Genomic DNA, 57,671 nt, shown 5'->3' with positions numbered 1-57,671 from the left:
ATGGCGGAAGGGATGGCGACGCCGACCAATATGCGGCAGGCGATCCTCGATGTGCTGAGCAACTTCTTCAACGATCCCAAGGCCAACCCGGAGCAGACGGCGCTGCATCTGGAGCGGGCGATGCGATCGACCCGCTGATCCGGGCACATAGCCAAACGGCAGAAATGACAAAGGCGGAATTGCTCCGCCTTTGTTGTTGAATCGTCATCCGATTCAGGATTGATCGTTCTCGTCCTCATCCTCGTCATAGTAATCGCTGAGCTCGATCCAGAGCCCCAACCCGACCATCACCATGGAGCCGAACCAGGTACCGGTATTCCCGATCGGGCTGCCCATCACTATCATGGCGAAGGACAAGAACCCCATGCCTGCATAGGCTTGTAATCTGCCGTAGGAGACCTGCATATTCACCTCCTTGTTGAATATGGTTCAATTTTTATATTACTCGTCCGGCGCAAGCTGGATAGGGTCGAATAACATTTCGGTTACATATGCTGGTTGATGGGGCGTTTGTTTGATTATTTTTTAGCCCTGAGTATCATTGGCAGCCGAATAGGTTGAAGGTTGATAATAGATGAGTGATTTATTCTGCGATGCGACCCACGAGTTGGACGCAATCGGGCTTCGTTGCCCGGAACCCGTTATGATGGTTCGCAAGAAAGTGCGGCTGATGGCGGATGGCGAGACCCTGCTGGTCAGCGCCGACGATCCTTCAACCACCCGCGACATCCCCAGTTTCTGCCGCTTTATGGATCACACCCTGGTCGCCAGCGAGACAGAGCAGGCCCCCTACCGCTATCTGATCCGCAAGGGTCACTAAGCCCCCGTACCGGAGCACTCCATGACAACCATTACCCGAATCGGCACCACCCAGCGTTGGTCAGACGTCGTCATCCACAATGGCACCCTCTACGTGGTGGAAGTGCCCGTCAGCGAAGAGGCCGACATCCACCAGCAGACCCGCGAAGTGCTGGCGAGCCTGCAACGCCTGCTGGAAGCCAACGGCTCCGGCGTCGACAAGATCCTGATGGCCAATATCTATCTCAAAGACATTCAGGACATCGCTGCCTTCAACGAGCAGTGGGATGCCTGGATCCCGGCTGGCACCGCACCCGTGCGCGCCTGCGTACAAGCCCGCCTCGCCCACGAAGGCTACAAGGTGGAAGTGCAGCTGACAGCGGCGGTCTAAGAGGCGCTTATCCCCCTCATCCCCGCCCCTTCTCCCACGAGGTGAGAAGGGAGCAAACAACAAGGCGCCATTGCTCGCAAACAACAAGGCGCCATTGCTCGCAACTGCGCCAATAGAAAGGCCCCGCCATCACTGGCGGGGCCTTTTCGTTACCGAAACCTGAACGACTTAGGCGGTCGGGGTCAGGGTAATGGTCACGCGGCGGTTCTGGGCTTTGCCAGCGGCGGTGCTGTTGGTAGCAACCGGCTGATCCGGGCCCACGCCAGTGGTGGAGATGCGGCTACCTGCTACGCCCTGACCAATCAGCTGGGCGGCAACGGCATCGGCACGATCGCGGGAGAGCTTCATGTTCAGATCGCGGGAACCGGTGCTGTCGGTGTGACCGACCACGTTCAGGCGGGTCTTGTCGAACTCGGCAACGACCATGGCCACGCCGGAGAGGGTGTTGGCACCGGCCGCTTTCAGCTGGGAGCTGGAGCTGTCGAAGGTGACGTTGTTCGGCATGTTGAGGATCAGCTCATTGCCATTGCGGGTCACGCTGACGCCAGTGCCTTGCAGCTTCTCGCGCAGCTTGGCTTCCTGCACGTCCATGTAGTAGCCGATACCGCCGCCCAGCGCCGCGCCGGCAGCAACGCCGGTCAGGATGCCCTTCTTGCGGTCACCCTTGCTGGAGGAGAGCGCACCTACGGCCGCACCGGCAGCGGCGCCAGCCAGCGCGCCCCAGGCACCTTTGGAGGTCTGGGATTCACCTGTGTAGGGGTTGGTGGTACAGCCGCTCAGGGCAACGGTCAGTGCCAGAGCAGGCACCAGGATCTTGGCTCGCATGAAAAAACCTCTGTGAAAACAATCCGGCACCATGCCGGGGGCCGGATTGTAACGCGCTGGCACGCCATTGTCTGACGCAAGCCTGAACAGATGGCGAGAGTGGTGTTTTTTTGGCCAATCGGCGGGCTGTCAGCGCGGTAACTGACACTCGGCATGGCAAGGGCAGCTGACCAGATGATCGTTCACCATGCCCACCGCCTGCATGAAGGCGTAGCAGATAGTGCTGCCGACGAAGGTGAAGCCGCGCTTCTTGAGCGCCTTGGACATGGCATCCGACTCCGGTGAGGTCGCCGGAATGTCGCCGTTGCCCTGGCGCTGGTGGACGATGGGGGCGCCGCCGACAAAGCCCCACAGATAATCGACGAAGTCGATGCCCTCGGCCTCCAGCGCCAGATAGGCGCGGGCGTTTTTGATGATCGACTGCACCTTGAGCCGGTTGCGGATGATGCCGCTGTCCTGCATCAGCCGCTCCACATCCTGCTCGTCGAACTGCACGATACGCTGTGGATCAAAGTCGGCATAGGCGCGGTAATAGCTCTCGGTGCGCTTGAGGATGGTGATCCACGACAGCCCCGCCTGCTGGCCGTCTAGGCAGAGCTTGGCAAACAGCTCGCGGGCGTCATAGACCGGCCTGCCCCACTGTTTGTCATGGTATTCAATGTATTCCGGGTCTTTGGTCACCCAGGCGCAGCGCAGTTCCATTTCCTCTCCCTCGTTATTTCAGCGGTTTCCCCGACCCTGCCCACTCTACAGGCGGCACTGCTCACATCATATACCGGACAACCCGCCCGACCAGCCAGAGCGCAGCACCATCCCGCGAATCCGCTGCAATTTCGCCTATTATCCGACCATGCCAGACGGTATACTCCCTCGGTTCACATTCAGCAAATCTTGCTCTGATTTTCATTTCGCGCGAAAAAAATTATGCAAAAATTCGATGTCAAAACCTTTCAGGGCCTGATCCTGCAGCTGCAGGACTATTGGTCCCGCCAGGGCTGTACCATCATTCAGCCGCTGGATATGGAAGTGGGTGCCGGTACTTCCCACCCCATGACCTGTCTGCGTGCCCTGGGCCCGGAGCCCATCGCCTGCGCTTACGTGCAACCGTCCCGCCGTCCGACTGACGGCCGCTACGGTGAAAACCCGAACCGCCTGCAGCACTACTACCAGTTCCAGGTGATCATCAAGCCTTCCCCCGACAACATTCAGGAACTCTATCTGGGCTCTCTGAAAGAGCTGGGTATGGATCCTGAGATCCACGACATCCGCTTCGTGGAAGACAACTGGGAAAACCCGACTCTGGGTGCCTGGGGTCTGGGTTGGGAAGTGTGGCTGAACGGCATGGAAGTGACCCAGTTCACCTACTTCCAGCAAGTTGGCGGCCTCGAGTGCAAGCCGGTCACCGGCGAGATCACCTACGGTCTCGAGCGTCTGGCCATGTACATTCAGGGCGTCGACAGCGTCTACGATCTGGTCTGGTCTGACGGCCCGCTGGGCAAGACCACCTACGGCGACGTGTTCCACCAGAACGAAGTGGAGCAATCCACCTACAACTTCGAGCACGCCGACGTGGAGTTCCTGTTCCACTGCTTCGAGCAGTACGAGAAGGAAGCCCAGAATCTGCTGGCACTGGAAAAACCGCTGCCGCTGCCTGCCTACGAGCGCATCCTCAAAGCCGCTCACTCCTTCAACCTGCTGGATGCCCGCAAGGCCATCTCGGTCACCGAGCGTCAGCGCTACATCCTGCGCATTCGCACCCTGACCAAGGCCGTGGCAGAGGCATACTACGCCTCCCGCGAAGCGCTGGGCTTCCCTATGTGTCAGCGCAGTGAGAACAAGCAAGGTTAAGGAACGGACATGGCACAACATACATTTCTGGTAGAGATCGGTACTGCTGAGCTGCCGCCCAAAGCCCTGCGCTCCCTGGCCGAAGCCTTTGCCGACAACTTCAAAGCCGAACTGACCAAGGCCGATCTGGCCTTCGGCGACGTCGAGTGGTTTGCCTCACCGCGCCGTCTGGCGCTGAAAGTGAGCGAGCTGGCCGGCGAACAGCCGAGCAAGAGCGTCGAGAAGCGCGGCCCGGCCGTGGCTCAGGCGTTCGATGCCGAAGGCAAACCGACCAAGGCTGCCGAAGGCTGGGCCCGTGGCAACGGCATCACCGTTGAGCAGGCCGAGCGTCTGGTCACCGACAAGGGCGAGTGGCTGGTTCACACCGCCAAGGTCGAAGGCCGTCCGGCCAAAGAGTTGCTGGGCGAACTGGTTGCCTCCGCACTGGCCAAACTGCCGATCCCGAAAATGATGCGCTGGGGCGACAAGACCATCCAGTTTGTGCGTCCGGTCTTCACCGTGACCCTGCTGCTGGATGGCGAGCTGGTTCCTGCTCACATTCTGGGTATCGACTCTGCCCGCACCATCCGCGGTCACCGCTTTATGGGCGAGAGCGAATTCACCATCGACAACGCCAGCCAGTACCCGCAGATCCTGCAGGAGCGCGGCATGGTGATTGCCGACTTTATGGCGCGCAAGGCCAAGATTAAGGCTGACGTCGAAGCGGCCGCTGCCGCCTTCGGTGGCGTGGCCGATCTGGACGACGCCCTGCTGGAAGAAGTGACCGCACTGGTCGAGTGGCCGGTGGTGCTGACCGCCAACTTCGAAGAGAAGTTCCTGGCCGTTCCGGCCGAGGCACTGGTTCACACCATGAAGGGTGACCAGAAGTACTTCCCGGTCTACGACAAGAACGGCAAGCTGCTGCCGAAGTTCATCTTCGTCACCAACATCGAGTCCAAAGACCCGAGCCAGATCATCAGCGGCAACGAGAAGGTGGTTCGCCCCCGTCTCTCTGACGCCGAGTTCTTCTTCAAGACCGACCTCAAGCAGACTCTGGCCTCCCGCCTGCCGCGCCTTGAAACCGTGCTGTTCCAGCAACAGCTGGGCACCGTCAAGGCCAAGGTCGAGCGCATTGAGACCGTTGCCGGCTTTATCGCCGAGCGTATCGGCGCCGACGTGGCTCAGGCCAAGCGTGCCGGTCTGCTCTCCAAGTGTGACCTGATGACCAACATGGTCGGCGAGTTCACCGACACCCAGGGTGTCATGGGGATGCACTACGCCCGTCACGATGGCGAAGACGAAGCGGTGGCCGTGGCCCTCAACGAGCAGTACATGCCGCGCTTTGCCGGTGATGCCCTGCCGTCCGGTCTGGTTGCCTGCGCCGTCGCGCTGGCCGACAAGTTCGACACCCTGGCCGGTATCTTCGGCATCGGCATGCTGCCGAAGGGTGACAAGGACCCGTTCGCCCTGCGTCGCGCTGCCATCGGTGCCCTGCGCATCATGACCGAGAAGCAGCTGGATCTGGATCTGGTTGAACTGGTTGAAGAAGCGGTACGCGTCTACGGCGACAAGCTGACCAACAAAACCGTCGTTACCGACGTGGTCGACTTTATGCTGGGCCGCTTCCGCGCCGCCTATCAGGACGAAGGCATCGGTGCCGACGTGGTGCTGGCCGTACTGGCCCGCCGCCCGACCCGTCCGCTCGACTTCGATCGCCGCGTCAAGGCCGTCAGCCACTTCCGCACGCTGGATGCCGCACTGGCACTGGCTGCCGCCAACAAGCGCGTGAGCAACATTCTGGCCAAGGTCGAAGGCGAACTGCCGACTGCCGTCAAACCGGAACTGCTGGTCGATGCCGCCGAGAAGGCGCTGGCCACCCAGGTTGCCGAACTGCAAGCCGAACTGGCCCCGCTGTTCGCTGCCGGTGACTATCAGGCTGCCCTCACCCGTCTGGCCGCCCTGCGCGAGCCGGTCGATACCTTCTTTAACGAAGTGATGGTGATGGCCGACGACGAAGCCCTCAAGGCCAACCGTCTGGCACTGCTGAACAACCTGCGCAACCTGTTCCTGCAAGTCGCGGATATCTCCCTGCTGCAGTGATTCTGGTTGAGTCAGTGATATTAAAAACGGCGCCGCGAGGCGCCTTTTTTTATAAAAATAACTTTTAAATAGAAGATGAATAATCTTTAAAATTATTACCTACGAGGACATTCTCTAATACAATAAAATCAACATGATCATTAATTAATGGCGCATTGAGCAATCCAACTACATTCAACCAACAAATTAACGCTGAATACTTGCCTTCATAAAAACCAACAAGCTCATGATCACCATCACTATTTTTATATATAGATAACAAATGGCCATAGCTATTTAACTCAACGTTTATTAATGAGGCACTTTGTTGTAAAAAGCCAGATATAAAACCATCTGGTACATTTGAGTCAGGCACATTAAACGTTTTGTTATACTTCTTGCTCAGTGATAACGTACCCAACGCTGCCAATATGCTAATAAAGCTACCTTCTATATAAGCTTTCATTTTGGGGTCAAGCTCATTTAGTTCTATATATTGATGAGGGTATAACTGTGGACTAGTATAAATTAACACATCTAATCGTTCAGAATGCCTAGAAAGCAAACTAAGAATTTCTTCTAATTTCATTGTGGCTTTCTGTACATCTAATTGCTTCTTTTGATAGTAAACTGCAAACGCAGCGCCAAGGAATGTCAAAAAAGAAAAAATAGTTCCTATTGTGCCGCCAATAAAACTACCAAAATTCGACCACGCTTGATCAGATGTAGATAATGAATAATGTGAGATTGGTGCAAATATATAGATGTAGAGAAGTAACGGAGCACTAACCAAAACCAACACACAAAACATCACAATAATAAAATTTCGCTTTCCCATAGACTTCGCTCCATATTTTAGCAATGCTAATAATAAAGCTACAGGCTTAATTAGCGAAGAATTATCACCTCGGTAGGTTCGATTAGCCGTCAGGCGTAATCGGACGTTCGCGTAAATAGGCTCTCCCGCCATAACCGCCAGCCGAATTTCCAACTCCGGCTGGCCGCCCCGGCTTCACGGCAACAACCGCAACCAAAGCCTCTCGTTCGTCCGATTACGCTGCGCTAATCGAACCTACAGGGGGCAATGAGCTGTTATCATTTGAGACAGTGCCCAGCGCCGCCACGGCCAATCAGAGGAACGTCATGAACATACCTGCCGCCCCCGCCCCGTCAATCTGCCAGCAGTGTCAGGAGCAGGTGGATCTAGACTTCGACTTCACCATGGCTTTTCAGCCCATCGTCGATTGCAGCAAGCGCACTATTTTCGGCTACGAGGCGCTGGTGCGAGGGCTCAACAACGAGCCGGCGCAGAGCGTGATTGCCCGGGTCAACGACGACAACCGCTACCGCTTCGATCAACTGTGCCGCATCAAGGCCATCGCGCTGGCCGCCCGGCTCGATATGCGGGGCATGCTGAGCATCAACTTTCTGCCCAATGCGGTCTACCGTCCGGAACGCTGCATCCGCACCACCCTGCAGGCAGCCCGCGAGCACCTCTTCCCCATCGAGCAGATCATGTTCGAGCTGACCGAGGTGGAGCAGGTGCAGGATAGCCAGCATCTTCGCGGCATCGTCGATCACTATCAGGCGCTCGGCTTCAAAACGGCGATCGATGACTTTGGCGCCGGTTACTCGGGCCTCAACCTGCTGGCCGATTTTCACCCCAACATCGTCAAGCTCGATATGCACCTGCTGCGCGGCATCGACCATGACCCGACCCGGCAAGCCATAGTGCGCCACTGTCTGGCACTGTTTGCGGAGCTGAAGATCACCCCGCTGGCGGAGGGGATCGAGACCCGCGAAGAGATGGCCTGCCTGCGGGAGATGGGCATCAGCCTGATGCAGGGCTATCTGTTTGCCCGCCCCGGCTTTGAAACCCTGCCCGAGATGGATTTCGCCAGCCTGTAAGCCAGTCGGTCTGCACTGCCTCCCCCTCAGCCCACTCCCACCCGAATAAGAAAACGGACACCCGAGGGTGTCCATGTGCATACCCTGTGACCTTGCGCCATGGTTACACAGTCACCCTCCCCGGTTAATGGGTCAGCTGTGGCAACAGTTGCAACAGGTGAGCCCGTATCGCCAGCGGCGTCTGGCTGACCCAGATCTCCAGCAGGCCATACGCGAGCAACGGCAGCACCAGCAGCAACAGGCAGAGCAGCCCCAGCAAACGGCTCGGTGCAAGCCGCTTCACCTTGCTGCCAAGGTGCAGGGCCTCGACCCGCTTGGGGCAGGCGGCCACGCAGCTCAGGCAGCCGGTGCACTCCAGGTTGCGTACCGCAATAAGCTGGTGCACCGCAATGCGCGATGGACAGGCCCGGCTGCACTTGTCGCAGTCATGACCCTGGCTTCGCAGGCAGCGGGCCGAGTCACGGCGAATGCGCAGCGGCGTCAGTAGCCCCAGCAGGGCGAGCCAGGCGCCATAGGGGCAAAGGTAGCGGCAGAATCCCTGACGAAAGGTCGCGGTAAGCAGCAACACCCAGCCGAGGCACAGACCCGAGATCAGGGTCAGGTTGAAGAAGAAAGCACCCATCTTCATATCCGCCGCCTGATGGTAGGGGCTGGTGAAGTAGCCGGGCAGGGCAGCAGCCGGCACCGCCAGCAGAATGATGAAGAGCAGAAAGCCGAGCACCAGAAACTTCTGGGTGCGCAGGGCAAGATCCAACCAGCGCGGCGGGCTCCACTCCCCCGGCAGCAACCGGTGGCGCAGGCCATGCAGCCATTCCCCCACCAGCCCGAGCGGACAGAACCAGGCACAGAACGCCCGCCCCAGCAGCAGGGCCGACAGGGAGAGTACCAGTACGGTGACGGTGGCCGCCGGATGGTGGGGATCCACCAACCCCTGCGCGAACCAGGCCCGCAGCCCGAGGCCACCGGCGATGGGCAGGAAGGCATCCACCACGTCCGGGCGCACCAGCCAGGGGCTCATCCCCTGTCCCAACTGCCAGATATGCAGGCTGTATTGCACTGTGACCAGCCCCCAGCAGAGCAGCAGCAGATGGCGAGTGCCTGCCCGCAACTGCTGACTGTCGATCGCCCCGAACACGGGCAGCGGCCGCCTCTGATGCCGGAGGGCAAGCACGGCGGTGACCGTCCCCAATGCGAGCCAGAGCAGGCTGTCGGCCGCCAGCAACCAGACCAGCCCCAGCAGGCCGAGCGCAAGACGCCCCGGCCAGCCGGTGCGCACCTGCCACGCCAACAACACCAGATAAACCATACCGGCCACCATGGTTATCGCTTCAATCACGCTCATGCATCCCCCACTGCCTACATCCGGATCCGGCAGCAAGGATAACTAACATTTGAGTTGATTATTTTGATCTGCATGGGCCGAGGGAGGAGTTATGGCCAATGCCTCCCTCGCAGGCTCTCCCCTCTTTCAACGACACGCTGCCTCATCAGCCAGGCACTAACCGCGGGCACGGTGGAGGTGGTAGTCAACGTGATAGTCGTTGGCATTACGGAACATGATGGAGTAGTTGAGGAACTCTCCGCTCTCGCTGTATGAGAGTGAGGTGAGCCGCAGGATAGGGGCCCCCTGCTCGATATGGAGCAGCTCGGCAGTAGCCCGATCCGCCAGCACGGCACTGAAGCACTCATAGTTGCCCGCAATCGCGATGCCGCACTCCCGTTCGATGTAGTCGAATTTGGACCCTTCCAGATGGGCGACCGACAGATTGCGAAACAGTCTGACCGGCATATAGCTCTCTTCCAGCAGCAGAGCCCGACCATCCACCGAGCGGATCCGGCTGGAGTAATAGACGGGTTCATTCACCTTCACCCTCAGCTGACTGGCGATGGCCGGTGGCGCAGGCATGGTGCGAAATTCCAACACCTGGCTGGTCAAAGTGCGCCCCTGCTCGCGCATCAGTTCGGTAAACCCGCTCAGCCCTTTGGTCTCATGCTGGACATCCTTTTTTGTCACATAGGTGCCGCTGCCGTGGCGCCGCTCGACCAATCCCCACTCGATCAACATGTCTACCGCTTTGCGAATGGTCATGCGGGAGACGCCATACTGTTCTGCCAGCGCTTTTTCGCCGGGCAACACATCTCCCACCCGGCACTCGGCACCGTTTACCCTGATCCTGAGTCGATCAGCCACCGATTTATAGATCACTGCTAGACATCTCCTGTGGTCACAACGCCAACCATCTTATTCTTAATCAAGTGACTAAATTGCTTAAAAACAATAACTTAACTTTCAACTAAAGCTGCAAGAACATCACGAAACCAAGAGGTACAACAATATCGCAAAAGTTAGACATCTTTGTCTAAATAACTGCATGCGTCAGATCACATTATTCCAAGATATTTCATGAGGTCTCTTTTTATCGTTGCTAATTTGCATCTGGCAACACCGGCAAGGATTCGATTAGCTATTTCAACCAAGGGACAATATATGCTCAGTCAAATTCAACGTTTTGGCGGAGCAATGTTCACTCCTGTACTGCTTTTTCCTTTTGCAGGTATGGTAGTAGGCATTGCAATTATGCTGAAAAACCCGATGTTTGTCGGTGAATCACTGGCAAACCCACAAGGATTATTCTTCCAGATCATCCATATTATTGAAGAAGGTGGCTGGACAGTATTCAGGAATATGCCGCTTATATTTGCGATTGGCCTGCCAATCGGTCTGGCAAATAAGGCACAAGCCAGAGCCTGTCTGGCTGTATTGGTCAGTTTCATGACCTGGAACTATTTTATCAACGCCATGGGCATGACCTGGGGCAGTTATTTCGGGGTCGACTTCAGTCAGGATGTAGGGGGTGAAAGTGGCCTCGCCATGGTAGCGGGGATCAAGACCCTGGATACCAGCATCATAGGGGCCATCGTCATCTCCGGCATCGTGACGGCACTGCACAACCGCCTGTTTGATCGCCAACTGCCGGTCTTTCTCGGCATATTTCAGGGCAGCTCCTTTGTCACCATTGTCGCCTTCTTCGTGATGATCCCCTGTGCCTGGCTGACCCTGCTTGGCTGGCCAAAAGTACAGATGGGCATCGCCTCCCTGCAGAATTTCATGCTGATCTCGGGTCCGGTCGGGGTGTGGGTATACACCTTCCTCGAGCGGATTTTGATCCCGACCGGCCTGCATCACTTTATCTACGGCCCCTTCATCTTCGGCCCAGCGGCAGTAGAGGGGGGCATTCAACTCTACTGGGCGCAGCACATGCTGGAGTTCAGCCAGAGCACTCGCCCGCTGATTGAACAGTTCCCTCAGGGTGGCTTTGCCCTGCATGGCAACTCGAAGATTTTCGGTGCCATGGGGATTGCCCTGGCCATCTATGCCACGGCAGCCAAAGAGAACAAGGCCAAGGTTGCAGGCCTGCTGATCCCGGCCACCCTGACCGCCATTCTGGTCGGCATCACCGAGCCGCTGGAGTTCACCTTCCTCTTCATCTCGCCGCTGCTGTTTGCCATCCACGCCCTGCTGGCAGCCACCATGTCGACTGTGATGTACCTGTTTGGTGTGGTCGGCAACATGGGTGGAGGTCTGCTCGACCAGTTCCTGCCGCAGAACTGGATACCCATGTTCCACAACCATGCGGGAATGATGTTCACCCAGATCGCTATCGGATTGGTCTTTACCGGCATCTGGTTCCTGATATTCCGCGCGCTGATTATCAGGCTCAATCTTAAAACACCGGGCCGGGAAGACAGTGAAATAAAGCTTTATTCCAAGTCAGATTATCAGGCAGCCAAAAACCAGCGTAGCAGTGATAGTGCAACACAAATTATCGAAGCGCTTGGTGGAGTCAAAAATATACGCAGTCTGAATAATTGTGCCACGCGCTTAAGAATATCGCTGGTTAACAGCAAGCTAGCAGATGCAGATGAGGAGTTTATTAAATTGGGAGCCCATGGTGTCGTCCGCCATGGCGATAGTATCCAGGTAATTATCGGTCTGCATGTACCTCAGGTACGTGAAAATATGGAATCGATTATGAACAACAGTCATCAACAATCGTCTTTAGTAATGGAGTCATGATCATGAAAAAATTCTCTGTAGTCATTGCCGGTGGTGGTAGCACTTTTACTCCAGGTATCGTTCTGATGTTGCTGGAAAATCAGCATCGCTTCCCGCTCAAGGAGATCAAATTCTACGACAACGATGGTGCCCGTCAGGAGATCATCGCCGAAGCCTGCAAAATCTTGCTGAAAGAGAAGGCTCCCGAGATCGCCTTCAGCTATGGCACCGACCCCAAAGCAGCGTTTAGCGATGTAGATTTCGTCATGGCCCATATCCGGGTTGGCAAATATCCGATGCGCGAGCTGGACGAGAAGATCCCGCTGCGTCATGGCGTGGTCGGCCAGGAGACCTGCGGCCCGGGCGGTATCGCCTATGGCATGCGCTCCATCGGCGGAGTGCTGGAGCTGGTCGACTATATGGAGCAGTACTCACCCAATGCCTGGATGCTCAACTACTCCAACCCGGCCGCCATTGTGGCCGAAGCGACCCGTCGCCTGCGTCCCAACGCCAAAATCCTCAACATCTGCGACATGCCGATCGGGATCGAGGGGCGCATGGCCCAGATTGCCGGTCTCAAATCCCGCAAAGAGATGCGGGTACGCTACTACGGCCTCAACCACTTTGGCTGGTGGACCCGCATCGAGGATCTGGAAGGCAACGACCTGATGCCGAAGATCAAGGAGCACGTCGCCCGCCACGGCTATGTGCCCAATAGCGCCAGCCATGCCGAAGCAAGCTGGAACGATACCTTCGCCAAGGCAAAGGATGTATGGGCGCTCGACCCGGATACCCTGCCCAACACCTATCTGAAGTACTACCTCTACCCGGACTATGTGGTGGCCCACTCCAACCCGGAACACACACGCGCCAACGAGGTGATGGAGCACCGCGAGAAGCAGGTCTTCACCGCCTGTACCGACATCGTCAAGGCAGGTAATTCAGCAGCGGGCGAGCTGGAGATCGATGAGCACGCCTCCTATATCGTTGACCTGGCAACCGCCATCGCCTTCAATACCCAGGAGCGGATGCTGCTGATCGTTCCCAATCGCGGCGCCATCCCCAACTTTGACCCGGAAGCCATGGTCGAGATCCCCTGCCTGGTCGGCAGTAGCGGGCCAGAGCCGTTGCAGGTGGGCAGCATCCCGCTGTTCCAGCAGGGCATGATGGGCCAGCAGGTCGCGGTCGAGAAACTGGTGGTCGAAGCCTGGGTCGAGCACTCTTACCAGAAGCTGTGGCAAGCCATCACCCTCTCCAAGACAGTACCTAGCGCCTCGGTGGCCAAGTCCATTCTCGATGACTTGATAGAGGCCAACAAAGCCTACTGGCCGGAACTGAAATAAACCGCCCATAAACAAAAACCCCCTCGTGACAGAGGGGGTTTTTCGTTTTGGCAACGGGTGCGGATTAACGCAGCGGTTTGACCGAGCGACGGACGATCAGCTCGGGCTGTACCGTCATCGACTCCACTTCCAGCTCCTTGTTGCGGATCCGGCTGACCAGATGCTTCACCGCCAGCTGGCCCAGTTCGGCCTTCGGGTGGCGGATGGTGGTCAGCGGCGGGCTGGAGAAGCGCGCCATCTCCACATCGTCGTAGCCGATGATGGAGATATCGTCCGGCACCTTGACTCCCGCTTCCCAGGCTGCGCAAATCGCGCCGATCGCCATGGGATCGTCGAAGGCAAAGACCGCAGTCGGGCGAGGCTGCAGGGCCAGGATGCGCTGCATGGCATCGAAGCCGCTCTGGCTCTCGTAGTCCCCTTCAAAGACCTGTTCATCTTTAAGGGTCAGACCGTGCTCGCCCAGCGCATCACGCACCCCGTCCAGTCGCTGCTGGGTGGTCGGCTTGGAGAGCTGGCCAGTGATGCAGACGATGTCACGGTGCCCCAGCTCCAGCAGATGGCGTACGGCCATGCGGGCGCCGATGCGGGCGTTGTCGTTGATGACGTTGGCGAAATCGCACTCCGTGCCCCAATCCAGTACCACCTGCGGCACGTTCTTGTGGATGCGCAGCATGTCGCGCAACGGGGTGTCGATATCGGTCCCCAATACCAGCAGACCATCCACCCGTTTTTCCATCAGCATTCTCAGGTAATGCTGTTGGCGAGGCGGCTGGTTTTCGGTGTTGCAGAGGATCAGGCTGTAGCCCTGTTCGAAGCAGTACGCTTCAACCCCTTGCACCACTTCCGCGAAGAAGGGGTTTACGCTGGTGGTGACCAGCATGCCAATGGTCTTGGTCGAATTTATCTTAAGACTGCGCGCTACCGAGTTGGGCGCGTAGTTGAGTTCTGCCACCGCCTCAATCACTTTCTGGGTCGCGTCTTCGCTGACCCGCCGAGTGTGGTTGAGCACATGTGAGACGGTGGAGATGGATACGCCTGCGCGCGAGGCGACATCCTTGATAGTGGCCATCTCTGTCTCCTGACTGTCAAAGGCGGAACATTAGCAGATTTCCCGAATAAAGGCTTGGTTTTAACGGGCTCTGCCACGGAATTGTCAATGCCGGCTAATTTAGGCGCTCATTTCTGTTTGCGCAAACGATTAATGGTCAAAATGGGAGCACCATCAGAGTAAAATATCACCAGACTAATCCTCTGTGCTTCATCATAATCACCTCTGGTTACCAAGATGTTAAGGCGAAGAATCGATACTAAATTCCAATTAAACACAAATGACAGGTCATTTATTTCAAAATAAGCCCACCCCACCCCCTCTGGTTAGTATCTTTAACAGCTTGTTATTGCCCCGTGAGGAATGATAGAACCATACCTATAGCCGGATGCACGGGATGTCGATCCGGAATGGCACTCGTAAATGAAACAATCCACTGATTAAGGGACGAATCAATGCATAAGTTGAGCAAAATTACAGTAAGCGCAGCGGTTTCTTTGGCTCTGTTTGGATCGATCTCCATCGCACACGCGGCAGACACCATCAAGATAGGTATCGCAGGCCCGCTCACCGGCCCGGTTGCCCAGTACGGGGACATGCAGTTCACCGGCGGCAAGATGGCGGTCGAGCAGATCAACAAGGCTGGCGGCATCAATGGCAAGCAGATCGAAGCCGTCATCTATGACGATGCCTGTGATCCCAAGCAGGCGGTAGCCATCGCCAACAAGGTGGTGAATGATGGCGTCAAGTTCGTGGTCGGCCACCTCTGCTCCGACAATACCCTGCCCGCCTCCGACATCTATGAAGACGAGGGGATCCTGATGGTCACCCCCGCCTCCACCAACCCCAAGATCACCGAGCGCGGTTACCAGCTGACTCTGCGCACCATCGGTCTGGATAGCGATCAGGGCCCGACTGCCGCCAAGTACATCATCGAGCAGGTCAAACCCCAGCGCGTCGCCGTTATCCACGACAAGAAGCAGTACGGTGAAGGGATCGCCTCCAGCGTCAAAGCAGCACTGGACAAGGCTGGCGTGAAGGTGGTGGCCTATGAAGGGATCACCGCCGGTGACAAGGACTTCTCCGCCCTGATCGCCAAGCTGCAGAAAGAGAACGTCGATTTCGTCTACTACGGCGGCTATCACCCTGAGCTGGGCCTGATCCTGCGTCAGGCTGGCGAGAAGGGGCTGAAAGCCAAGTTCATGGGCCCGGAAGGGGTCGGTAACAAGGATATCTCCGCCATCGGCGGCCCGGCTTCCGAAGGCCTGCTGGTGACCCTGCCGAACAAATACGATCTGGTGCCTGCCAACGCCCCGCTGGTGGCGGCGTTCAAGGCCAAGGGTCAGGACTCCTCCGGCCCGTTCGTCTGGACCACCTATGCCGCGGTGCAGAGCCTGGCTGCCGGTATCGCCAAGGCGGGTGAAGATGACCCGGCCGCCGTTGCCGCCGCCATCAAGGCCGCACCGATCGATACCGTGATGGGCCCCCTGACCTGGGCACCTAACGGTGACCTGAAAGGCTTCGAATTTGGTGTGTTCCAGTGGCACGCTGACGGTACTTCCAGCCAAGTCAAATAATCTGCCGATCGGGGGTGAGTACGCTCACCCCCTCCTCTCTTTGCGGGCAAGTACAGGGAACGCAGTATGTCCGAACACCTCCTTTATCTCGTTCAGCAACTGCTGAACGGATTAACCATAGGCAGCACCTATGCGTTGATCGCCATTGGCTACACCATGGTCTATGGCATCATCGGCATGATCAACTTCGCCCACGGCGAGGTTTACATGATCGGCTCCTATGTCGCTTTCATGGTGATGGCGGGGCTCATGATGATGGGCATCGACAGCACCTTTCTACTGCTGGGAGGCGCCTTCCTGGTCAGTATCATCATCACCGGCACCTATGGCTGGAGCATCGAGCGAGTCGCCTACCGGCCACTGCGCGGTGGCAACCGGCTGATCCCCCTCATCTCCGCCATCGGCATGTCGATCTTCTTGCAGAACATGATGCGCATGGCTCAGGGCTCGCGGGATATCGCCATGCCCAGCCTGATCTCAGGTGGCTGGACCCTGGGGGGTGAGGATGGTTTTCAGGCCAGCCTCTCCTATATGCAGCTGATCATTTTCGTGGTGACTTTCATCACCATGCTGGCGCTGACCCAGTTCATCGGCCGCTCCCGCATGGGCCGCGCCTGCCGCGCCTGTTCGGAAGATATCAAGATGGCCAATCTGCTGGGCATCGACACCCACGTGGTCATCTCCATCACCTTCGTGCTGGGGGCTGCACTGGCCGCCGTGGCCGGGGTGCTGCTCGGCATGTATTACGGCGTCATCAACCCCTACCTCGGCTTTATGGCCGGTCTGAAGGCCTTCACTGCCGCAGTATTGGGCGGTATCGGCAGCATTCCGGGCGCCGTACTGGGCGGCCTGCTGCTGGGGGTGGTTGAAGCGCTCACCGCCGGTTATCTCAGCACCGAGTACAAAGATGTGATGGCGTTTGCCCTGCTCATCTTTGTGCTGCTCTTTATGCCTACTGGCATCTTGGGTCGTCCGGAAGTGGAGAAAGTGTGATGAAACATCAATTGATCCACGCCAGTATCGCCAGCCTGGTGCTGCTGGTGCTCTCCTTCTGGCTGCTCGGCTTCAAGCTGGAGACCGATGGCTCCAGCCTGCAGGTAGTGAGCCGCCTCGATGTGTCGCTGGCCTGGCTACTGGGGGGCGCCACCATTGTTTTCTGGTTCCAGATGCTGCGCGGCCAGATTGCCAAGCTGTTTCAGGCCTCCATCAGCGGCTTCTCGGTCGGCTTCACCAAGCTGGTGCTGCCGAGCCCGGAAGAGGCGCCCAAGCTCTATAACCTCACCGCCGTGCTGGTGCTGCTGTTTGCGGTGAGCTGGCCCTTTATGGCTTCTCGCGGCGCCATCGATCTCGCCACCCTCACCCTGATTTACATCATGCTGGGGCTGGGGCTGAACGTGGTGGTCGGCCTCGCCGGTCTGCTCGATCTCGGCTATGTCGGCTTCTACGCGGTCGGTGCCTACAGCTATGCCCTACTCAACACCTACTTCGGACTGAGCTTCTGGGAGTGCCTGCCCATCGCCGGGCTGATGGCCGCTACCTTCGGCTTCCTGCTCGGTTTCCCGGTGCTGCGGCTCCGGGGGGACTATCTGGCCATCGTCACCCTGGGTTTTGGCGAGATCATCCGCATCCTGCTCAACAACATGACTACCCTGACCGGCGGCCCGAACGGGATCTCCGGCATCCCCAAGCCGACGCTGGGGGGTCTGGAGTTCAACCGCACCGTCAAGGATGGGGGCTTTGATACCTTCCACAACTTCTTCGGCATTACCTACAACGCCAACCACAAGGTGATCTTCCTCTACCTGATGGCGCTGGTGTTGGTGGTGGTGACCCTGTTTGTCATCAACCGCCTGCTGCGCATGCCCCTTGGCCGAGCCTGGGAAGCGCTGCGGGAAGACGAGATCGCCTGCAAATCGCTGGGGCTCAACCCCACCATCATCAAGCTGACCGCCTTCACCATAGGCGCCACCTTCGCGGGCTTTGCCGGCAGCTTCTTTGCCTCCCGGCAGGGCTTTATCAGCCCGGAATCCTTCGTCTTTATCGAGTCGGCCATCGTGCTCGCCATTGTGGTGCTGGGGGGCATGGGCTCCCAGATCGGGGTGGTGCTGGCTGCCATCGTGATGACGGTGCTGCCGGAGCTGGCCCGCGAATTCAACGAGTACCGCATGCTGATGTTCGGCCTCTTGATGGTGTTCATGATGATCTGGCGGCCACAAGGATTGTTGCCGATGACCCGTCCGCATCTGGAGTTGAAGAAATGAGTACTCATCAGAAGTTAATGGAAGTCTCTGATCTGTCGATGCGCTTCGGGGGCCTGCTGGCCGTCAACGGGGTAAAACTGGATATCGACAAGGGCGAGGTGATCTCCATCATCGGCCCCAACGGCGCGGGCAAGACCACCATCTTCAACTGCCTGACCGGTTTCTACTGCCCGAGCGGCGGCACCATCCGCTACAAGGGTGAGGAGATCCAGGGGCTGCCCGGCCACCTCATTGCCCGCAAGGGGATTGTGCGTACCTTCCAGCATGTGCGGCTGTTCAAGGAAATGACAGCGGTGGAGAACCTGCTTGTTGCCCAGCACCAGCACCTCAACACCAGCTTTATCGCCGGCCTGTTCAAGACCCCGGCCTTCCGCCGTGCCGAGCAGGAGGGGCTGGAGCGGGCCGCCTTCTGGCTGGATAAAGTGGGCCTCAAGGATCTCGCCAACCGCGCTGCCGGTAATCTGGCCTACGGTCAGCAGCGCCGCCTCGAGATCGCCCGCTGCATGGCGACCCGTCCCGAGCTGCTGATGCTGGATGAACCGGCTGCCGGCCTCAACCCGAAGGAGACCGACGAACTGGACGAGCTCATCATGAGCCTGCGGGACGAATTCGGTGTCTCGGTGCTGCTGATCGAACACGATATGAAGCTGGTGATGGGCATCTCCAACCGCATCTTCGTGGTCAGCCAGGGCACCCCGCTGGCCCACGGCAAGCCGGATGAAATCCGCAACAACCCGGCAGTGATCAAGGCCTATCTGGGCGAGTCGTAAGGACAAAAAGATGTTAGAACTTCGCAACGTATCGACCCACTACGGCAAAATTCAGGCACTGCACGATGTCAGCGTCGAGGTGAAAGAGGGGGAAATCGTCACCCTGATCGGCGCCAACGGCGCTGGCAAAACCACCCTGCTGATGACCCTCTGCGGTGAACCCAAGCCCAGCAGCGGCTCCATCTGGTTTGAGGGGGAACAGATCAGCACCCTCACCACCGCCCGCATCATGCGCAAGGATATCGCCGTGGTGCCGGAGGGACGCCGCATCTTCGCCCGCCTGACGGTGGAGGAGAACCTGCTGATGGGCGCCTTCTTCGTCGACAAGGCAGAGCAGCATGGCCTGCTGGATCAGGTGTTCACCCTGTTTCCGCGCCTGCACGAACGGCTGGAACAGCGGGCAGGCACCATGTCCGGCGGCGAGCAACAGATGCTGGCCATCGGCCGCGCCCTGATGAGCAAACCGCGTTTGCTGCTGCTGGATGAACCCTCGCTGGGGCTGGCCCCCATCGTCATCCAGCAGATCTTCGACACCATAGAGCAGTTGCGCCAGAAGGGGATGACCATCTTTCTGGTGGAGCAGAACGCCAACCAGGCGCTCAAGCTGGCCGACCGCGGCTATGTGCTGGAGAACGGCCACGTGGTGCTGCAAGACACGGGCGCCGCCCTGCTGGCCAACCCGGCAGTGCGGCAGGCCTATCTGGGCGGTTAACCCACTGACCCGCATGCCATATCAACAAGGGAGCCGCTGGCTCCCTTATCTTTTGTGGGGTTAGTTTGCGCCCAAGCTTGCGGTACACTGGCCCGTAATCAACCTATTCGCAGGACATCCCGATGGACCAGTTTGCCCATATCAATGCCCATGATGCCCACCAGAAACTGAGCGCGGGTGAAGCCCGTCTGGTGGATATTCGCGACCCGCAATCCTTTGAAGCGGCCCACGCGGTCGGCGCCTTCCACCTCACCAATGGCACCCTGGCGCGCTTTATGAATGAAGTGGATTTCGATACCCCGGTCATCGTGATGTGCTATCACGGCAACAGCAGTCAAGGGGCGGCCCAATACCTGCTGCAACAGGGTTATGACGAGGTCTACAGTCTGGATGGCGGCTTCGAGGCGTGGCGCAGGGAGTTTCCCATCGAGGCAGGCGAGGCATGATCCAGCTGCTGGTGCTCGACAACGCCCGCATGGCGCAGGCGCTGGTGGACTATCTGGCGACGCTAGGGATCTCCTGCGAGCTGACCCAGTCCGAGCTGGGGGTCACCATCTGGCTGGCGGACGAGCAACGCCTCGCTCAGGCCCAGCTGGAGGTGAAGCGCTTTCTGGCCGAGCCGGGCCACCCGCGCTATATGGAAGCCTCCTGGCAATCCGGCCGCGCCGATGCCCGCATCGACTACAGCAAGGGGATGACGGACCCCATCACCGATTTCCTCCATCAGGCGGGGCCACTGACGCTGGTGGTTATCATCGCCTGTCTCGCCATCTACGGGATCGAGGCCATCGGCCTGCCCATCTACGATGAACTGGCATTCCACCCGACGCTGGCCCAGTTCACCGACTGGCAGGCATGGCGTTATTTCACCCCCGCCCTGATCCACTTCTCGGTGCTCCATCTGGTGTTCAACTTGCTCTGGTGGTGGTATCTCGGCGGCCAGATCGAACAGCGCCTCGGCAGCGGCAAGCTGCTGATCCTGCTGCTGGTGGGCGCCGCCCTGCCCAATATCGCCGAGTTTTTTGCCAGCGGCCCGCTGTTTGGCGGCCTCTCCGGCGTGGTCTATGCCCTGCTCGGCTACTGCTGGCTGCGCAGCAAGCTGCAACCGGCCTGCGGCCTCACTCTGCCACCGGCGCTGATGGGCTTTATGCTGTTCTGGATGGTGCTCGGCTTCTTCGACATGCTCGGCACCAGCACCGCCAACATCGCCCACCTGACCGGCCTGCTGGTCGGCCTGCTGCAAGGCTGGCTGGATCGCAACCACCAGCCGGGCTGATTTTTCAGCAACTGCAGAAACGAGAACGCCGCCCCGAAGGGCGGCGTTTTTTTACGCGATAGGCAGTTACTGCTTGATCAGGGTGTCATCGGTTACCTTGACCGCCGCACCGCTACTCATAAAGAAGCTGGCGAACTGGGTCTGGATCTCGGTGGTGACCGCGCCAGCCGGATCGAAGTTCTCGTCAGGAGCCAGCAGCGAGCTATGGCCCCCTTTCAGGAAGCGCGCAGCATGGTGACCCGCCGGGAGCACGCCGGAACCCTTCAGCTCTTGCAAACCCAGCACCCGGAACAGCGGCTCGGTGCCACCCAACGGTGCAGAGGCGATGCTGTTGGGGATCACCTGATCCGGCAGATTGAGGGCGCCATCACCCACAATTTCGGTGGCGAACAGCGGGAAGCTCTTGGCGACGCCACTGCCCAGATTGATCGGGTCCGCAGAGTCCAGCACTGACTGGGCGGCAAAGGTATAGCTCTGCAAGGTGCTCGCCGCACCCGCCTGCGTGGCCGCATCCAGACTGGGCAGGAACTCGTTGACGAAGCAAGTGGCGGCAGCCGTTTTGCAATTCGGTGCATAGGCGGTAAAGCCCGCTTTCAGCGCCGGACTACCCGAGGTAAGCACGCTCATCTTGATGGTCGGCCCGAAGCTCGGCGAGTTGAGCAACAGCGGCGCGATGCCGCCACCCGGCATCGCCAGACCACCGGTATCGAACTTGAACAGGGCATCAGCCTGAGCACTGCCGGTGGTCTGGTTGGCGACAGCCAGCAGATTGGCCCCGGTAATGGCACCGAGTGAGTGACCGAGGAAATGCACCTTCAGACCGGCACCACCCAATTGGCCACCCAGCCCCTTGGCATTGGCCAGACCGACAGCCAGGCGAAGGCCAAGCAGATCGGCCACGCTCTGTTTCAGGTTGTCCCGCGCCACCGTCAGATAGCCCAGATTCAGATAGGGAGTCGGATTCTCGGAGGTGGTGACGGTATCCATGCTGCCGCTCAGGGCATAGCCACGCTCACCGTGCAGCGGATGATCGATCACTACCACAGCGACATTTTTGGCTGTTGGTGTGACTTGCAGACCAGCACCAATCTGGCCCAGCGCCAGCGCATAGGCGTTCTCCTTGATGGAGGTAACCCCGTGCTGATAGATGATCACATCAGTAATTGTATTGAGCGGTGCAGCAGCGAAGATCCGCAGCGGTACCGATTGTACTTCGGTCAGAGTCGGCAACGGGTTGAAACGACCGATATTGCGCTCGGTATCCAGCGGCTTGCCACCGGAGGTGAGGGTCACCCCGATCAGCTTGCTCGCCTCGGTCAGCAGTTCACTCTGACGGCTCGGGTCGGCGATCAGCTCACCCAGCAATGCCGGGTCCACGCCCGCTCCGACCAGTCCACCGATCACCTCGGTATCGCCCGCTTTCAGCGCGTTGGCGATGGCATAGAGGCTGGGAATGGCGCCGTGCCAGGATTGGGTCTTGGCCTTGTCCCAGGAGCCGGCTATCGCAGGAGTAGAGAGGAAGTAAGGGAGCTTGACGGTGCCGGTATAAACCTTGGTCAGCTGGGCAACCCCGTTAAGCGGCGTACCAACACCAAAGGCGGCAGTCAGTGCATCTTTCTGTTCCTGCGGCAAGAATGGCTCATTCGCCAGCTGGGTCAGAAAATCCACCCCGCCATTAAGACCGTTGATGGTATAGGTTGCTGGCAGGCTGGTGCTGCCCTTGGCATCCTGTTTCCACAGCGCCGCGGCGTCCAGGCTCGGGCTCTTCAGCACCGAAGCGGCGGCACTTTTCACTGCCAGCAGCACATCGGCACCAGATTGGGTGGCAAACCAGTCGGAGAAGATCACCCGATCGCTGGTGATCCCGGTGGCCGCTTTGAACAGACCTTCCTGCAGCGAGATCAGGCCGTTGATGGTCTGCTCCTGAGTAGTTGCGCCAGCTGTCGATTTGAAGCTGCTGTAATCGCCTCCCGCCTTGAGCGGCGTACCACGACTGTCCTTGAGGGAGTCGGTCGCCACGATCATGTAGTAAGAAGAGGGATTGAGCGGCTTGAGCGGAACCAGATTGAGCTTGCCGTCCCCGCCAGTGACCACAAAGTCGGTCCCATAAACCAGTGGCTTGCCGCCCTTGACTCCGTTGGGTTGCAGAGTGACCGGATCCAGCGTGAGCTCGAGCAGGTAGAGGGGCGCAACGGCAGAAGCATACTCGCTGGCTGCCGGTGCCGGCACTGAGACACCGGTCACGGTCGCCGGTACCAGCTGGACGGGTTGGGTGGTTGACCAGCCATCCAGGGTGGAGAGGGCAGATACCGGGTTCGACAGATCAGCAGTTTCTGTCGAAAACTTCAGGGTACCGTCGCTGGCACGGGGGGCCAGCACGCTCGGGCGAAGTCCATTGGCTCCACTCAGGGCATAGTCCAGGGAGCTGGTAGTATCTCCCTTGTTGTCATCTCCACCACATCCGCTCAGCAGAGCGCTGACAACAGCTGCATAAATTAGCTTCTTCTTCATTTTTTATTCTCTTTTTATAGGGTTGTTATCCATCACCAGCCAACGAGGCCATCACGACCGCGACTGCAAGACGTTAACATAAAACCAACAACCAACGAGACTCATGTTGGTCATCTTCTGCTCAGGTTTGTGGCGAGAATCAAGGTTTTACGTCAACAAAGGGGCGCAAGGGTAACAACAGTGAGTGATTAACCAGACCCGACCAGCCAGCGGGCACCATCACGACTAAAAAGCCGCCGCGATCTCGGCAAAGTGAGGGAATTGTCGGTAGAATGTCCGCCAACGCTTAAGGAGGACATCATGATCGACCCGAAGAAACTGGAAGAGATCGCCAAGCAGGTGCACAACTCCCTGCCACCCGGCATTCGCAGCATGGGTGAAGAGGCCGAGAAGAAGATGCGTCAGGTACTGCAAGCGCAGCTGGGCAAGCTGGATCTGGTCAGCCGTGAAGAGTTCGACGTGCAGACCAAGGTGCTGCTGCGTACCCGGGAAAAACTGGCCGCCCTCGAAAGCAAGCTGGCTCAGCTCGAGCAGCAGCTCGGCGCCAAAGGCGAATAACGAAAACCCCAGCTCAGCTGGGGTTTTTGCTTTGTATTGAACCTGTAAAAAGCATCACACCTGAAGCAGATACCAGGCCCGCTTGCCGCGCGCCTTGGCCTCGTACATGGCCCGGTCGGCCACCTCCAATGCCTGTCGGAAGCTCAATGGTTGCTCCTCCCACAGGGCGATGCCGATACTCAGCCCCACCCGCTGCGGGCAACCGGGTTTGGGCACGTAACCATGCATCCGGCAGATCAGGGCATCGGCCAGATGAGCCAGAGCATGGTTTGATACATCACGATGCAGATAAACCACAAACTCGTCACCGCCGTAACGGCCGCACAGGGCAGAGCCCGGCATAATGAGACGCAACCACTCCGCCATCTGCTGCAGTACCTGATCACCACAAGCGTGGCCCAACTGGTCATTGATCCCCTTGAAGTCATCCAGATCGATAAAGAGCAGTGCCCCCGTCCCTTGTGGCGGCTGTAGAGCGAACGCCTTGCCAAATCCCTGCCGGTTGAGCAGGCCGGTGAGCGCATCGCAGTTGGCACGCTCTGCCAGCCGCTGCTCATAAGCCTTGCGCTGGGTGATATCGATATGGGAGCCCATGATCCGCAATGGCCTGCCCTCATCATCCCACTCCACTACGCGACCACGATCCCACAGCCAGGTGATCTCCCCGGCCGGGCTGATGGTGCGGTATTCAGCTTCGTAGAAGGGCGTTTTCCTCTCAAGGTGGGCAAAGTAGCTGCCCATGGCATGGGCGCGATCGTCGGGATGGAGCTTGGCGCTCCACTGATCGAAATGAGGGGCCATATCGCCAGCCTGAAAGTTCTGCAGATTGAAGACCCGCAGTTCGCCGGTGGGAATGGTGCCCTGCCAGAGACAGATGCCGGTGCCATCGAGGGCGGCATTGAGCTTCTCCTGCAACAGGCCGTTTTCATGCTGCAAAGCGGCGATCTCTGCCTGCAAACGGGCAAACGCATCACCACCGGAGGAGGGTTCCGGCATGGCGGCCAGCTCAGTCGCGCAGGGTGCCTCCCGATCATACCCGGGTTGCCCCCTTGCCTCTTTGCTTAACACTGCGCCTCCTTGTGCTTGCTCTATGGATACTCTTGTCAATCCAAACAAAGATGCCACCAGCCAAGCCAGATTAGTAGCCATTCATAGCCAATATATTGAAAAATAATGGGATAACGCCGCGATAATCCAACCATTCGGTACGATCAGGTACTGCGGCAGCCACAAAAACAAAAGCCCCCGGCAAAACCGGGGGCTGCGTCATCCAAGCGGGGATCCCGTCAGATAAATTCGTAGGCGTCACCGAAGATGCGCTCCGGCTCGGCGCCGAGGATCTTGAACTCCTCACGCGCGGCCCCCGCCATCTCGAAGCGACCGGCGACATAGATGTCGTAGTCGTGGAGGCTGACGAAGTCATCCATGATCGCCTTGTGCACCAGTCCGCTCTTGCCGGTCCAGTCAGCATCCGGCTCCTGCACCACCGGGATAAAGGTGAGCGGCGCATAGTCACGCTCCCACTGCTGCATCTGCTCCAGTTCGTAGAGCCAGTGAGCCTGACGCACCCCCCAGTAGAAGAACACCGGGCGCTTGCTGCCTGTGTCGATCAGATATTCCAGAATGGAGCGGGCGTAAGAGAAGCCGGTGCCGCCCGCCATCAGGATCAGCGGACGGGGAGACTCATCGCGCAGGAACGCCTTGCCAGCCGGCAATTCGACCTCGATCTCCCCCTGCTCGCGCATGCGGGCCAGCACCTGACCGGCATAGGCGTTCTCGGGAGTGGCACCAATTTGCAGCTCCAGCACGCCCGGGCGGGTCGGCGAGTTGGCGATGGAGAAGGGGCGCTTGTCCGAATCGCTCATCACCACCAGCAGATACTGGCCCGGCTTGAAGCTGATCGCTTGCTGCGGCGTCAGAGCCACATGCCAGATGGTGTCGACATATTCGCGCAGTTCCTCTACGCGGCATTTGATACGTTGCATTCTTGTCCTTGTGGCGGGCTCGCTCGGCCCGCTTCGCTCATTGTTTCACTATGGAGTGACGACCAGCAGCCCTGGCCCCGTCAGTCGAGAATACTCAAATCAATGCGGATCGCATCACTTTTTGCAGCAAAGCTGTCATGTTTGCCTCATCCGAGGATATTGAGCTCATCCCAGATGGCATCGACCTTCTGCTTCACCGCCTCATCCTGAACTATGGGCTGACCCCACTCCCGATTGGTCTCGCCCGGCCACTTGTTGGTGGCATCCAGCCCCATTTTGGAGCCGAGGCCGGAGACCGGCGAGGCGAAGTCCAGATAGTCGATCGGCGTATGCTCGATCAAGGTGGTGTCCCGTGCCGGGTCCATCCGGGTGGTGATGGCCCAGATCACATCCTTCCAGTCGCGGGCGTTGACGTCATCGTCACACACCACCACGAACTTGGTGTACATAAACTGGCGCAGGAAGGACCAGACTCCCAGCATCACCCTCTTGGCGTGGCCCGGGTAACGCTTCTTGATGGTCACCACCGCCATCCGGTAGGAGCACCCCTCCGGCGGCAGATAGAAGTCCACAATCTCGGGGAACTGCTTCTGCAGCAGCGGCACGAACACCTCGTTCAGCGCCAGACCCAGTACCGCCGGTTCATCGGGCGGACGGCCGGTGTAGGTGCTGTGATAGATGGCATCGCGCCGCTTGGTGATGTGGGTGATGGTAAAGACCGGGAACTCGTCCACCTCGTTGTAGTAACCGGTGTGGTCGCCATAGGGCCCTTCCGGCGCCATCTCACCCGGCTCCAGATAGCCTTCCAGCACGATCTCGGCGCTGGCGGGCACCTCCAGATCGCAGCTGATGGCCTTGATCACCTCGGTACGGCTGCCGCGCAGCAGACCGGCAAAGGCATATTCGGAGAGAGTATCCGGCACCGGCGTCACCGCGCCGAGAATGGTCGCCGGATCGGCACCGAGTGCCACCACCACCGGGAATCGCTCGCCCGGGTGGGCCTCCTGCCACTCGCGAAAATCGATGGCACCGCCACGATGATCCAGCCAGCGCATGATCAGCTTGTTTTTGGCGATCTTCTGCTGGCGATAGATGCCGAGGTTCTGGCGCTTCTTGTAGGGGCCGCGGGTGATGGTGAGGCCCCAGGTGACCAGCGGCGCCACATCGCCGGGCCAGCAGTGCTGGATCGGGATCTGGTCGAGACCGACCGCATCTCCCTCCTGCACCACCTGCTGGCAGGGGGCGGAAGAGAGGCGCTTGGTCGGCATGTTGAGCACCTGCTTGAAGATCGGCAGCTTCTCCATCAGCTCCTTGAATCCCTTGGGCGGCTCGGGCTCCTTGAGATAGGAGAGCCAGACCCCGACCTGACGCAGAGCGCCCACATCGGGCTGCCCCATGCCCATGGCAACCCGATCCGGGGTGCCGAACAAATTGGTCAGCACCGGCATGGTGTAGCCTTTGGGATTTTCGAACAGCAGAGCCGGGCCACCCGCACGCAGGGTGCGATCGCTGATCTCGGTCATCTCCAGATAGGGGTCTATCTCGCGGGTGATGCGCTTGAGTTGTCCGTTTTGTTCCAGCTGCGCGATGAAATCACGCAAATCCTTGTATTTCATGCAAGTTCCCAACCGGGTTCAGGAGGTCACGCATTATAACCCTGGCTGCCCATCGGGTGTACCCGAATCAGGCAGCAGACTCGGTGCTGCGGGGGGGAGATCACGCTGGCCGAGGCGTCTGGCAAGGCCGGAGAGCAACTGGGGTTCATCCACCTCCATCAATAGACCGGCCACCAGCGCCCCGTATTGGCGGTTGGAGAGCTCGGCCAGCAGGTATTTCTGGGCTTGTGGCGGCAAAGGAGAGAGGGCGCTCAGCTGGCGCAGGGCCGGCTCTCTCAAACCGGGATTGCCGCTGGCGGCAATCAGCAGGGAGCTGGCCGTATTGCCATGATGGAAGCGGTTGATGGTGGCGAGTGCGCGCAGCGCATCCTGATCTGCCGGCCGCCGCCACAACATGCCATAGAGCGCCGGTTCACCTGTGCGCAGCAGCAGATGGAGCAACAGCTGATTGTCGGGCAGATAGATATTCCGGCTGGCCAGCGCTTGCGCCTCCCGCATCCAGATCGATTGCGGCAAGGCGTCGAGGGCCAGCAACAGAGCTTGCTGCTGCATGGCAATATCGGGGTTACTGCTGTAGTAGATGGACTTTAGCTGGAAGTTGCCCTGGGCAAGTTGCTGCTGATAACGCTGCACCAATGAGTGCAGTTGCCATTCGCCCAGCAACTGACGGGCCTGCGCGGCAAAATCGTAGACAGGTTGCTGCACCAGAAAACCGTCTACCTGCTGCTCCTGCAGCCACTCTGGAGCCTTGTCGGCCTGTGCCTCGACCCAGCGTTGCAACGCGGGGGACGCAGGAGCGGTAACCGGAATATCCCGCAGCAGCTGCAACAGCAGGAACTCCCGCTGCTCGCGGCTCAGGGTCGCCAGCAGAGAGTCGATGGCGGCAAATTGTCCTTGCTGCAGACGGCTCGCCAGATAGTGCCGATGCGTCTGCAGCGTCTCGGCTGTCACCGTAGCCGGAGCACTCTGCGCACAGACTGGCATTGCACTCAGCAATCCCAGCAATAACCAGACAACAGGCTTCATGACGTCTCCATCCATGCGACATCGGGATCTCATACTACTAGGGCAACCGGAAAACAGATAAACAAAAACCGCGACCAGGGCCGCGGTTTCGTCATTTTCTGACCGGACTTACTTCTGCTGGCGCCGCATGGCGTCGAAGAACTCGTCGTTGGTCTTGGTCATCGCCAGCTTGTCGATGAGGAACTCGATACCGTCGATCTCGCCCATCGGGTGGACAATCTTGCGCAGGATCCACATCTTCTGCAGCTCGTCACCAGTGGTCAGCAGCTCTTCCTTGCGGGTGCCGGAGCGGGTGATGTCGATGGCCGGGTAGACACGCTTCTCGGCAATCTTGCGCGAGAGGTGCAGTTCCATGTTGCCGGTACCCTTGAACTCTTCGTAGATGACTTCATCCATCTTGGAGCCGGTATCGATCAGCGCGGTGGCGATGATGGTCAGGCTGCCGCCCTCTTCAACATTACGCGCGGCGCCGAAGAAGCGCTTGGGACGGTGCAGGGCGTTGGCGTCCACACCACCGGTCAGTACCTTGCCGGATGACGGGATAACGGTGTTGTAGGCGCGAGCCAGACGGGTGATGGAGTCCAGCAGGATCACCACATCTTTCTTGTGCTCGACCAGACGCTTGGCCTTCTCGATCACCATTTCGGCAACCTGAACGTGACGGGAAGCAGGCTCGTCAAAGGTGGAAGCGATCACTTCACCTTTCACCATCCGCTGCATCTCGGTCACCTCTTCCGGACGCTCGTCGATCAGCAGAACGATCAGTTCACAGTCCGGGTGGTTGTAGGCGATGCTCTGGGCGATGTTCTGCAGCAGCATGGTCTTACCGGCCTTGGGCGGCGCCACGATCAGGCCACGCTGGCCTTTACCGATGGGGGAAGCCAGGTCCAGTACACGGGCGGTGATATCTTCGGTAGAGCCATTACCCCGTTCCATGCGCAGACGTTCGTTGGCATGCAGGGGGGTAAGGTTTTCAAACAGGATCTTGTTGCGGGAGTTTTCCGGACGGTCGTAGTTGACCTCATTGACCTTGAGCAGTGCGAAGTAGCGTTCGCCCTCTTTCGGTGGCCGGATCTTGCCGGAGATGGTATCGCCGGTACGCAGGTTGAAGCGGCGGATCTGGCTCGGGGAGACGTAGATATCGTCAGGGCCTGCCAGATAGGAGCCGTCTGCACTGCGCAGGAAGCCGAAACCATCGGTCAGGATTTCCAGCACACCGTCGCCAAAGATATCTTCACCACCCTTGGCGTGCGCCTTGAGGATTGCAAAAATAATATCTTTCTTGTGCGCCCGAGCCAGATTTTCCAACCCCATGGATTCGCCAAGCTTGACCAGCTCGGACACAGGAGTGTTCTTTAATTCAGTCAGATTCATAGTGGTGAAAGTCTGTAAGCAAGGATTGAAATGAGGAGACAGTCTGCTGGATTGATGCTGATCGGATTTGATTGCCAGGCTGTGGTTAGCAAAGAGTCAGGCAAAAAGGTTAGCAAACGAGCGATAAACTAGCACCAATCGGGATGAGCGTCTAGGTGATAAAACACAAGGAGCGCATTATTGCAATGCGCTCCTCTTTAATTATTACAGGTTGCCGTCCAGGAACTCTTTCAGCTGAGTCTTGGACAGTGCACCGACCTTGGTCGCTGCCACTTCGCCATTCTTGAACAGCAAGAGGGTCGGGATACCACGAATGCCGTACTTGGGCGGAGTATCAGAGTTATGGTCGATGTTCAGTTTGGCTACGGTCACGCGACCTTCGTACTCTTGGGCAACTTCTTCCAGGATCGGGGCAATCATCTTGCACGGACCACACCACTCGGCCCAGAAGTCGACCAGAACGGCGCCATCGGCTTTGATTACATCTGCCTCGAAGCTGGCATCGCTCAGCTGAACAATCTTGTCACTCATCTCCAACTCCAGTCAGTAAATAAGGCTTTATTGACTCGTCAATAAAGGCAATAGTTGCCCTATTTGAAATGATCCTGTTTATTATTGCAAGCCTAACCTGATAACCTACCGCCATGAGCAAAACACACTTAACGACCGACAAATTCGCCCAAATGGGCCTCGAACCCGAAGTTCTGGCTGGTCTGGAATCAAAGGGATTTCACTATTGCACCCCCATCCAGGCACTCTCCCTGCCACTGCTGGTAGAGGGCCATGACCTCGCCGGTCAGGCCCAGACAGGAACCGGCAAGACCATTGCCTTCCTGGCCGCGACATTCAACTATTTGCTGACTCACCCGCTGACCAAGCCCCGTCTGGTTAACCAACCCAGAGCCATCATCATGGCACCCACCCGGGAACTGGCAGTACAGATCTATAACGATGCCGACAGCATCGCCGCTTCTACCGGCCTGAAACTCGGCCTCGCCTACGGCGGCGAAGGTTACGACAAGCAGCTGGCCGTGCTGGAGCAGGGCGTCGACATCCTGATCGGCACCACAGGCCGCATCATCGACTACTTCAAGTCCAAGGTCATCGATCTGAGCAACATTCAGGTCGTGGTACTGGACGAAGCAGATCGCATGTTCGATCTGGGCTTCATCAAGGACATCCGCTTCCTGTTCCGCCGCATGCCGCCCGCGACCGAGCGTCTGAGCATGCTGTTCTCCGCCACCCTCTCCCTGCGTGTGCAGGAGTTGGCATACGAACACATGAACCACCCGGAACATGTGCAGGTCGAGCCGGAGCAGATGACCGGCGTGCGGATCAAGGAGGAGCTGTTCTACCCCTCCAATGAAGACAAGATGTTGCTGCTGCTCTCCCTGATGGAAGAGGAGTGGCCGGAAAAAGCCATCGTCTTCGCCAACACCAAGCATGTCTGTGAAGACGTCCATGCCTGGCTGGAGAATGACGGCCACCGCGTCGGTCTGCTGACCGGTGATGTGCCGCAGAAGAAACGGATGAAGATCCTCGAGGATTTCACCAAGGGTGCGCTCGATATTCTGGTCGCCACCGACGTGGCCGCCCGTGGTCTGCACATCCCTGACGTGACCCACGTCTTCAACTATGACCTGCCCGACGACGCTGAAGACTATGTACACCGCATCGGTCGTACCGGTCGTGCCGGCAAGAGCGGTCACTCAATCAGCCTGGCCTGTGAAGACTATGCCTTCAACCTGCCGGCCATCGAGGAGTACATCCACCACGCAATTCCGGTCAGCAAATATGATCGCGAAGCGCTGCTGGATGACGTGACCCCGCCGAAACGGGTGTTCCGCAACCGTCAGCCGGTGAACCGCAACATGCGGGATCGTCAGGGCGGTGGCAACAGCAACAACCGTCGTCGTCCGCCGCGCAAGAGCTAAGGACAGGCCCGTTGCACAACTCGCCTCTCTATGCCGCCATCGACCTCGGCTCCAACAGCTTTCATATGCTGGTGGTGCGCGAGGTCGCCGGTGCCCTGCGCACCGTCGCCAAGGTAAAGCGCAAGGTTCGCCTCGCAGCAGGGCTTGATCCGGAATTTCGTCTCAGCCGTGCCGCCATGGAGCGGGGCTGGGACTGTTTGCGTCTCTTCTCCGAACAATTGCAGGACATTCCGGCCGACAATATCCGGGTGGTGGGCACCGCCACCCTGCGGCTGGCCACCAACGTCGACGAGTTCCTCAGCGAAGCGGAACGGGTGCTCAACCACAGCATCGAGATCATCTCGGGCGAGGAAGAGGCCAAGACCATCTATGAAGGGGTCTCCTGGACCTCTGCCGGGGAAGGCAACCGGCTGGTGATCGACATCGGCGGCGCCAGTACCGAACTGGTGATCGGCGAACATAGCGAAGCAAAACTGCTCAACAGCCTGCACATGGGCTGCGTCACCTGGCTCAACAATCACTTCGGTGATGGCGAGCTCTCCGAAGCCCGTTTCGAGCAGGCGATTGCCGCCGCCAAGACGGTGCTGGAGAAGGTGGCGGAAGATTACCGCGCCCTCGGCTGGCGCACCTGCGTCGGCGCCTCCGGCACGGTACAGGCGCTGCAAGAGATCATGCTGGCGCAAGGGAAGAGCGAGCGGGTCACCCTGCCGAAGTTGCAGGAGCTGATGGGTCAGGCCATCGCCTGCGGCAAGCTCGACCGGCTGCAACTGGAAGGGCTGGCGGCCGAACGGCTGACCGTGTTCCCCTCCGGCCTTGCCATCCTGATCGCCATCTTCGAAACCCTCGATATCGAGAGCATGACGCTGGCGGGTGGCGCCCTGCGCGAAGGACTGATCTACGGTCTGCTTGGCAACAATCACGACTGTGATGCCCGGGATCGCACCGCCGACAGCCTGATCAGCCGCTATCAGCTGGATAAAGAGCACGCCGAACGGGTGCGCGATACCGCCGTCGAGGCGTTCAACCAGCTGCAACCGGCCTGGCGACTCTCCAAACGCTACGGTCGCCCGATTTTGCGTTATGCCGCCCTGCTGCATGAGATCGGCCTCTGTATCGAATACAAGAAGGCGCCGCAACACGCCGCCTACATCATCGACAACATCGACATGCCGGGCTTTACTCCCGCGCAAAAGAAGCTGTTGTCGGCCCTGCTGTTCAACCAGCGGGACGAATTCAAGCTGGAACCACTGGAGAAACAGGGTGCCGTCACCGGTCGTCAGGCGATCCGGCTGGCCCGTATCCTGCGCATCGCGCTGATCCTCTGCATGCGCCGTACCCAGGGCACAGTGCCCAGCTTCACCCTGCAGGCAGAAGAGGAGTCACTGACCCTGACCCTGCCCAAGGGGTGGCTGGACGAGCACTACCTGCGCGCCAGCGAGCTGCGCCTCGAGGTAGAGCGCCAGCAGAAGATGGGCTGGCCCACCCGCCTGCTGGAAGCCTGATTGGGCCACGCCCAATCAGTGCCCCGGCGTTCCGAAAATCTCTTTCGCTGCCAACACTGGTGCTACTCAGGCCTGCACCTTGATGTTATTGGGCTGACGGGCAGATCCCGCCCTTGCGTCTGGGCCCAGCCTCCCCTTCATGACCAACGTTCGACTAGAGTTGGGGTGTCTTCATAACCAACCGGAATGGACGCCATGAAATCCTTGACTCTGATCGGACTGACCACCCTGCTCACCGCCTGCGGCGGTGGTGGCGACAGCAATAGCCAACCACAACCAGCCCAGCTCTCGCTGGCCTTCTCCGACGCCCCGGTGGATGCGGTCAGCAAGGTCTGCATCGCCGTCGCCAACATCAGCATCCACCCCGTCGCCGGCAACGAACAGATCTGGACCACCGCCAGTTTTCTCACCTCGGCCCAGGACGATGGCTGCACCCCGAGCGGCGAGACGATACCGCTCGACAGTGCAGACCGGCCGCAGTTCACCTACATCGACCTGCTGAGTTATCAAGGATCCGCCAGTCGCCCCCTGCTGTCCGGTCAGAGCGTGATGCCCGGTGACTACAGCCAGATGAGGTTGCGGATACTGGATGGACGGGAGGTCAGCAACCAATTTCTGAATGGCACCCCCTACTCCTACGTCAAACGGGATGATGGGGGGATCAAGCCGCTGGAAGTGCCAAGCAGCGAGCTCAAGCTGGATGCCTTCACCATCGCAGCAAACGGCCTCAGCGCCTTCACCACCGAGTTCGACCTGCGCCAGGCCATGGTGCTGCCCGGCCACGAGCAGTACTACAAGCTCAAGCCCAGAGGGGTGCGGCTGGTGAATAACACCCAGGTCACCATCGTCAGGGGCACGGTAGCAGCTGGCTTGTGTGGCGGCCTGCTGACCGACAAGGCTTTCGTCTACTTCTACCAACCCAGAAGTGACGACAACTACCCCGACATGGCGGACAGCGACAACGGTTTCTATGCCAGCGCGCCCGTGTTGCCGCAAAGCGGTGGCGGCTTTGGTTACGAGTTGGGATTTGTTAATCTCGGTAGCTACGATCTGGCGCTGGTCTGCAATGGCCACGAGGACGATCCGGCGCTGGCTGGCGACCCGCTGCAACTGGAACAGGTGCAGAAAGCCCAGGCGGTGGTGGCGCCCGCCACCATCATCAATTTCCAGTAACCGGCGACAAGAGGGCAACCCGCACATGAACACCTACCAACCCATCAGTTGCGATCTCTACGACTGGCTGGAGATCGCCGCCAGCTGGCAGTTGCCAGTCACCCTCACCGACCGGGATGGCCGCCAGTGGGCGGACAAGATCCGCACCATCGAGGCCAGAGAAGGGATCGAGTACCTGCTGCTGCACAGTGGCGAACGGCTCAGTCTGGCGGAGCTGGTCACCATGGTGCTCAGCTGGCAGGGGGAGGAAAAACTGATCCGCTTTACCCCGCCGGCCCCAGCCGACGGCCAATAGATGGCAAGAGGGCCAACCCCATCGGGTTGGCCCTCTTCTTTTACCCCTCGCGTGCGGCGTTATCCCGCCAGCGCCGCCATCACATAGACGTCAAAGCGGTTGCTCTTGGTCTCGATAGCCATGCTGGGTTTGTGCTCATTGAGCCAGCCAGCATAGTCCGGTCGCTTCACCACTACCCGCTTTTGTGCCATCTTCAGCGCCGCCGGCAGCAGGGCATCGGCATCAAGATCCGGTCCCACCAGCGACTGGAATACCCGCATCTCTTTTTTCACCAACGCCGACTTCTGCTTGTGAGGGAACATGGGGTCGAGGTAGATCACCTCGGGCCGCTCCGGCAGCGCCAGCAGATTGTCCACGGCAGGCCCGTGCAGCAGTTGCATCCGCTCGCGCACCCAGGGGCCAATCTCGGGATCTTGCGCCGCCCGTGCCAGCCCGTCCTGCAACAGAGCTGCCACCACAGGGCTGCGCTCGATCAGGGTCACCTTGCAACCGAGGGACGCGAGCACGAAGGCATCGCGCCCCAGACCGGCAGTGGCATCCACCACGGTCGGTGTGGCACCGGCCTTGAGCCCCACTGCCTTGGCGATGGACTGGCCACGACCTCCACCAAATTTGCGGCGATGCGCCACCGTCCCCGCCACGAAATCCACATAGACGGCACCCAGCTTGGGTTCATCCAGCTTGCGCAACTCCAGCCGCTCCGGAGTAAACACCAGAGCAAACAGGGGAAGGTCGATTTGGCCAAGCTGGCTGGCCAGCGCGTCTGCCTGCGCGGCCTTGGCGGGGTCTTCGAGGAGGATTTGCATGGTCTCTGGATGCGTTCTAAGTTCAGTGAAGCGAGTGTACCACAACCCCCTCATATCCCGGAGAATCCCATGCAGCTGCTGATAGCCCTGTTGCTTGCCGCCCAGAGCAGCACCAGTCTCAAGGTATGCGGTGTAGACTGGCCTCCCTTCTCCTACGCCGAACAAGGCAAACTGATGGAAGGGATATCAGTGGAGATCCATCAGGAAGCAACCAGACGCCTCGATATGACCCTCACCCTGCTCGAACTGCCCTGGGGACGCTGCGAACAGTATGTCAGCACCCAGCTGGCGGATGGCATTCTCGACAATGCCCCCCTGCCCGGCTGCTACCACTCTGACCTTGCCACAGCCTTCTACCCGCTGGCCGCCTATGTGCGTACCGACAGTCCGTTACAGACCTTCTCGTGGGAGATGGCCAAGGGGCTGAAAGTAGGGATGGTCAGGGGCTATGACTATACCGACAAGATCAGGAACTTCACCGGATGGGACCCCATCAAGGCCCATTCAGACAAGCAGTTGCTGCTGTTGCTAGAGAAGAGCCGGGTTGACCTCATCATCCTCGACTACTTCTCGGCCCCCATCCTCTCCAGGGAGCAGGACGTAAAGATCCGCCCCCTCACCCCCTTTATCGACTCGACACCGCTCTACCTCTGTTTTGGCAAGCAGAAAGCAGACCTGTTGCCTGCCTACAACAAGGCATTGCAACAGATGCTGGACGAGGGAGTCCTGGATCGCATCTACCTGCGCTATCTCGGCGAGGATTACCGGACACTGCAAGCAAAGCAGGAACAGATGACATCGAAGGAGTAAGCACACCTAACTGATCTGCAGAAACATCCCCTTGTCATTGAGCTGCAGATATTCGGTGAGATCGTCATAGGCCAGCGGGCGGCTGAGCAGATAACCCTGGGTGAAGGCACATCCCTTCTGGCAGAGGAAATTGAGCTGCTCGCGGGTCTCTACCCCCTCAATCACCACCTGCATACCGAGGTTGTGCACTATGTTGATGATGCCGTCCAGCAGCATCCGATCCTGCTCGTTGAAGGGGATATGGCGCACAAAAGAGCGGTCGATCTTGACCAGATCCACTGGGAAAGAGCGCAGATAGTTGAGGGCAGAGTAGCCGGTACCGAAATCATCGATAGCCAGCTTGCAACCCGCCTCGCGCAGGGCATCGATCCGTACCCGGTGCTGATCACTGCTCTCCATCAGCAGAGATTCGGTGATTTCGATGACGATGTCGGCAGGATCGAGCCCGAAGTGCTGGATCACCTTGAGCCACTCGCTCGCCTCAGGGTCGATAGTCTGGAACTCCATGGTGGAGCGGTTAATCGACATCTGCAGATCAGGGAAGCCGGACTGCTGCAACCGCGCCAGATCCCGGCATGATTGCCACAACACCAGCGCACCCAGCCCCTGAATCAACCCCGCCTCTTCCGCCAGCGGGATAAACTCGGCTGGCGATACCTGTCCCCACTGGGGGTGATACCAGCGCACCAGCGCCTCAAGCTTGGCGACCCGACCGCTGCGGTTGTCCCAGATCGGCTGGTAGGCCATGGTTAACTGCTCCAGCTTGATCGCCTCCGCCAGATCCTGTTGCATCTGGTGGCGCTGACGCACCTCTTCCCGCATTGAGGAGCAGTAGGTACCGATCAACCGCCCCTGCCGCTTGGCGGCAAACAACGCTTGTTCGGCGTTTCGCAGCAGCTCGTCACTCTCGCTACCATCGACGGGGCAGAGGGTCATCCCCACGGTTGCCGTAACATAGAGATGCTGGTTGGCCAGCATAAAGGGACGGGTAAAGCTACCGATAACCTGCTTGGCAAACACCTCGGCCTGACGACGGGTGACGATGCCTGGCACCAGAAAGGCGAACTCGTCACCACCGATGCGGGCCACCAGGTCCTCGGTGCGCACCCGGCTCACCAGCCGGTCCGACACCTCCCGCAACAGGGCGTCACCGGCATGGTGATCCATGCTGTTGTTGACCGCCTTGAAGTTGTTGAGGTCGAGCACCATCAGGGCGAAGCGCTCGCCCCGCTCGCAGAAGCGGCTGAGACAGCGACTGAACAGCCAGCGGTTGGGCAGGCTGGTGAGGTTGTCATAGTTGGCCTGTGTGGCGATCTTCTGCTCGGCCAGTTTGGTTTGGGAGAGGTCGCTGAAGATAGCGATGTACTGGCTGATCCTGCCCCCTTCCCGCAGGGTGCTAATCATCAACTGCTGTGGATAGAGCTTGCCATTCTTGCGCTTGTTCCACACCTCACCACGCCATACCCCCACCCGCTCCAGCGCATGGTACATGTCGGCATAGAAGGTCTGATCGTGCAGCCCCGACTTGAGCAGGCTGGGGCGCTGGCCTCGCACCTCGTCACTGCTGTAGCCGGTGATCTGCTCGAAGGCCGGATTGACCGAGATGATGCGGCTATCGGCATCACAGACCAGGATCGCCTCGGAGAGATTGTCATAGACCCGGTGGGAGAGCTTGAGCTGCTCCGCATGGCGCTTGAGAGGATCGATATTCTCCAGCAGCACCATCAGGTAGTCCGGCTGCTGCTGCTTGTCACGGATCAGGGTGACGGTTACCCGCCCCCACAAGATCTGCCCCCCCTTGCAGAAGTAGCGCTTCTCCCGGGTGAAACTGCTGCGCTCGCCACGGCGGATCTCTTCGTAGCAAACGAGGCTGCCCTGCCAATCCTCGGGATGGTTGATGTCGGAGATGGATCGCTGCAGCAACTCGTCGAGGGGATAGCCAAGCATCTGCTCGATGGCCGGGTTGGCCCAGAGGATACGGCCAGCCAGGTCCAGCTTGCCGATCCCCACCGGAGCCTGGAACAGCATGCTCTGCAATGCATGGGACGGTTCAGGCAGAGGGGAGGGCAGCTGTCGTTGCAGCATCAGCGCCAGCTCGCGACCCGCCAACGGAGCAAGCAACCGGAGCAACCCCATCACCTTGCTCATATTGGCCTGCGGCTGACGATAAAGCAGGGCGCAGATACCTATGGTCTCGCCATCTGCATTCCTGAGGACAATCCCGGCATAGGCCTGAGGTTGCCACTCCTGTGCAAGGGGAACGTTGGCAAAGAGCTGAAGCAGACGATCGCTGAACCAGGCTTCCCCCTCCTGCCAGGTAATGGCATCGGGAGAGTCAGTCAGTGGCAGCGTCAGGGCATCGGTGTCAAGGGAGGAGGGATAGACGGTCTGAACCGTCAGGTGGGTAGCATTTGATTCCCTGCTGGCGATCAGGACGACATCAGCCATCACAGCAGCGGCGATTTCACTCACAAAGGTATCGAAATATCCCTGACCGCTCGAGTGAGCCAGACTGGAGATGATTTGACAGACGGAATCGAGTGCTCGCCTCATGGCAAGTGGCTTTCTCTCCTTGAAGGTTAGAACACGACTCTACTGAAGAGCCGTAGGCTGTGCAAATATGCAATCAGCAAGATATTAAAAAGCCTTGAAAAAAGGGACCAAAAGGTCCCTTTTTATCGCAGAAATCACGTCTTGATCCCACTATGGCTCAAAAATGTATCTGCTTGAGGCTCTGTGCAGTCGTGGCCATCAGCCTCATGCGGCAATCCCACTGTGTCTGAGCAGAGCATCCACCTTGGGCTCACGACCACGGAAGGCTCGGAACAGCTCCATCGGCTCCTTCGAGCCCCCCTTCTCCAGAATATTCTTCAGGAAAGATTGTCCGGTGGCCGGGTTGAAGATGCCCTCCTCCTCGAAGCGGGAAAAGGCATCGGCAGAGAGCACCTCGGCCCACTTGTAGCTGTAGTAGCCCGCCGCATAGCCGCCCGCGAAGATGTGGGAGAAGCTGTGCTGGAAGCGGTTAAAGACCGGTGGTGTCATCACCGCCACCTGGCTGCGCACCTCGTCCAGCAGCGCCGGGAGCTGATCCGCTCTGGCCGGGTCAAACTCCTGGTGCAGACGGAAGTCAAACAGGGCGAACTCCAGCTGACGCAGCATCTGCATCGCCGCCTGGAAGTTGCGGGCGGTCAGCATCTTCTCCAGCAGATCGGCAGGCAGCGGCTCGCCGGTCTCGTAGTGGCCGGAGATAAAGGCCAGTGCTTCGGACTCCCAGCACCAGTTCTCGAGGAACTGGCTCGGCAGCTCTACCGCATCCCAGGCCACACCGTTGATGCCGGCCACGCCGGCCACATCGATGCGGGTCAGCATGTGGTGAATGCCGTGGCCAAACTCATGGAACAGGGTGACCACTTCGTTGTGGGTGAACAGCGCCGGTTTACCATCCACCGGGCCGTTGAAGTTGCAGGTCAGGTAGGCCACCGGCTTTTGCAGCGAGCCATCCTGACGGTAGCGACGACCCAGACAGACATCCATCCAGGCCCCGCCCTGCTTGTGCTCACGGGCGTAGAGGTCTAGGTAGAAGCTGCCGCGCAGCTCGTCGTCGGCATCGAAGATGTCGTAGAAACGCACATCCGGGTGCCAGGTGTCGATGCCGAGGCGCTCGCGCACCTTCATGCCAAACACCCGCTTCACCACCTCGAACAGCCCCTTCACCACCTTGCTGGCGGGGAAGTAGGGGCGCAGCTGCTCATCGGAGATGGAGAACTTGTGCTGCTTGAGCTTCTCGGCGTAGTAGGCGAGATCCCAGGCTGCCAGCTCGCTCTGACCGTGCTGCTCGGCGGCGAAGGCGCGGATCTCCTCCAGCTCGGCCTTGCCTTGCGGCAGGGATTTGGCCGCCAGATCGGTGAGGAAGCTCACCACCTGTTCGGTCTTGTCCGCCATCTTGGTGGCCAGGGAGAGCTCGGCATAGTTGGCAAAGCCCAGCAGCTGGGCCAGTTCGCGGCGCAGGGTGAGCAGCTCGCTCATGATGGCGGAGTTGTCCCACTTGCCCGCATTGGGGCCCTGATCGGAGGCGCGGGTGGTGAAGGCCTCATACATCTCGGCGCGCAGCTCGCGGTTGTCCGCGTACATCATCACCGGCAGGTAGGAAGGGATATCCAGAGTGAACAGCCACCCCTCTTTGCCTTTAAGTTCAGCCATCTGACGGGCAGCGGCACGCACACTGTCGGGCAGACCGGCCAATTCGGCTTCATCGGCCACCAGCTTGTGCCAGCCCTGGGTGGCATCCAGCACGTTGTTGCTGAAACGGGAGGCCAGCTCGGAGAGGCGGGCCTGAATCTCGCCGTAACGCTGCTGCGCCTCGGCAGGCAGACCGATGCCGGAGAGGCGGAAGTCACGCAGGGTATTCTGGATCTCCTTGCGCTGGGCGCCGCTCAGCAGCGGGAAATCATCGCTCTGGGAGAGGGCCAGATAGGCCTGATAGAGCCCTTCATGCTGACCGACATAGGTCTGGAATTCGGAGAGCAACGGCAGGCAGGCGTCATGGGCCTCGCGCAGCGCTTCGCTGTTGAGTACGGAGTTGAGGTGGCTGACCGGTGACCAGATCCGTGACAGGCGGTCATTTACCTCTTCCAGCGGGGCAATCAGGCTATCCCAGGTATGGGGATCACGCTGGGCCAGCACATCGCTGATCTTCTGCTTGCAATCAGCAATCGCCTGAATCACGGCAGGCTGCACCTGCTCCGGCTTGATCTGGCTGAAAGGGGGCAGCGAATCCATTGTCAGCAAAGGGTTATTCATCCCGGTTACCTCTTGTTTGGTCTTGAACAGACCGCTTTAGCAGCTCTGTATGGCTTTCTAACATGTGGCCAAGCCACGCAATAATCAAGCGGGAATCCGCCGCAACCCTGTACTTTTCCAGCCATTGCGACCCGGATCTCTGCCGTTGCTGCAGTTTTGCCATCAACAGCCAGTAACAGGATGAATCTGTGGGCCTTTTTTGGCTCTTATCGCTACTTTCAAGGGGCAAAAAGCCGCCATTTACCGGCGCCACAGCTGCCAGCCAAGTACCGTCATGCTCAATCATGGAAACGGATAAAATGTGGGGGCGTGTAACAAATTATCAATATTTTTCAGTTAATTAGAATCAAAACCAACTATTGATTAATTTATTTTCAAGCATCTATCATAGGCAACCTGCCATGCAGGTCACTTGATTCTCTGTGCTGCACAGAAATCGGGTGAAAAAGGCAAAGTGACCCGAAAGGGCGCGACGCAAAGCCACCGGTCTAAGGGAAAACACCTATGACAGCGGGGCTGCCCCCGGGGACGTCCGATCACAATCGACGCCCCATTTGCACCGTACGGAGAGACGATGAACAAACTCAAATTATCCCTGCTTGGCTGCCTGCTCGGCATGGGCGCCCCCATGGCATATGCCGCCAGTGCCGGTCAGGCGATGGTCAACCCCCAGTCCGGCGTAGTAGTCGGCTATTGGCACAACTGGTGTGACGGCTCGGGCTACAAGGGCGGTATCGCCCCCTGCGTCAAGCTCGATCAGGTCAACCCGCAATACAACGTGGTCGATGTCTCCTTCATGAAGGTCTATGGCAGCGATCCCATCCCCACCTTCAAGCTCGACCCGGCCATCGGCATGAGCGAAAGCCAGTTTATCGAGCAGATTGCCGAGCTGAACCGTCAGGGCCGTGCCGTGCTGCTGGCGCTGGGCGGTGCCGATGCACACATCGAGCTGCGCAAGGGTCAGGAGCAGGCCTTTGCCGACGAGATCATCCGTCTGGTGGAGACCTATGGCTTCGACGGACTGGATATCGACCTGGAACAGGCCGCCATCACTGCCGCCGACAACCAGACCGTGATCCCGGCGGCCCTGCGGCTGGTCAAGGATCACTACCGCGCCCAGGGGAAAAACTTCCTCATCACCATGGCGCCGGAGTTCCCCTATCTGACCCAGACTGGCGCCTACATCCCCTATATCCGCAATCTGGAAGGGTTCTACGACTGGATCAACCCTCAGTTCTACAACCAGGGTGGCGACGGTATCTACATCGATGGGATCGGCTGGATTGCCCAGAACAACGATGCCCTGAAAGAAGAGTTCATCTACTACATGGCGGATTCGCTGAGCAACGGTACCCGCGGCTTCTACAAGATCCCCCATGACAAGCTGGTGTTCGGTATTCCGACCAACATTGACGCCGCCGCCACCGGCTATGTGCAGGATCCGCAGAAGCTCTACAACGCCTTCAACCGCCTGAAGAGCGAGGGGCAACCGCTGCGTGGCGTGATGACCTGGTCCATCAACTGGGACATGGGCCGCAACGCCGCCGGTCAGTCCTACAACGAATCCTTCATCAAGAGCTACGGCCCCTTCATCCACGATCAGGAGATCACGCCCCCGGTCGACAACGGCAAGCCGGTGTTCAGCGGCCTGAGCGATACCCGCATCAAGCAGGGTACCGCCTTTGATCCGCTGGCAGGTGTCAGCGCCAACGACAAGGAAGATGGCGACCTGACTGGCCAGATCCAGGTGGAAGGCTCGGTAGACAGCCAGCGCATCGGCCTCTACCCCCTCACCTACAAGGTGAGCGATCGCGACAACAACGTCACCGAGCAGGTACGTACCATCGAGGTCTACAGCATGAAGCCGGTGTTCAGCGGTGTCACCGACACCACGCTGGAACTGGGTACCGCTTTCGATCCGATGACAGGCGTCAGCGCCCATGATGAAGAAGATGGCGACCTGACCGCCCAAATCAAGGTCAGCGGCAACGTCGACAGCAGCAAGGTCGGCCGCTACACCCTCACCTATCAGGTGAGCGACAGCGCCGGTCAGCAGGTAACCCAGCAGCGCAACGTGACCGTCAGGGAGCAGGGCGCCGTCTGTGAAAACAGCTGGGATGCCAAGAAGGTCTATGTGGGCGGCGACATCGTCAGCCACAACGGCAAGAACTGGCTGGCTGGCTGGTGGACCCAGAACGAAGAGCCGGGTACCACGGGTGACTGGGGCGTCTGGCGCGTACAGGGCGACAGCGACTGCGGCGGCACAACGCCACCCGTCGAAGGCAGCAGCGACTTCACCGTCAGCGCCATGGCGAGCGAGTACACCATAGTCAACGGTCAGGTCAGCATCCGCTTCAACCTGACCACCGCCAACCCGGTACAGATCACCGCGACTCTGGAGCAGAGCAGCCACAGCCACGGTACCACCAGCAGCCAGGTGAACGGCACCAGCACCTTGGTACTGCAGGGCAGCAATGTGACCGATGGCAGCTACGAAGTAGTCATCACCGGTCTGGCAGATGGCCAGCAGCCGGTGGTACAGCGCTTCCCGGTTGCGCTGACCGAAGAGAGCAACGGCGGTAGCGAAGGTGACTACCCGGCCTACGCCCCCAACACCGGCTATCAGGCCGGTGATCGGGTCAGCAATGCCGGTGGCAACTACGAGTGCAAACCCTGGCCCTACAGCGGCTGGTGTGGCGGCTCGACCAGCCACTATGCACCGGGTACCGGCTCTGCCTGGAGCGATGCCTGGATCAAACTCTGACCTTGCCCCAACCACTAACGGAGGCCGACAGGCCCCCGCCCATATCCTGCCCGTCAGCCACGCTGCCGATGGGCAGGATGCACTGACCCGGACGGGTTAGCCCCTCTCTTTTACATGCTTGCCAAGCACCAAAAAACGTCCAACAACAACCAAGATAAGGAAATCACCATGCCAAGAACCACCAAGCTTGCCACCCTGCTCGGACTGCTGCTGTCGGCCCATGTCGTGGCCGATGAGCGCGAACAAGCCTATTTCAAACAAACCTATCAGGAGCACTACGAGCAGATGACGGCGCGTCTCGCCGCGCTGCATCAGAGTGCGGCTGACGAGCAGAACGTGATCATCAAGGATGGCAAGCGCCACCTTGCCATCAACGGCCTGCTCTACCCGCTGACAGCGGATAACCACATCCTGTTCGATCTGCCCAAACCCCACTTTTTCGACGAAACAGCCATTCGTAACGTCTTTGATTTCTTCGATGAGGAGTGGGAGCTGACCTGGTACGACGGTGGGGTCGTTGCGGTCAACAAACGCTTTGGCAACTATGACTACGGCAACGGCTGTCTGCTGGAGTACTTCCCCCACGGCCAGATCCAGAATGGCGAACGCACCCGGGTGGTGATGGAGACCAGCTCCTGCAGCGTCAACTCGTTTGCCACCTCGTTGCAATATCTGGACAAAGGCGAGGAGCTGACGGCCGATCAGCTGGGGCTGGACGCCAGCCTGATCACGGCGGTCGAGCGCTATCAGGATCGGCTCTATGTCAGCCAGAACGGCAATCCGGGCCATGTGGCCATTATCGATATCCCGAGCCGCCAGCAGATTGGCGAGATCCGCGGCACCGCAACCGACAGTGCCACGGCCTACAACCAGGTCAGCGAACTGTTTGTCCGCAACAACCTGCTCTACGTGGTCTCGCGCTACTCGCACCGGGTCGATATCTTCGATCTGGCCGATGAACATCGCCATGTCACCACCCTGGGAACCGGTCGAGATTCCGGCAGCAACAGCCTGCACCGCGCCCAGGCCGTCTTTGCCAATCAGGATTACGTACTGGTGGCCGATGCGCTGAGCGAGATCAAGGTCTACCGCCAGCAGGATGTGACGCCGGAGAACAGCCTCCAGACCCCCATCGCCGGTCGGCTCGCCTTTGAAGGAAAATACAGCCACCGTCTGGTGCAACTCCATCAGGTGGGTGACTATCTCCTGGCCCACACCGCCGGCAAAAACTACTACATCTATGACCTGCGCAAACTGGCTGATGCCATCGCCAGCAACATCCCGCTGGCGCCTGAGCAGGTGATCGCCGACAGCAATCTGCAAAAAATCGACATGGATGGCGATCGGCTGGTGGTGAACTTCAAGGACCGCATCGAGTGGCATGATGCCGATACCCTGATCGCCAACGACTTTCAGTTCAAGCACCCGACCTTTACTGTCCGGGAGATCAACCAGCAGCCCGTGGCGGCGCTGAAAGATCTCCAGCTGGCGGGCTCGGCGCTTGTCACCGCCAACGAGCGTGGCCTGGGTTTCAACCAGCTGCTGAGCAAGGAGATCAGCTTCACGGCCGACGAGCAGTTGCCGGCTCGCCCGCTGATCTTCGATCAGCTGATGCCGGCCGCAGTCAGCTACATACTGCGCAATGACGAACCCTACGAGGTGCTGATCGATCGCGCCCAGCGTTCGGTCAACATCAATTCGCTGGTCAAGACCGAGCTGCTTGATAACGACACGGTGCGCATCACCAACTATGCAGCCAGAGAGCTGCATGACATCAATATCGAGTCACGCCTGAACGGTATCAACAAGTGGCTGATCCTGGGCCAGCTCGATCGCCTGCCCGCCTATGCCCAAATCACCCTGCCACTGAGCGCCTTTGGCGAACAGGGACGCTTCAACAGCGCCAGCCGCGATGGTGTGTTTGATCTCAACAAGCTGCTCGACAACAGCATCAATCTGCCTGCCCAGTTCGAGCATAGGTTCAGCTCCAACTCGGATCCGTTTGCCCAGAAGCTGGCACGCCTCAAGCCAAGCTGGAACGTGCGCTTCGCCACCAACACCAGCGGCTCCTGGCGCCCCATCAATGCCCTCTACGCTCGCGAATGGCTGATCATCGCCACCAACCTGGCCTACATGGTCTCGACCGAGGAGTTCAAACACGTCTGGTACAACTTCAAGGCGGTGAACGGCTACGAGATGTTCGGCAATGGCGGCAACAGCTATGTGCCGAACGGGATCTTTACGGCAGCCGATTATGACTACTACTACCACAGCCTGATGAAGCGCCCCTACCTCAACCTGGGGATCACCGCCATGGGGGGCGGGCTGGGGAGTGGTGGCATCACCGGGGTCGATACCTTTAACTTTGTCAGCCACTACTACGGCAGCTGGGGCATCATTGCCCACGAATTTGGCCACGGCTTCGATGGGAAGTCCTACAGCCATGAGAGCGCGTTTGCCCGTGGCAGCCACGGCTGGCATCCCCTGATGACGGGTATGGCCAACTACCATATCCGCAAGGGCGACCTGCCCTATCTGGACGATGATCTCAACGGCTTCCACAAGCCGGAAAACGACATCTATCGCTACAACTCGGTCAGCCAGGGGGCTCGCAAGCACCGCGCTGACAGCCACATGTACTATACCGACCACTACTTCATGCAATTCTCCACCATGCCGCAAGGCTGGGTAGCCAACGGCAGCGACTTCAGTGCCGGGCAGCTGGCGGCCCTGAACAATCAGGAGCGACTGCTGATGGGCTGGATCCCCAAGGAGTCGGAGAAAGGCAATCTCTGCCGGTTCACCTTCCAGGATGGCGAACAGTACTACGGGTACGTCGAACAGCGGGCTGATGGTCTGCTCTGTGATGCCGGATCCCTGATCCGTTATCGTCAGCCCGATGGCCAGTTTGTGCCGCTGGTCTCGGCCATCAACCAGTTTGACTGGCTGTCACTCCACCACAAGGGCAAGCTGGATCAGCCAGTGCTGCACCAGAATGGTCGCCAGCTCTGCTACAAGAATGTGGCGAGCTTTTACGGTATCGGCTTCGTCAATGACAACAAACAGTGCACCCAGTTGCCCAACGTCTATCAGACCAATGGCAAGCACTGGCTGACCAGCTCCGGCTGGACCGGTCTGACCTACCTGAGCGGAGACTTCATCCTGCCCACGACCGGCAGCAGCAGTGACTTCACCGTCACCGATCTGGCGTCCGAATATCTCATCGTCAACGGCGCGCTCGACTTCAGCCTGACGCTGACCACCGCCAACCCGGTGACCGTCACCGCGACCCTGTTGCAGGGTGGCAATCCGGTCGCCACCGGCAGCGCCCTGATCGATGGTCAGGGTTCCCTGCAGCTGGCACAGTCTGGCCTAGCGGCCGGCAGTTACGAGCTGCTGCTGGCGGGCATGGCAGAGGGGAGCAAACAGGGCTTCGAGCGCCGCTTCACCCTGGCGTTGGTGGAACAGGCACCGGGTGGTGACAGTGACGGTGGTAACGGCAGCTACCCGGCCTATGTTGCGGGCACCGCTTATCAGAGTGGCGAACGGGTCAGCAATGCCGGTGGTGACTACGAGTGCAAACCCTGGCCCTACAGCGGCTGGTGTGGCGGCTCGACCAGCCACTATGCACCGGGTACCGGCAGCCACTGGAGCGATGCCTGGACCAAGCTGTAATCATCCGCTCGTGACCAAAAGAGAGCCATAACGACAGAGGGGGAGCCATCGGCTCCCCCTCTCGTTTATCTCTTCAACCCGGCTTAACGGGCATCTTCTTTCAGCCACTGCGCCACGCGCTTGGCGAAATAGGTGAGGATGCCATCGGCCCCGGCCCGCTTGAAGCAGAGTAGAGACTCCATGATGGTCTCCTTCTCTTTCAGCCAGCCGTTCTGGATCGCCGCCATGTGCATGGCGTACTCGCCGCTGACCTGATAGGCGAAAGTCGGCACGCCGAACTGATCCTTCACCTGACGAACCACGTCCAGATAGGGCATGCCCGGCTTGACCATCACGCTGTCGGCCCCTTCCTGAATATCCAGCGCCACTTCGTGCAGGGCTTCGTTACTGTTGGCCGGATCCATCTGATAGGTGGCCTTGTTGCTCTTGCCGAGGTTGCCGGCAGAGCCAACCGCATCGCGGAATGGGCCGTAGTAGCAGGAAGCGTACTTGGCGGAGTAGGCCATGATCTGGGTGTTGATGAAGCCATTCTCTTCCAGCGCAGCGCGGATGGCGCCGATGCGGCCATCCATCATGTCGGACGGCGCGACTATATCGACCCCGGCTTCGGCGTGGGAGAGCGCCTGCTTGATCAGGATCTCGGTGGTGATGTCGTTCAGCACATAGCCTTCGTCATCGATGATGCCGTCCTGACCGTGGGTGGTGAACGGATCGAGCGCCACGTCGGTGATCACCCCGAGCTCCGGGAAGCGAGCCTTGAGGGCGCGCACGGTGCGCTGGGCCAGCCCGTTCGGGTTGTAGGCCTCTTCCGCCATCAGGCTCTTGCTCTCCAGCGGAGTGACCGGGAACAGGGCGATGGCAGGCACGCCCAGCTCCACCAGCTCGGCGGCTTCCTCCAGCAGCAGATCGATGGAGAGACGCTCCACCCCCGGCATGGAGGGAACGGCTTCCCGGCGGTTCTCCCCCTCCAGCACGAACACCGGATAGATGAGATCGTTGACGGTCAGTACGTTCTCGCGCACCAGACGACGGCTGAAATCATGTTTGCGCAGACGGCGCAGGCGGCGGCCCGGAAAGGCGCCCGGAAGAGTTGTAGCCATGAATCACTCCTGGAGAGGAAGTTGGAAGAACGCGGCGGAGGTGGCCCGGGTATGGGCCAGCAAGGCCTCGGGCGCTTCACCACGACAGGCCGCCACCACCTGGGCGATGTGCGGCAAAAAAGCGGGTTCGTTGCGTTTCGGGCGCGGTTTCAGATCTCGCGGCACCAGATAGGGGGCATCGGTCTCGATCATCAGCCGACCGGCCGGAATACGCGCTACCTGTTCGCGCAGCAGCTGACCACGGCGCTCATCGCAGAGCCAGCCGGTCACCCCGATATGCAGCCCCAGCGCCAGACACTCGTCCAGCTCCTCGTCGGAACCGGTGAAGCAGTGCAGCACGGCTCCCGGTAGTTTCGGCAGCCAGGGACGGAGGATCTCGATAAAACGGGCGTGGGCATCGCGGCAGTGGAGAAACACCGGCATCCGGAGCTCAGCAGCCAGTGCCAGCTGGGCGTCGAATACCGCATCCTGCACCGGGCGGGGGGAGAAGTCGCGGTTGTAGTCGAGACCGCACTCGCCAATAGCCACCACCTGCGGCAAGGCTGCCAGCTCGCGCAAGGCGGGCAGGGTCGCCTCATCGACACTCTTGGCATCGTGAGGGTGTACCCCGGCGGTGGAGAAGCAGTAGCCCGGCCAGCGGGCGGCCAACTCGGCGCTCTCGCGGCTGCCAGCCAGATCGGTACCGGTGAGGATAAGCGCTTCCACCCCGGCGGCACGGGCACGGGCCACCAGCTCAGCCTGCTCGCCGGCGAACTGGCTGCTGGTCAGGTTTAAACCGATATCGATCATGGGATGAGACGTTCCGAACAAAAGGAATACATATCAGGTATTTGAAAACCATCTACCGAATGGGGTCTTACCATACGCCTCGAACGGGAGCATGAAAAGAGGAAGGGAGCCTCAGCTCCCCTCGTTCTGCTATTCCTGCGGACGTCGTCATCCTCTCGCCGTCCGGCAAACAGGTGACGAACAGAGCCTCAGCTCTCCACATCCGGTTGTTCCTGTTGCTCTTCATCCTCTTTCTTCACGTAGAAGCGGGCGAAGAACAGACCTATCTCCCACAGCGCCCACATCGGGATGGCGAGCAGGGTCTGGGAGAAGACATCAGGCGGCGTCAGCAGCATGCCGACCACAAACACCCCGACAACGACGTAGGGACGTTTCTCCTTCAGGTTTTGCGGTGTGGTCACGCCGGTCCAGCAGAGCAGTATGGTGGCCACCGGAATTTCGAACGCCACCCCGAATGCGAAGAACAGGGTCAGTACGAAGTCCAGATAGCTGGCGATGTCGGTCGCCACCGTCACCCCGGCGGGTGCGGTACTGGTGAAAAAACCGAACACCAGCGGGAACACCACGTAGTAGGCGAACGCCATACCCGCATAGAACAGCAGGGCACTGGAGACCACCAGCGGCATGATCAGCCGCCGCTCATGCTGGTACAGACCGGGGGCGATAAAGGCCCAGGCCTGATAGAGCAGATAGGGGATCGCCACGAAGAAGGAGACCACCAGGGTCAGCTTGATCGGCGTCAGGAAGGGGGTCGCCACATCCGTCGCGATCATGCTGGTCCCTTCCGGCAGCTGGCTGAGCAGCGGCTGGGCCACGAAGTCGTAGATGTTGTTGGAGAAGTAGATCAGCGCCAGAAACACCACGAGGATGGCGGTAATGGAGCGCAGCAAGCGGGTTCTCAGCTCAACCAGATGGCTGATCAGGGGTTGTTCGGCCTGACTCATGACTTCACCTCCCCTTTTACTGCGGAGTCGCTGACCGGCACCAGCTCGCTCTCCCGCTGGCTGTTGACCGGCGGCACGTCGTGGCTCAGCTGCACCGCAGGCTCAACCGGCGTGGCAGGCTCAGCCTGGGCGACCGGCTCGGGGCGCGGCGGACGGATCTCGTTCTCCACCTGATAGGGGCGATTGACCGACTGGGCCGCCGCTTTGAGCTGTTCGATGGACTCCTGCAGCTCGGGGCTCAGGTTGCTCATCTGCAACTGTTCGGCCTTCTTGAGGTCGTTATGCAGCTCTTGCAACTTGAGCTCCTGCTCCAGCTCGGACTTGACCGAGTTCGCGGTCGAACGAATGAGGCGGATCCAGTGGGTAGCCGTGCGGATGGCAACCGGCAGCCGCTCGGGCCCCAGTACCACCAGTGCTACCACACCGATAACGACCAGCTCCCAAAAACCGATATCGAACATGGCTTAGGCCTGGTCTTTGTCTTTCTGCTTGGCGGTCTCACTGCTCTGAGTGGCCGCTTCGTTCAGCTGTTTCGGGGGAAACTCGGCATCTTTCTGCTCGGCCTTGGCATCAGCCGGCTCGTCGGAGAGGGCTTTCTTGAACCCTTTGACCGCCGCGCCCAGATCACCGCCAATGCCGCGCAGTTTCTTGGTACCGAACAGCAGCACGACGATGACTGCAATGATCAACAATTGCCAAATACTGATACCACCCATGATTTTCTCTCCAGAACAGGCGCCTGACGGCGCGGTTGTTGATTAATGGGAACGGGTTCGCAACCAGCCGACCAGCCAGCAGAGGGCTGCACCGGCGAGACTGGCTTGTCCCCACTCAATGTGTTGTTTTTGGGTCAGCAAGAATACACCCGCCAATAGCAGGCTGGCTCCAACCCCTAAGAGGTAGCGGGCCTGCCCCTGCCGACGGCTGTGACGGCGGAACTCGGCAAACATCTGGTCGAAATGACGCTGCTGATGACGGGTCTGACGCAGGGTCTCATAGACCAGCTCCGGCAGCTCCGGCAGCTTCTCCGCCCAGAATGGCGCCTTCTCCTTGATAGCGTTCAATACCGACTTGGGCCCGACCTGTTCGTGCATCCAGTTTTCGAGGAACGGCTTGGCGGTCTGCCACAAATCGAGTTGCGGGTAGAGCTGACGCCCCAACCCTTCCACATAGAGCAGGGTCTTTTGCAGTAGCACCAGCTGCGGCTGCACCGTCATATGGAAGCGGCGCGCGGTGTTGAACAGGTTGAGCAGCACGTGACCGAACGAAATTTCGGAGAGCGGCTTCTCGAAGATGGGCTCCAGCACGGTGCGGATGGCGAACTCGAACTCATCCACCTTGGTGTCTGCCGGTACCCAGCCCGACTCCACATGCAGCTCCGCCACCCGACGATAGTCACGGTTGAAGAAGGCGAGGAAGTTCTCCGCCAGATAGCGTTTATCTTCCCGATTGAGGGTACCGACGATGCCGCAGTCGATGCCGATCCAGAGCGGGTTTTCCGGATGTTCGTAAGAGACGAAGATGTTGCCCGGGTGCATGTCGGCGTGGAAGAAGCTGTCGCGGAACACCTGGGTGAAGAAGACCTCGACCCCGCGCTCGGCCAGCAGCTTCATATTAGTGCCGTTGGCTTCCAGCGCCGGTATATCGGAGACCGGAATACCGTAGATGCGCTCCATCACCAGCACCTGCTCGCGGCAGAGGTCGGTAATGATTTCAGGCACATAGAGCGCCTCGGAGCCGGTGAAATTGCGGCGTAGCTGGATGGCATTGGCCGCTTCACGCATCAGATTCAGCTCGTCGAGGATGGTCTTGCGATACTCCTCCACCACCTCGATGGGGCGCAGTCGCGCGCTCTGGGGCACGAAGCGGGCCACCAGACGGGCCAGCGCCTGCATCAACCGCAGGTCAGCCTCGATGACCGGCTCGATGTCGGGACGGATCACCTTGATGACGATCTCGCGGCCACTCTCCTTCAGGCGGGCGGTATGCACCTGCGCGATGGAGGCCGACGCCAGAGGCGTCTCGTCGAAGTCGTCAAACAGGGTTTCGATGGGACAACCCAGGCTCAGCTCGATCTGCTGGCGCGCCGCCTGACCACAGAAGGGGGGCACCCTGTCCTGCAGCAGGGCCAGCTCTTCGGCGATATCCGGCGGCAACAGGTCGCGGCGGGTCGAGAGCATCTGGCCAAACTTGATGAAGATGGGGCCGAGAGCCTCGAAAGCGAGGCGGATGCGGGCACCGCGGCTGAGATCCGGTTGTTTGTTCTTGAGCCAGAACAGGGAGCGACGGGCCAGACGACCCGGCCAGGGTTGATAGCGGGCGGGCACCAGTTCGTCGATGCCCTGCTCCAGCAGGATGGTGATGATGCGATAGAGGCGTTTGAACTCCTTCGGGGTCATCAGGTCACCTGCTGTTCGAAGCGGGCCAGCCGCAGTTCGACGGCCTTGAGCTGCTGGGCCAGCACCTCGACGTCATCGTTGAAACTCGCCACTTCCAGCGGGCTGGGGGCGAGGCGGGCCTCTTCGGTCAGATATTCCGCCAGCTGGCTGCGGGTGCGGCACAGCTCGCGGCCGAAAAGACGACGCGCCTGACGGGCACCGCTGAACAGGGTGTGGGCAACGACATCGCCGGTATAGCGCGACAGCTCCTCTTCCCAGTCGATATCCAGCTCGCCCAGCAGCACGCTGAATGCCTGTACCAGCTGGGGATCACCGCTCAGATCCAGCTTCTCCTCGCGGATATAGCGGGTCAGGGCGGAAGGGTCTTTCAGCAGACCGAGGGCGGTCAGGGAGAGACTGAGCACCGCATCGGCCTCCCCTTCATGCTGGGCCAGCACATCCAGCCGACGCTCGGAGAAGACAAACCAGAGCGGCTTGAGTTCACGCAGCTCCAGCTTGAGCACCTTGCCCACCAGTTTGCGCAGCCGCTCCGGGCTCTGTTTGTCCAGCGCCAGCAACTGGTTGAGGCTGGTTTCGATCACCGCGGTGACCATGGCATCCATCGGCATAGGCAACCTTAAAACTTGTAACCGCGGTGCAGGGCGACCACACCCTGAGTCAGATTGAAGTACTCCACCTGCTCGAAACCGACATTTTCCATCATGCCTGCCAGAGTCTGCTGATCCGGGTGCATGCGGATGGACTCTGCCAGATATTTGTAGCTTTCACTGTCGTTCGCGACAATTTCGCCCATTTTCGGCAGCAATTTGAAGGAGTAGAGATCATAGAGCTTGGCGATCACTTCACTGACCGGCTTGGAGAACTCCAGCACCAGCAGACGGCCACCCGGCTTGAGCACCCGGAACATGGAGGCGAGCGCCTTGTCCTTGTCGGTGACGTTGCGCAGGCCGAAACCGATGGTAATCACATCGAAGTGGTTATCCGGGAAGGGGAGCGCCTCGGCATTGGCCTGCACGTAGGAGACGTTGTTGGCGACCCCCAGATTGCGCAGCTTGTCGCGGCCCACTTTCAGCATGGAATCGTTGATATCCGCCAGCACCACCTGACCAGTCTCGCCGACGATGCGGGAGAACTTGGCGGTCAAGTCACCGGTACCTCCGGCCAGATCCAGCACCTTCTGGCCCTTGCGCACACCGGAACAGTCGATGGTGAAGCGCTTCCACAGGCGGTGGATGCCGAACGACATCAGATCGTTCATCAGATCATACTTGGCTGCCACCGAATGGAAGACACCTGCTACCAGAGTTTCCTTCTCGGTCGCGGCCACGGTTTTAAAGCCAAAATGCGTTGTCGTTGCTTGTTCTGACATCCCTTAAACACCCATAGAGCAAAGAATGGCCGCCAGTTTACCAGAGCCACTGGCGTCCGGACACCTTAAACCCGGCTCGCAACCAACTGCATGCCCAGCACCACCATGGCCAGACAGAGGAAGAGATTGAGACCGATATTGAGCAGCGCTTTCAGATAGGCCCCATGTTGAGCCAGCACCACCGTATCGAGGGCAAAGGAAGAGAAAGTAGTCAGGGCACCGAGGATCCCCACCATCAGCAGCGGCTTCATCGGGTGTTCTACCACATGACCATGACTAATGAGGGCGAATGCCACCCCCATGATGAAAGAGCCCACCACGTTGACCACCAGAGTCCCGTAAGGAAAGTGGCGCCCCAGCAGCAAGGCCATCAGTTCGGCAATCCCAAAACGAAGGCAGGCGCCGATGGCGCCCCCTGCAGCAACATAGAACCAGGTTTGCATGGTGTCACTCCCTCAGGGTCAGACCGCCATTATGTCGCAATGGCGGCCCTTGTGCCCAGAGGCGGAACTAATCGACATCCAGCCTGATTGAAATCTCAGCGGCGAAAATCGATGGGCTCTGGCTCACCCAGCACGATTTCGGTCTGGGCCGGGCGGGTCTGGGCAATCACCTTGCCGTGGCGGATCGAGTAACGCACCGGCACCTGACGGCGCACCGCATCGAAGCCGTTGTCGGCAGGCAGGATCAACAGGTTGGCCGGTTTGCCCACCTCTATGCCATAACGATCCTGCACGTTCAGGGTGCGGGCGCTGTGGCTGCTGATCAGCTTCAGACCGTCGTTGATCTGCTCGTAGCCCATGATCTGGCAGACATGCAGCCCCATGTGCAACACCTGCAACATGTTGGCGGTGCCCATGGGGTACCAGGGATCGAACACATCGTCGTGACCGAAGCAGACGTTGATGTTCGCCTCCAGCATCTCCTTCACCCGGGTAATGCCGCGGCGTTTGGGATAGGTATCGAACCGTCCCTGCAGGTGAATGTTCACCAGCGGATTGGCCACGAAGTTGATGTCCGCCATCTTCAGCAGCCGGAACAGGCGGGAAGCATAAGCGCCGTTGTAGGAGTGCATGGCGGTGGTGTGACTGGCGGTGACTCTATGACCGATACCCCGCTCGTAGGCCAGGGTCGCCAGCGTCTCGATAAAACGGGACTGCTCGTCATCGATCTCGTCACAGTGCACATCGACCAAAACCTGATACTTCTCGGCAAGATCGAAGATGTAATGCAGACTTTCGACCCCATATTCCCGGGTAAACTCGAAGTGGGGGATCGCACCAATCACGTCGGCACCCAGCTTGAGCGCCTCCTCCAGCAGTGCCTTGCCATTCGGGTAGGAGAGGATCCCCTCCTGCGGGAAGGCGACGATCTGCAGCTCCACCCACTCCTTCATCTCTTCCCGCACCTCCAGCATCGCCTTGAGCGCGACCAGATTGGGATCGGAGACATCGACGTGAGTACGGACAAACTGGATGCCGTTGGCGATCTGCCACTTCAGCGTCTGGATGGCGCGCTGTTTCACATCCTCATGGGTCAGCAGCGCCTTGCGCTCGGCCCAGCGCTCGATCCCCTCGAACAGGGTGCCGGAGAGGTTCCAGCTCGGCTCGCCCGCTGTCTGGGTGGTATCGAGGTGAATGTGGGGTTCGATAAAGGGAGCGATCGCCAGACCGCCCTCCCCGTCCAGCACCCGACCGGCGACGGCATGTTCGTCATGGGGTTCGATGGCTGTGATGACCCCATCCTGACAACGGATCTGCCACAACCCTTCCCGATCGGCCAAACGAATATGTTGAATCAGCATTTGTTAGCTTCCTGTACCAGAACCGGCCGCTGGGTGAGGCGAACCAGAATGAAATAGGTGAAGGCGGCGCCCAATACCGCGTTGAGTGGCACTATGCCCGGCAGCCACTTGCCGACAGCCACCCCGACTGCCGTGGCGACCAGCGCCTGCCAGCGCACCGTCTCGAACTGCTGATCGGCAAACTTACGGTAACGCTCACGATTGAGCAGGAAATCCATGATGATAATGCCACCAATCGGGGGAATTGCCGTACTCAAAAAGGCCAGCCAGCCGACAAAGTTGTTGTAAAGCCAGAGGGCGCAAGCGGTACCGATGAGGCCGTTGATCACGCAGAGGGGCTTGCTCTTGAGGCCGGTAATGTTGGCAAATCCGAGACCGGAGGCGTAGAGAGCGTTGTCGTTGGTGGTCCAGATATTGAGACCCAGCACCAGAATGGCGGGGATCAGTAAACCCTGCATCAACATCACTTCCGATATATCGGCCTGCCCGGTCACCGCCGCACCGGCAGCACCGAAGACGAACATTAGCGTGTTGCCCAAAAAAAACGCCACCATGGTAATCATGACGGCGCCCCAGGGTTTGCGACCAAATCGGACAAAGTCGGCGGTCAGAGTTCCTGCACTGATAAAGGAACCGACCACCATGGTCAGCGCCGTGGTGAACTCGATAGGATTGGTCGGTTGTACCTGCTGCAGCGCCGCCATGCCACCGGTCGAGGTCACCGCCAGCCAGACCGAGTAACCGCCGAGCAGCGCAATGGCCGGCACGGCCACAAAGCTCAGCACCATCAGGGCGGAGATCCCGAAGTAGACGGTCACCGTCATCAACATGCCCGAAATGGCGATCAGCCAGTTCACATCGATCCCAGTCGCCTTCTGTACCGGCAGGGCAAACATCGCCACGCCCACGCCAAACCAGCCGACCTGAGTGCCACCCAGCAGCAGGGATGGCAGCCAGGAACCTTTCACCCCAAACGAGTAGCGCGCCAACAGATGGGTAGAGAGACCGGTTGAGGCACCGATATAACCGAGACAAGCGGTGTAGATACCCAGCAGCAAGTTGCCGATCAGTACCGCCTTGATGAAGTCATCGAACACCAGCCCAGCGCCCAGCGCACCACCGGTCCACATGCTGGCAGAGAAGAAGGTCAGGCCGAGCATCACCAGCATCAACGACAGCACACCTTTGCGCCCTTTGGCGGGTACCGCCCCCAAACAGTATTCGTTATCCTGCGCCATGCTCTTTCTCCACGTAATAGGCAAAACGCGCCGGATTTTACATGTAAAACGTTTTACGTCAATCAATCATGGTTAAATCTCTGGATAAAACCATCAATAACAGTCAAATGAGTAACACACCGGGACTCAAATCAGCAGATAAACAGTGTCGGCTGCAAGCAGAGGGGGTTGTGGGAATAGGGAATGTAAGGGGATATCACAAAAATGACAGATGCAAAAAAGCCTCCCTTTTCAGGGAGGCTTTCTATTTAATGGTGCTGATACCCAGAATCGAACTGGGGACCTCATCCTTACCAAGGATGCGCTCTACCGACTGAGCCATATCAG

51 protein-coding genes and 1 riboswitch (1 of these 52 running past the window's edge) are annotated in these 57,671 nt (G+C 59.2%); of the genes, 23 read left to right on the top strand and 28 right to left on the bottom strand.

Translation table 11 applies throughout. The annotated features are described in order from the left end of the window. A protein-coding gene (locus G5137_RS18480) for an ABC transporter substrate-binding protein (RefSeq protein WP_337073722.1) crosses the window boundary here: on the top strand, nucleotides 1–138 show its final stretch. 1,101 nt of this gene lie to the left of the window's left edge; 138 of the gene's 1,239 nt are visible here — the last part of the coding sequence; the start codon falls outside the window, past its left edge; it ends in the stop codon at nucleotides 136–138. Nucleotides 139–213: 75 nt separating this feature from the next. On the opposite strand, the gene G5137_RS18475 is transcribed toward G5137_RS18480, so the two are convergent. Beyond that, nucleotides 214–405 carry a hypothetical protein gene (locus G5137_RS18475; RefSeq protein ID WP_005339471.1) on the bottom strand — a complete coding sequence of 64 codons (192 nt, stop codon included), beginning with the start codon at nucleotides 403–405 and terminating at the stop codon, nucleotides 214–216. Nucleotides 406–574: 169 nt separating this feature from the next. Here G5137_RS18475 and tusA point away from each other — a divergent pair, with 169 nt between their 5' ends. Further along, the gene (gene tusA, locus G5137_RS18470; RefSeq protein ID WP_216979834.1) at nucleotides 575–820 is read left to right on the top strand and encodes a sulfurtransferase TusA; all 246 of its coding nucleotides are present in this window, start codon (nucleotides 575–577) and stop codon (nucleotides 818–820) included. Nucleotides 821–841: 21 nt separating this feature from the next. Beyond that, a complete protein-coding gene (locus tag G5137_RS18465; protein WP_005355943.1) occupies nucleotides 842–1,189 on the top strand; it encodes a RidA family protein in 348 nt (115 codons plus the stop codon). Nucleotides 1,190–1,357: 168 nt separating this feature from the next. Here G5137_RS18465 and G5137_RS18460 read toward each other — a convergent pair whose 3' ends face one another. Continuing rightward, nucleotides 1,358–2,014, bottom strand: a complete 657-nt coding sequence (locus G5137_RS18460) for an OmpA family lipoprotein (RefSeq protein ID WP_005339468.1) — start codon at nucleotides 2,012–2,014, stop codon at nucleotides 1,358–1,360. Between the two features lie 129 nt (nucleotides 2,015–2,143). Continuing rightward, on the bottom strand, nucleotides 2,144–2,716 hold the full coding sequence (locus G5137_RS18455) for a DNA-3-methyladenine glycosylase I (RefSeq protein ID WP_421255775.1): 573 nt from the start codon (nucleotides 2,714–2,716) through the stop codon (nucleotides 2,144–2,146). Between the two features lie 222 nt (nucleotides 2,717–2,938). Between G5137_RS18455 and glyQ the strand changes: the two genes are divergently transcribed. Further along, the gene (gene glyQ / locus G5137_RS18450) at nucleotides 2,939–3,862 is read left to right on the top strand and encodes a glycine--tRNA ligase subunit alpha (protein ID WP_005339464.1); all 924 of its coding nucleotides are present in this window, start codon (nucleotides 2,939–2,941) and stop codon (nucleotides 3,860–3,862) included. Between the two features lie 9 nt (nucleotides 3,863–3,871). After that, a complete protein-coding gene (glyS, locus tag G5137_RS18445) occupies nucleotides 3,872–5,941 on the top strand; it encodes a glycine--tRNA ligase subunit beta (protein WP_005342445.1) in 2,070 nt (689 codons plus the stop codon). A gap of 64 nt (nucleotides 5,942–6,005) precedes the next feature. On the opposite strand, the gene G5137_RS18440 is transcribed toward glyS, so the two are convergent. After that, nucleotides 6,006–6,911 (bottom strand): hypothetical protein, encoded by a 906-nt coding sequence (locus G5137_RS18440; protein WP_216993381.1) that lies wholly within the window; start codon nucleotides 6,909–6,911, stop codon nucleotides 6,006–6,008. Nucleotides 6,912–7,063: 152 nt separating this feature from the next. Here G5137_RS18440 and G5137_RS18435 point away from each other — a divergent pair, with 152 nt between their 5' ends. Then, the gene (locus tag G5137_RS18435) at nucleotides 7,064–7,828 is read left to right on the top strand and encodes an EAL domain-containing protein (RefSeq protein ID WP_421173137.1); all 765 of its coding nucleotides are present in this window, start codon (nucleotides 7,064–7,066) and stop codon (nucleotides 7,826–7,828) included. Nucleotides 7,829–7,952: 124 nt separating this feature from the next. Here G5137_RS18435 and G5137_RS18430 read toward each other — a convergent pair whose 3' ends face one another. Continuing rightward, nucleotides 7,953–9,170 (bottom strand): 4Fe-4S binding protein, encoded by a 1,218-nt coding sequence (locus tag G5137_RS18430; protein ID WP_421255774.1) that lies wholly within the window; start codon nucleotides 9,168–9,170, stop codon nucleotides 7,953–7,955. Between the two features lie 156 nt (nucleotides 9,171–9,326). After that, nucleotides 9,327–10,034 carry a GntR family transcriptional regulator gene (locus G5137_RS18425; protein WP_227341655.1) on the bottom strand — a complete coding sequence of 236 codons (708 nt, stop codon included), beginning with the start codon at nucleotides 10,032–10,034 and terminating at the stop codon, nucleotides 9,327–9,329. Nucleotides 10,035–10,316: 282 nt separating this feature from the next. On the opposite strand from G5137_RS18425, the gene G5137_RS18420 reads away from it, so the two are divergent. Together G5137_RS18420 and G5137_RS18415 are read left to right on the top strand one after the other, a co-directional pair. Continuing rightward, on the top strand, nucleotides 10,317–11,906 hold the full coding sequence (locus G5137_RS18420; protein WP_421255778.1) for an alpha-glucoside-specific PTS transporter subunit IIBC: 1,590 nt from the start codon (nucleotides 10,317–10,319) through the stop codon (nucleotides 11,904–11,906). Continuing rightward, nucleotides 11,903–13,228 (top strand): 6-phospho-alpha-glucosidase, encoded by a 1,326-nt coding sequence (locus G5137_RS18415; RefSeq protein WP_206692012.1) that lies wholly within the window; start codon nucleotides 11,903–11,905, stop codon nucleotides 13,226–13,228. Before G5137_RS18420 ends, G5137_RS18415 begins: the two co-directional genes overlap by 4 nt. 64 nt (nucleotides 13,229–13,292) lie before the next feature. Here G5137_RS18415 and G5137_RS18410 read toward each other — a convergent pair whose 3' ends face one another. Next, the gene (locus tag G5137_RS18410; protein ID WP_005355925.1) at nucleotides 13,293–14,297 is read right to left on the bottom strand and encodes a substrate-binding domain-containing protein; all 1,005 of its coding nucleotides are present in this window, start codon (nucleotides 14,295–14,297) and stop codon (nucleotides 13,293–13,295) included. A 434-nt stretch (nucleotides 14,298–14,731) separates the two neighbouring features. On the opposite strand from G5137_RS18410, the gene G5137_RS18405 reads away from it, so the two are divergent. The 7 genes from G5137_RS18405 (at nucleotide 14,732) to glpG (ending at nucleotide 20,872) form a co-directional block, all read left to right on the top strand. After that, complete coding sequence (locus G5137_RS18405; protein WP_005342436.1) at nucleotides 14,732–15,853, top strand: branched-chain amino acid ABC transporter substrate-binding protein; 1,122 nt, start codon at nucleotides 14,732–14,734, stop codon at nucleotides 15,851–15,853. 66 nt (nucleotides 15,854–15,919) lie between these two features. Next, the gene (gene livH / locus G5137_RS18400; RefSeq protein WP_005339439.1) at nucleotides 15,920–16,846 is read left to right on the top strand and encodes a high-affinity branched-chain amino acid ABC transporter permease LivH; all 927 of its coding nucleotides are present in this window, start codon (nucleotides 15,920–15,922) and stop codon (nucleotides 16,844–16,846) included. Further along, a complete protein-coding gene (locus G5137_RS18395) occupies nucleotides 16,846–18,114 on the top strand; it encodes a high-affinity branched-chain amino acid ABC transporter permease LivM (RefSeq protein WP_421255773.1) in 1,269 nt (422 codons plus the stop codon). Before livH ends, G5137_RS18395 begins: the two co-directional genes overlap by 1 nt. Further along, nucleotides 18,111–18,884 (top strand): high-affinity branched-chain amino acid ABC transporter ATP-binding protein LivG, encoded by a 774-nt coding sequence (gene livG / locus G5137_RS18390; protein WP_005339435.1) that lies wholly within the window; start codon nucleotides 18,111–18,113, stop codon nucleotides 18,882–18,884. Before G5137_RS18395 ends, livG begins: the two co-directional genes overlap by 4 nt. A 10-nt stretch (nucleotides 18,885–18,894) precedes the next feature. After that, on the top strand, nucleotides 18,895–19,596 hold the full coding sequence (locus G5137_RS18385) for an ABC transporter ATP-binding protein (RefSeq protein WP_266135508.1): 702 nt from the start codon (nucleotides 18,895–18,897) through the stop codon (nucleotides 19,594–19,596). 122 nt (nucleotides 19,597–19,718) lie between these two features. Further along, nucleotides 19,719–20,042 (top strand): thiosulfate sulfurtransferase GlpE, encoded by a 324-nt coding sequence (gene glpE, locus G5137_RS18380; protein ID WP_421255772.1) that lies wholly within the window; start codon nucleotides 19,719–19,721, stop codon nucleotides 20,040–20,042. Further along, the gene (glpG, locus tag G5137_RS18375; RefSeq protein ID WP_005342430.1) at nucleotides 20,039–20,872 is read left to right on the top strand and encodes a rhomboid family intramembrane serine protease GlpG; all 834 of its coding nucleotides are present in this window, start codon (nucleotides 20,039–20,041) and stop codon (nucleotides 20,870–20,872) included. Before glpE ends, glpG begins: the two co-directional genes overlap by 4 nt. Nucleotides 20,873–20,938: 66 nt before the next feature. Here the strand turns inward: glpG and G5137_RS18370 are convergent, their stop codons facing one another. Then, the gene (locus G5137_RS18370) at nucleotides 20,939–23,383 is read right to left on the bottom strand and encodes a VolA/Pla-1 family phospholipase (protein ID WP_421255771.1); all 2,445 of its coding nucleotides are present in this window, start codon (nucleotides 23,381–23,383) and stop codon (nucleotides 20,939–20,941) included. 300 nt (nucleotides 23,384–23,683) lie between these two features. Here G5137_RS18370 and ubiK point away from each other — a divergent pair, with 300 nt between their 5' ends. Beyond that, complete coding sequence (gene ubiK / locus G5137_RS18365) at nucleotides 23,684–23,941, top strand: ubiquinone biosynthesis accessory factor UbiK (RefSeq protein WP_005339429.1); 258 nt, start codon at nucleotides 23,684–23,686, stop codon at nucleotides 23,939–23,941. Between the two features lie 54 nt (nucleotides 23,942–23,995). Here the strand turns inward: ubiK and G5137_RS18360 are convergent, their stop codons facing one another. From G5137_RS18360 to trxA, 6 genes are all read right to left on the bottom strand, one after another. Continuing rightward, a complete protein-coding gene (locus G5137_RS18360; protein WP_227341660.1) occupies nucleotides 23,996–25,009 on the bottom strand; it encodes a sensor domain-containing diguanylate cyclase in 1,014 nt (337 codons plus the stop codon). Nucleotides 25,010–25,227: 218 nt separating this feature from the next. After that, a complete protein-coding gene (gene fre / locus G5137_RS18355; RefSeq protein WP_042054686.1) occupies nucleotides 25,228–25,926 on the bottom strand; it encodes an NAD(P)H-flavin reductase in 699 nt (232 codons plus the stop codon). Between the two features lie 146 nt (nucleotides 25,927–26,072). Next, on the bottom strand, nucleotides 26,073–27,542 hold the full coding sequence (gene ubiD, locus G5137_RS18350) for a 4-hydroxy-3-polyprenylbenzoate decarboxylase (protein ID WP_421231680.1): 1,470 nt from the start codon (nucleotides 27,540–27,542) through the stop codon (nucleotides 26,073–26,075). A gap of 33 nt (nucleotides 27,543–27,575) precedes the next feature. Then, entirely contained in the window at nucleotides 27,576–28,568 is a 993-nt protein-coding gene (locus G5137_RS18345) for a hypothetical protein (RefSeq protein WP_421207186.1), read from the bottom strand. 108 nt (nucleotides 28,569–28,676) lie between these two features. After that, nucleotides 28,677–29,942, bottom strand: a complete 1,266-nt coding sequence (rho, locus tag G5137_RS18340) for a transcription termination factor Rho (RefSeq protein WP_005342418.1) — start codon at nucleotides 29,940–29,942, stop codon at nucleotides 28,677–28,679. 204 nt (nucleotides 29,943–30,146) lie between these two features. Beyond that, complete coding sequence (gene trxA / locus G5137_RS18335) at nucleotides 30,147–30,473, bottom strand: thioredoxin TrxA (RefSeq protein WP_005339416.1); 327 nt, start codon at nucleotides 30,471–30,473, stop codon at nucleotides 30,147–30,149. A 113-nt stretch (nucleotides 30,474–30,586) separates the two neighbouring features. On the opposite strand from trxA, the gene rhlB reads away from it, so the two are divergent. The 4 genes from rhlB to G5137_RS18315 all read left to right on the top strand — a co-directional run bounded on the left by rhlB (nucleotide 30,587) and on the right by G5137_RS18315 (nucleotide 34,846). Further along, nucleotides 30,587–31,876, top strand: a complete 1,290-nt coding sequence (gene rhlB, locus G5137_RS18330) for an ATP-dependent RNA helicase RhlB (RefSeq protein ID WP_005339414.1) — start codon at nucleotides 30,587–30,589, stop codon at nucleotides 31,874–31,876. Between the two features lie 11 nt (nucleotides 31,877–31,887). Beyond that, nucleotides 31,888–33,378, top strand: a complete 1,491-nt coding sequence (gene gppA, locus G5137_RS18325) for a guanosine-5'-triphosphate,3'-diphosphate diphosphatase (protein WP_227341662.1) — start codon at nucleotides 31,888–31,890, stop codon at nucleotides 33,376–33,378. Nucleotides 33,379–33,573: 195 nt separating this feature from the next. Further along, nucleotides 33,574–34,551, top strand: a complete 978-nt coding sequence (locus G5137_RS18320) for a DUF4382 domain-containing protein (protein ID WP_266135501.1) — start codon at nucleotides 33,574–33,576, stop codon at nucleotides 34,549–34,551. 25 nt (nucleotides 34,552–34,576) lie between these two features. Next, nucleotides 34,577–34,846: a Rho-binding antiterminator gene (locus G5137_RS18315; protein ID WP_323913210.1), complete on the top strand. Its 270-nt coding sequence runs from the start codon at nucleotides 34,577–34,579 to the stop codon at nucleotides 34,844–34,846. 59 nt (nucleotides 34,847–34,905) lie between these two features. On the opposite strand, the gene G5137_RS18310 is transcribed toward G5137_RS18315, so the two are convergent. Further along, nucleotides 34,906–35,652: a class I SAM-dependent methyltransferase gene (locus G5137_RS18310; RefSeq protein ID WP_421231681.1), complete on the bottom strand. Its 747-nt coding sequence runs from the start codon at nucleotides 35,650–35,652 to the stop codon at nucleotides 34,906–34,908. Between the two features lie 69 nt (nucleotides 35,653–35,721). Here G5137_RS18310 and G5137_RS18305 point away from each other — a divergent pair, with 69 nt between their 5' ends. Continuing rightward, nucleotides 35,722–36,462, top strand: a complete 741-nt coding sequence (locus G5137_RS18305) for a substrate-binding periplasmic protein (protein WP_005342407.1) — start codon at nucleotides 35,722–35,724, stop codon at nucleotides 36,460–36,462. A gap of 6 nt (nucleotides 36,463–36,468) precedes the next feature. On the opposite strand, the gene G5137_RS18300 is transcribed toward G5137_RS18305, so the two are convergent. Then, on the bottom strand, nucleotides 36,469–39,015 hold the full coding sequence (locus G5137_RS18300) for a putative bifunctional diguanylate cyclase/phosphodiesterase (RefSeq protein WP_421255770.1): 2,547 nt from the start codon (nucleotides 39,013–39,015) through the stop codon (nucleotides 36,469–36,471). Nucleotides 39,016–39,219: 204 nt separating this feature from the next. Then, nucleotides 39,220–41,262, bottom strand: a complete 2,043-nt coding sequence (prlC, locus tag G5137_RS18295; RefSeq protein WP_421255769.1) for an oligopeptidase A — start codon at nucleotides 41,260–41,262, stop codon at nucleotides 39,220–39,222. Nucleotides 41,263–41,700: 438 nt separating this feature from the next. Beyond that, nucleotides 41,701–41,786, top strand: a riboswitch (cyclic di-GMP riboswitch). A gap of 50 nt (nucleotides 41,787–41,836) precedes the next feature. Here prlC and G5137_RS18290 point away from each other — a divergent pair. Together G5137_RS18290 and G5137_RS18285 are read left to right on the top strand one after the other, a co-directional pair. Continuing rightward, entirely contained in the window at nucleotides 41,837–44,026 is a 2,190-nt protein-coding gene (locus G5137_RS18290) for an immunoglobulin-like domain-containing protein (RefSeq protein WP_421231683.1), read from the top strand. A 168-nt stretch (nucleotides 44,027–44,194) separates the two neighbouring features. Continuing rightward, nucleotides 44,195–47,701 (top strand): hypothetical protein, encoded by a 3,507-nt coding sequence (locus G5137_RS18285; RefSeq protein WP_421231684.1) that lies wholly within the window; start codon nucleotides 44,195–44,197, stop codon nucleotides 47,699–47,701. Between the two features lie 83 nt (nucleotides 47,702–47,784). Here G5137_RS18285 and hemB read toward each other — a convergent pair whose 3' ends face one another. From hemB to codB, 11 genes are all read right to left on the bottom strand, one after another. Then, entirely contained in the window at nucleotides 47,785–48,801 is a 1,017-nt protein-coding gene (gene hemB, locus G5137_RS18280) for a porphobilinogen synthase (protein ID WP_005357271.1), read from the bottom strand. A 3-nt stretch (nucleotides 48,802–48,804) separates the two neighbouring features. Next, nucleotides 48,805–49,590, bottom strand: coding sequence for a TatD family hydrolase (locus G5137_RS18275; RefSeq protein ID WP_227341666.1), 786 nt, complete (start codon nucleotides 49,588–49,590; stop codon nucleotides 48,805–48,807). Nucleotides 49,591–49,778: 188 nt separating this feature from the next. Next, a complete protein-coding gene (gene tatC / locus G5137_RS18270) occupies nucleotides 49,779–50,534 on the bottom strand; it encodes a twin-arginine translocase subunit TatC (protein WP_005342401.1) in 756 nt (251 codons plus the stop codon). Beyond that, on the bottom strand, nucleotides 50,531–50,995 hold the full coding sequence (tatB, locus tag G5137_RS18265) for a Sec-independent protein translocase protein TatB (RefSeq protein ID WP_110304509.1): 465 nt from the start codon (nucleotides 50,993–50,995) through the stop codon (nucleotides 50,531–50,533). The genes tatC and tatB overlap by 4 nt, the downstream gene beginning before the upstream one ends. Before the next feature lie 3 nt (nucleotides 50,996–50,998). Continuing rightward, nucleotides 50,999–51,250 carry a Sec-independent protein translocase subunit TatA gene (gene tatA / locus G5137_RS18260; protein ID WP_005339385.1) on the bottom strand — a complete coding sequence of 84 codons (252 nt, stop codon included), beginning with the start codon at nucleotides 51,248–51,250 and terminating at the stop codon, nucleotides 50,999–51,001. A 42-nt stretch (nucleotides 51,251–51,292) separates the two neighbouring features. Continuing rightward, on the bottom strand, nucleotides 51,293–52,933 hold the full coding sequence (gene ubiB, locus G5137_RS18255) for a ubiquinone biosynthesis regulatory protein kinase UbiB (RefSeq protein ID WP_005339383.1): 1,641 nt from the start codon (nucleotides 52,931–52,933) through the stop codon (nucleotides 51,293–51,295). Further along, nucleotides 52,933–53,541: a ubiquinone biosynthesis accessory factor UbiJ gene (locus G5137_RS18250; RefSeq protein ID WP_227341667.1), complete on the bottom strand. Its 609-nt coding sequence runs from the start codon at nucleotides 53,539–53,541 to the stop codon at nucleotides 52,933–52,935. The genes ubiB and G5137_RS18250 overlap by 1 nt, the downstream gene beginning before the upstream one ends. Before the next feature lie 8 nt (nucleotides 53,542–53,549). Further along, a complete protein-coding gene (gene ubiE / locus G5137_RS18245; protein WP_005342396.1) occupies nucleotides 53,550–54,302 on the bottom strand; it encodes a bifunctional demethylmenaquinone methyltransferase/2-methoxy-6-polyprenyl-1,4-benzoquinol methylase UbiE in 753 nt (250 codons plus the stop codon). Between the two features lie 65 nt (nucleotides 54,303–54,367). Then, the gene (gene crcB / locus G5137_RS18240; RefSeq protein ID WP_005339378.1) at nucleotides 54,368–54,745 is read right to left on the bottom strand and encodes a fluoride efflux transporter CrcB; all 378 of its coding nucleotides are present in this window, start codon (nucleotides 54,743–54,745) and stop codon (nucleotides 54,368–54,370) included. 95 nt (nucleotides 54,746–54,840) lie between these two features. Continuing rightward, nucleotides 54,841–56,106, bottom strand: coding sequence for a cytosine deaminase (locus G5137_RS18235; RefSeq protein ID WP_106844567.1), 1,266 nt, complete (start codon nucleotides 56,104–56,106; stop codon nucleotides 54,841–54,843). Further along, complete coding sequence (gene codB, locus G5137_RS18230; protein WP_421255768.1) at nucleotides 56,100–57,344, bottom strand: cytosine permease; 1,245 nt, start codon at nucleotides 57,342–57,344, stop codon at nucleotides 56,100–56,102. The genes G5137_RS18235 and codB overlap by 7 nt, the downstream gene beginning before the upstream one ends. Nucleotides 57,345–57,671: the final 327 nt, after the last annotated feature.

The organism is Aeromonas sp. 600282, assembly GCF_049175755.1.
GTDB classification, from domain to species: domain Bacteria; phylum Pseudomonadota; class Gammaproteobacteria; order Enterobacterales; family Aeromonadaceae; genus Aeromonas; species Aeromonas veronii_A.
This window is presented reverse-complemented; position numbering and strand designations above follow the sequence as displayed.

Bases quoted from the DNA above. Each gene is read 5' to 3' on its own strand.
- G5137_RS18475 (WP_005339471.1), bottom strand. From the start codon at position 405: ATGCAGGTCTCCTACGGCAGATTACAAGCCTATGCAGGCATGGGGTTC.
- tusA (WP_216979834.1), top strand. From the start codon at position 575: ATGAGTGATTTATTCTGCGATGCGACCCACGAGTTGGACGCAATCGGG.
- G5137_RS18465 (WP_005355943.1), top strand. From the start codon at position 842: ATGACAACCATTACCCGAATCGGCACCACCCAGCGTTGGTCAGACGTC.
- G5137_RS18460 (WP_005339468.1), bottom strand. From the start codon at position 2,014: ATGCGAGCCAAGATCCTGGTGCCTGCTCTGGCACTGACCGTTGCCCTG.
- G5137_RS18455 (WP_421255775.1), bottom strand. From the start codon at position 2,716: ATGGAACTGCGCTGCGCCTGGGTGACCAAAGACCCGGAATACATTGAA.
- glyQ (WP_005339464.1), top strand. From the start codon at position 2,939: ATGCAAAAATTCGATGTCAAAACCTTTCAGGGCCTGATCCTGCAGCTG.
- glyS (WP_005342445.1), top strand. From the start codon at position 3,872: ATGGCACAACATACATTTCTGGTAGAGATCGGTACTGCTGAGCTGCCG.
- G5137_RS18435 (WP_421173137.1), top strand. From the start codon at position 7,064: ATGAACATACCTGCCGCCCCCGCCCCGTCAATCTGCCAGCAGTGTCAG.
- G5137_RS18430 (WP_421255774.1), bottom strand. From the start codon at position 9,170: ATGAGCGTGATTGAAGCGATAACCATGGTGGCCGGTATGGTTTATCTG.
- G5137_RS18420 (WP_421255778.1), top strand. From the start codon at position 10,317: ATGCTCAGTCAAATTCAACGTTTTGGCGGAGCAATGTTCACTCCTGTA.
- G5137_RS18415 (WP_206692012.1), top strand. From the start codon at position 11,903: ATGATCATGAAAAAATTCTCTGTAGTCATTGCCGGTGGTGGTAGCACT.
- G5137_RS18410 (WP_005355925.1), bottom strand. From the start codon at position 14,297: ATGGCCACTATCAAGGATGTCGCCTCGCGCGCAGGCGTATCCATCTCC.
- G5137_RS18405 (WP_005342436.1), top strand. From the start codon at position 14,732: ATGCATAAGTTGAGCAAAATTACAGTAAGCGCAGCGGTTTCTTTGGCT.
- livH (WP_005339439.1), top strand. From the start codon at position 15,920: ATGTCCGAACACCTCCTTTATCTCGTTCAGCAACTGCTGAACGGATTA.
- G5137_RS18395 (WP_421255773.1), top strand. From the start codon at position 16,846: ATGAAACATCAATTGATCCACGCCAGTATCGCCAGCCTGGTGCTGCTG.
- livG (WP_005339435.1), top strand. From the start codon at position 18,111: ATGAGTACTCATCAGAAGTTAATGGAAGTCTCTGATCTGTCGATGCGC.
- G5137_RS18385 (WP_266135508.1), top strand. From the start codon at position 18,895: ATGTTAGAACTTCGCAACGTATCGACCCACTACGGCAAAATTCAGGCA.
- glpE (WP_421255772.1), top strand. From the start codon at position 19,719: ATGGACCAGTTTGCCCATATCAATGCCCATGATGCCCACCAGAAACTG.
- glpG (WP_005342430.1), top strand. From the start codon at position 20,039: ATGATCCAGCTGCTGGTGCTCGACAACGCCCGCATGGCGCAGGCGCTG.
- G5137_RS18370 (WP_421255771.1), bottom strand. From the start codon at position 23,383: ATGAAGAAGAAGCTAATTTATGCAGCTGTTGTCAGCGCTCTGCTGAGC.
- ubiK (WP_005339429.1), top strand. From the start codon at position 23,684: ATGATCGACCCGAAGAAACTGGAAGAGATCGCCAAGCAGGTGCACAAC.
- fre (WP_042054686.1), bottom strand. From the start codon at position 25,926: ATGCAACGTATCAAATGCCGCGTAGAGGAACTGCGCGAATATGTCGAC.
- ubiD (WP_421231680.1), bottom strand. From the start codon at position 27,542: ATGAAATACAAGGATTTGCGTGATTTCATCGCGCAGCTGGAACAAAAC.
- G5137_RS18345 (WP_421207186.1), bottom strand. From the start codon at position 28,568: ATGAAGCCTGTTGTCTGGTTATTGCTGGGATTGCTGAGTGCAATGCCA.
- rho (WP_005342418.1), bottom strand. From the start codon at position 29,942: ATGAATCTGACTGAATTAAAGAACACTCCTGTGTCCGAGCTGGTCAAG.
- trxA (WP_005339416.1), bottom strand. From the start codon at position 30,473: ATGAGTGACAAGATTGTTCAGCTGAGCGATGCCAGCTTCGAGGCAGAT.
- rhlB (WP_005339414.1), top strand. From the start codon at position 30,587: ATGAGCAAAACACACTTAACGACCGACAAATTCGCCCAAATGGGCCTC.
- G5137_RS18320 (WP_266135501.1), top strand. From the start codon at position 33,574: ATGAAATCCTTGACTCTGATCGGACTGACCACCCTGCTCACCGCCTGC.
- G5137_RS18315 (WP_323913210.1), top strand. From the start codon at position 34,577: ATGAACACCTACCAACCCATCAGTTGCGATCTCTACGACTGGCTGGAG.
- G5137_RS18310 (WP_421231681.1), bottom strand. From the start codon at position 35,652: ATGCAAATCCTCCTCGAAGACCCCGCCAAGGCCGCGCAGGCAGACGCG.
- G5137_RS18305 (WP_005342407.1), top strand. From the start codon at position 35,722: ATGCAGCTGCTGATAGCCCTGTTGCTTGCCGCCCAGAGCAGCACCAGT.
- G5137_RS18300 (WP_421255770.1), bottom strand. From the start codon at position 39,015: ATGAGGCGAGCACTCGATTCCGTCTGTCAAATCATCTCCAGTCTGGCT.
- prlC (WP_421255769.1), bottom strand. From the start codon at position 41,262: ATGAATAACCCTTTGCTGACAATGGATTCGCTGCCCCCTTTCAGCCAG.
- G5137_RS18290 (WP_421231683.1), top strand. From the start codon at position 41,837: ATGAACAAACTCAAATTATCCCTGCTTGGCTGCCTGCTCGGCATGGGC.
- G5137_RS18285 (WP_421231684.1), top strand. From the start codon at position 44,195: ATGCCAAGAACCACCAAGCTTGCCACCCTGCTCGGACTGCTGCTGTCG.
- hemB (WP_005357271.1), bottom strand. From the start codon at position 48,801: ATGGCTACAACTCTTCCGGGCGCCTTTCCGGGCCGCCGCCTGCGCCGT.
- G5137_RS18275 (WP_227341666.1), bottom strand. From the start codon at position 49,590: ATGATCGATATCGGTTTAAACCTGACCAGCAGCCAGTTCGCCGGCGAG.
- tatC (WP_005342401.1), bottom strand. From the start codon at position 50,534: ATGAGTCAGGCCGAACAACCCCTGATCAGCCATCTGGTTGAGCTGAGA.
- tatB (WP_110304509.1), bottom strand. From the start codon at position 50,995: ATGTTCGATATCGGTTTTTGGGAGCTGGTCGTTATCGGTGTGGTAGCA.
- tatA (WP_005339385.1), bottom strand. From the start codon at position 51,250: ATGGGTGGTATCAGTATTTGGCAATTGTTGATCATTGCAGTCATCGTC.
- ubiB (WP_005339383.1), bottom strand. From the start codon at position 52,933: ATGACCCCGAAGGAGTTCAAACGCCTCTATCGCATCATCACCATCCTG.
- G5137_RS18250 (WP_227341667.1), bottom strand. From the start codon at position 53,541: ATGCCGATGGATGCCATGGTCACCGCGGTGATCGAAACCAGCCTCAAC.
- ubiE (WP_005342396.1), bottom strand. From the start codon at position 54,302: ATGTCAGAACAAGCAACGACAACGCATTTTGGCTTTAAAACCGTGGCC.
- crcB (WP_005339378.1), bottom strand. From the start codon at position 54,745: ATGCAAACCTGGTTCTATGTTGCTGCAGGGGGCGCCATCGGCGCCTGC.
- G5137_RS18235 (WP_106844567.1), bottom strand. From the start codon at position 56,106: ATGCTGATTCAACATATTCGTTTGGCCGATCGGGAAGGGTTGTGGCAG.
- codB (WP_421255768.1), bottom strand. From the start codon at position 57,344: ATGGCGCAGGATAACGAATACTGTTTGGGGGCGGTACCCGCCAAAGGG.